53 protein-coding genes and 1 tRNA gene (2 of these 54 only partly in view) are annotated in these 57,671 nt (G+C 37.5%); 37 read left to right on the forward strand and 17 right to left on the reverse strand.

Going from position 1 to position 57,671, the window contains the following annotated elements; translation table 11 throughout:
* Positions 1-701 carry the 3' portion of a putative ABC transporter permease gene (locus P0092_RS01075; protein ID WP_004619293.1) on the forward strand. Its footprint begins 115 nt before the window's first position, so 701 of the gene's 816 nt are visible here — the last part of the coding sequence; its start codon lies beyond the left edge, outside the window; its stop codon occupies positions 699-701.
* 11 nt (positions 702-712) lie between these two features.
* On the opposite strand, the gene P0092_RS01080 is transcribed toward P0092_RS01075, so the two are convergent.
* Complete coding sequence (locus tag P0092_RS01080; protein ID WP_004619295.1) at positions 713-2,317, reverse strand: response regulator; 1,605 nt, start codon at positions 2,315-2,317, stop codon at positions 713-715.
* Positions 2,310-4,079: a cache domain-containing sensor histidine kinase gene (locus P0092_RS01085; RefSeq protein WP_004619297.1), complete on the reverse strand. Its 1,770-nt coding sequence runs from the start codon at positions 4,077-4,079 to the stop codon at positions 2,310-2,312. Before P0092_RS01085 ends, P0092_RS01080 begins: the two co-directional genes overlap by 8 nt.
* A 250-nt stretch (positions 4,080-4,329) precedes the next feature.
* Here P0092_RS01085 and P0092_RS01090 point away from each other — a divergent pair, with 250 nt between their 5' ends.
* From P0092_RS01090 to P0092_RS01105, 4 genes are all read left to right on the forward strand, one after another.
* Positions 4,330-5,649, forward strand: a complete 1,320-nt coding sequence (locus P0092_RS01090) for an extracellular solute-binding protein (RefSeq protein WP_004619299.1) — start codon at positions 4,330-4,332, stop codon at positions 5,647-5,649.
* Between the two features lie 112 nt (positions 5,650-5,761).
* Positions 5,762-6,646, forward strand: coding sequence for a carbohydrate ABC transporter permease (locus tag P0092_RS01095; protein WP_081580249.1), 885 nt, complete (start codon positions 5,762-5,764; stop codon positions 6,644-6,646).
* Complete coding sequence (locus P0092_RS01100; RefSeq protein ID WP_004619302.1) at positions 6,643-7,497, forward strand: carbohydrate ABC transporter permease; 855 nt, start codon at positions 6,643-6,645, stop codon at positions 7,495-7,497. Before P0092_RS01095 ends, P0092_RS01100 begins: the two co-directional genes overlap by 4 nt.
* Before the next feature lie 95 nt (positions 7,498-7,592).
* A complete protein-coding gene (locus P0092_RS01105; RefSeq protein WP_004619304.1) occupies positions 7,593-9,731 on the forward strand; it encodes a glycoside hydrolase family 3 C-terminal domain-containing protein in 2,139 nt (712 codons plus the stop codon).
* Between the two features lie 95 nt (positions 9,732-9,826).
* Here the strand turns inward: P0092_RS01105 and P0092_RS01110 are convergent, their stop codons facing one another.
* Positions 9,827-10,606 carry an SDR family NAD(P)-dependent oxidoreductase gene (locus P0092_RS01110; protein WP_004619306.1) on the reverse strand — a complete coding sequence of 260 codons (780 nt, stop codon included), beginning with the start codon at positions 10,604-10,606 and terminating at the stop codon, positions 9,827-9,829.
* A gap of 338 nt (positions 10,607-10,944) precedes the next feature.
* Here P0092_RS01110 and loaP point away from each other — a divergent pair, with 338 nt between their 5' ends.
* The 4 genes from loaP to P0092_RS01130 all read left to right on the forward strand — a co-directional run bounded on the left by loaP (position 10,945) and on the right by P0092_RS01130 (position 16,726).
* Positions 10,945-11,469, forward strand: a complete 525-nt coding sequence (loaP, locus tag P0092_RS01115; protein ID WP_040758821.1) for an antiterminator LoaP — start codon at positions 10,945-10,947, stop codon at positions 11,467-11,469.
* Positions 11,470-11,676: 207 nt separating this feature from the next.
* A complete protein-coding gene (locus P0092_RS01120; RefSeq protein ID WP_004619310.1) occupies positions 11,677-13,713 on the forward strand; it encodes a class I tRNA ligase family protein in 2,037 nt (678 codons plus the stop codon).
* A 480-nt stretch (positions 13,714-14,193) separates the two neighbouring features.
* On the forward strand, positions 14,194-15,624 hold the full coding sequence (locus P0092_RS01125) for an NCS2 family permease (RefSeq protein ID WP_004619315.1): 1,431 nt from the start codon (positions 14,194-14,196) through the stop codon (positions 15,622-15,624).
* A gap of 142 nt (positions 15,625-15,766) precedes the next feature.
* The gene (locus tag P0092_RS01130) at positions 15,767-16,726 is read left to right on the forward strand and encodes an acetylxylan esterase (RefSeq protein ID WP_004619317.1); all 960 of its coding nucleotides are present in this window, start codon (positions 15,767-15,769) and stop codon (positions 16,724-16,726) included.
* 59 nt (positions 16,727-16,785) lie between these two features.
* Here P0092_RS01130 and P0092_RS01135 read toward each other — a convergent pair whose 3' ends face one another.
* Positions 16,786-17,886, reverse strand: coding sequence for a PRK06851 family protein (locus P0092_RS01135; RefSeq protein ID WP_004619319.1), 1,101 nt, complete (start codon positions 17,884-17,886; stop codon positions 16,786-16,788).
* Between the two features lie 475 nt (positions 17,887-18,361).
* On the opposite strand from P0092_RS01135, the gene P0092_RS01140 reads away from it, so the two are divergent.
* From P0092_RS01140 to uxaC, 11 genes are all read left to right on the forward strand, one after another.
* Positions 18,362-20,155 (forward strand): phosphoenolpyruvate carboxykinase (GTP), encoded by a 1,794-nt coding sequence (locus P0092_RS01140; protein ID WP_004619321.1) that lies wholly within the window; start codon positions 18,362-18,364, stop codon positions 20,153-20,155.
* Positions 20,156-20,381: 226 nt separating this feature from the next.
* Positions 20,382-21,029 (forward strand): TetR/AcrR family transcriptional regulator, encoded by a 648-nt coding sequence (locus tag P0092_RS01145; RefSeq protein ID WP_004619323.1) that lies wholly within the window; start codon positions 20,382-20,384, stop codon positions 21,027-21,029.
* Complete coding sequence (locus P0092_RS01150; protein WP_004619325.1) at positions 21,022-22,323, forward strand: MFS transporter; 1,302 nt, start codon at positions 21,022-21,024, stop codon at positions 22,321-22,323. The genes P0092_RS01145 and P0092_RS01150 overlap by 8 nt, the downstream gene beginning before the upstream one ends.
* Complete coding sequence (locus P0092_RS01155) at positions 22,308-24,629, forward strand: ABC transporter permease (RefSeq protein WP_004619327.1); 2,322 nt, start codon at positions 22,308-22,310, stop codon at positions 24,627-24,629. Before P0092_RS01150 ends, P0092_RS01155 begins: the two co-directional genes overlap by 16 nt.
* Before the next feature lie 4 nt (positions 24,630-24,633).
* A complete protein-coding gene (locus P0092_RS01160) occupies positions 24,634-25,392 on the forward strand; it encodes an ABC transporter ATP-binding protein (RefSeq protein WP_004619329.1) in 759 nt (252 codons plus the stop codon).
* A gap of 126 nt (positions 25,393-25,518) precedes the next feature.
* Entirely contained in the window at positions 25,519-26,013 is a 495-nt protein-coding gene (locus P0092_RS01165; RefSeq protein WP_004619331.1) for a MarR family transcriptional regulator, read from the forward strand.
* Positions 26,014-26,135: 122 nt separating this feature from the next.
* Entirely contained in the window at positions 26,136-27,311 is a 1,176-nt protein-coding gene (locus P0092_RS01170) for an ArsA family ATPase (protein WP_004619332.1), read from the forward strand.
* A gap of 6 nt (positions 27,312-27,317) precedes the next feature.
* The gene (locus tag P0092_RS01175; protein WP_004619335.1) at positions 27,318-27,542 is read left to right on the forward strand and encodes a hypothetical protein; all 225 of its coding nucleotides are present in this window, start codon (positions 27,318-27,320) and stop codon (positions 27,540-27,542) included.
* A gap of 21 nt (positions 27,543-27,563) precedes the next feature.
* Positions 27,564-28,724 (forward strand): ArsA family ATPase, encoded by a 1,161-nt coding sequence (locus tag P0092_RS01180; protein ID WP_004619337.1) that lies wholly within the window; start codon positions 27,564-27,566, stop codon positions 28,722-28,724.
* Positions 28,725-28,763: 39 nt separating this feature from the next.
* Positions 28,764-29,426: a ThuA domain-containing protein gene (locus P0092_RS01185; RefSeq protein WP_004619339.1), complete on the forward strand. Its 663-nt coding sequence runs from the start codon at positions 28,764-28,766 to the stop codon at positions 29,424-29,426.
* Positions 29,427-29,469: 43 nt separating this feature from the next.
* A complete protein-coding gene (uxaC, locus tag P0092_RS01190; protein WP_004619341.1) occupies positions 29,470-30,861 on the forward strand; it encodes a glucuronate isomerase in 1,392 nt (463 codons plus the stop codon).
* An 80-nt stretch (positions 30,862-30,941) separates the two neighbouring features.
* Here the strand turns inward: uxaC and P0092_RS01195 are convergent, their stop codons facing one another.
* Entirely contained in the window at positions 30,942-32,960 is a 2,019-nt protein-coding gene (locus P0092_RS01195; protein ID WP_004619343.1) for a thioredoxin domain-containing protein, read from the reverse strand.
* Between the two features lie 196 nt (positions 32,961-33,156).
* On the opposite strand from P0092_RS01195, the gene P0092_RS01200 reads away from it, so the two are divergent.
* Both P0092_RS01200 and P0092_RS01205 read left to right on the forward strand, forming a co-directional pair.
* Positions 33,157-33,678 (forward strand): GNAT family N-acetyltransferase, encoded by a 522-nt coding sequence (locus tag P0092_RS01200; protein ID WP_004619344.1) that lies wholly within the window; start codon positions 33,157-33,159, stop codon positions 33,676-33,678.
* A gap of 113 nt (positions 33,679-33,791) precedes the next feature.
* Positions 33,792-34,325: a 2'-5' RNA ligase family protein gene (locus P0092_RS01205; RefSeq protein ID WP_004619345.1), complete on the forward strand. Its 534-nt coding sequence runs from the start codon at positions 33,792-33,794 to the stop codon at positions 34,323-34,325.
* 77 nt (positions 34,326-34,402) lie between these two features.
* Here P0092_RS01205 and P0092_RS22090 read toward each other — a convergent pair whose 3' ends face one another.
* The gene (locus tag P0092_RS22090) at positions 34,403-34,525 is read right to left on the reverse strand and encodes a DUF255 domain-containing protein (protein WP_081580250.1); all 123 of its coding nucleotides are present in this window, start codon (positions 34,523-34,525) and stop codon (positions 34,403-34,405) included.
* A 44-nt stretch (positions 34,526-34,569) separates the two neighbouring features.
* Complete coding sequence (locus P0092_RS01210; RefSeq protein WP_004619346.1) at positions 34,570-35,337, reverse strand: class I SAM-dependent methyltransferase; 768 nt, start codon at positions 35,335-35,337, stop codon at positions 34,570-34,572.
* Positions 35,338-35,834: 497 nt separating this feature from the next.
* Between P0092_RS01210 and istA the strand changes: the two genes are divergently transcribed.
* The 3 genes from istA (at position 35,835) to P0092_RS01225 (ending at position 38,961) form a co-directional block, all read left to right on the forward strand.
* A complete protein-coding gene (istA, locus tag P0092_RS01215) occupies positions 35,835-37,316 on the forward strand; it encodes an IS21 family transposase (RefSeq protein WP_004616428.1) in 1,482 nt (493 codons plus the stop codon).
* Entirely contained in the window at positions 37,316-38,074 is a 759-nt protein-coding gene (gene istB, locus P0092_RS01220) for an IS21-like element helper ATPase IstB (protein ID WP_004616432.1), read from the forward strand. Before istA ends, istB begins: the two co-directional genes overlap by 1 nt.
* Before the next feature lie 401 nt (positions 38,075-38,475).
* Entirely contained in the window at positions 38,476-38,961 is a 486-nt protein-coding gene (locus tag P0092_RS01225; RefSeq protein WP_004619630.1) for a hypothetical protein, read from the forward strand.
* A gap of 58 nt (positions 38,962-39,019) precedes the next feature.
* Here the strand turns inward: P0092_RS01225 and P0092_RS01230 are convergent, their stop codons facing one another.
* The 4 genes from P0092_RS01230 to P0092_RS01245 are packed head-to-tail and all read right to left on the reverse strand — an operon-like array spanning position 39,020 to position 40,459.
* The gene (locus P0092_RS01230) at positions 39,020-39,328 is read right to left on the reverse strand and encodes a carboxymuconolactone decarboxylase family protein (RefSeq protein ID WP_004619632.1); all 309 of its coding nucleotides are present in this window, start codon (positions 39,326-39,328) and stop codon (positions 39,020-39,022) included.
* 13 nt (positions 39,329-39,341) lie between these two features.
* On the reverse strand, positions 39,342-39,596 hold the full coding sequence (locus P0092_RS01235; RefSeq protein WP_004619633.1) for a TfoX/Sxy family DNA transformation protein: 255 nt from the start codon (positions 39,594-39,596) through the stop codon (positions 39,342-39,344).
* 15 nt (positions 39,597-39,611) lie between these two features.
* On the reverse strand, positions 39,612-39,857 hold the full coding sequence (locus P0092_RS01240) for a zinc ribbon domain-containing protein (protein WP_004619636.1): 246 nt from the start codon (positions 39,855-39,857) through the stop codon (positions 39,612-39,614).
* 17 nt (positions 39,858-39,874) lie between these two features.
* Positions 39,875-40,459, reverse strand: a complete 585-nt coding sequence (locus P0092_RS01245) for a TetR/AcrR family transcriptional regulator (RefSeq protein WP_040758919.1) — start codon at positions 40,457-40,459, stop codon at positions 39,875-39,877.
* 197 nt (positions 40,460-40,656) lie between these two features.
* Between P0092_RS01245 and P0092_RS01250 the strand changes: the two genes are divergently transcribed.
* Both P0092_RS01250 and P0092_RS01255 read left to right on the forward strand, forming a co-directional pair.
* A complete protein-coding gene (locus P0092_RS01250; RefSeq protein WP_004619640.1) occupies positions 40,657-40,857 on the forward strand; it encodes a helix-turn-helix transcriptional regulator in 201 nt (66 codons plus the stop codon).
* Position 40,858: 1 nt separating this feature from the next.
* Positions 40,859-41,290 (forward strand): DUF6442 family protein, encoded by a 432-nt coding sequence (locus P0092_RS01255; protein ID WP_004619642.1) that lies wholly within the window; start codon positions 40,859-40,861, stop codon positions 41,288-41,290.
* Between the two features lie 85 nt (positions 41,291-41,375).
* Here P0092_RS01255 and P0092_RS01260 read toward each other — a convergent pair whose 3' ends face one another.
* From P0092_RS01260 to P0092_RS01270, 3 genes are all read right to left on the reverse strand, one after another.
* The gene (locus P0092_RS01260) at positions 41,376-42,398 is read right to left on the reverse strand and encodes a DUF4179 domain-containing protein (protein WP_004619644.1); all 1,023 of its coding nucleotides are present in this window, start codon (positions 42,396-42,398) and stop codon (positions 41,376-41,378) included.
* Between the two features lie 2 nt (positions 42,399-42,400).
* A complete protein-coding gene (locus P0092_RS01265) occupies positions 42,401-42,868 on the reverse strand; it encodes an RNA polymerase sigma factor (RefSeq protein ID WP_004619646.1) in 468 nt (155 codons plus the stop codon).
* 556 nt (positions 42,869-43,424) lie between these two features.
* The gene (locus P0092_RS01270; protein ID WP_004619648.1) at positions 43,425-46,355 is read right to left on the reverse strand and encodes a cellulose binding domain-containing protein; all 2,931 of its coding nucleotides are present in this window, start codon (positions 46,353-46,355) and stop codon (positions 43,425-43,427) included.
* Positions 46,356-46,622: 267 nt separating this feature from the next.
* Between P0092_RS01270 and P0092_RS01275 the strand changes: the two genes are divergently transcribed.
* From P0092_RS01275 to P0092_RS01305, 7 genes are all read left to right on the forward strand, one after another.
* A complete protein-coding gene (locus tag P0092_RS01275; protein ID WP_004619650.1) occupies positions 46,623-47,006 on the forward strand; it encodes a GntR family transcriptional regulator in 384 nt (127 codons plus the stop codon).
* Positions 46,999-47,859 carry an ABC transporter ATP-binding protein gene (locus P0092_RS01280; protein WP_004619652.1) on the forward strand — a complete coding sequence of 287 codons (861 nt, stop codon included), beginning with the start codon at positions 46,999-47,001 and terminating at the stop codon, positions 47,857-47,859. The genes P0092_RS01275 and P0092_RS01280 overlap by 8 nt, the downstream gene beginning before the upstream one ends.
* A complete protein-coding gene (locus P0092_RS01285) occupies positions 47,852-48,505 on the forward strand; it encodes an ABC-2 transporter permease (protein WP_004619654.1) in 654 nt (217 codons plus the stop codon). Before P0092_RS01280 ends, P0092_RS01285 begins: the two co-directional genes overlap by 8 nt.
* A gap of 254 nt (positions 48,506-48,759) precedes the next feature.
* Positions 48,760-48,851, forward strand: a tRNA-Ser gene (locus P0092_RS01290).
* Between the two features lie 94 nt (positions 48,852-48,945).
* A complete protein-coding gene (locus tag P0092_RS01295; protein ID WP_004619657.1) occupies positions 48,946-49,368 on the forward strand; it encodes an N-acetyltransferase in 423 nt (140 codons plus the stop codon).
* 165 nt (positions 49,369-49,533) lie between these two features.
* Entirely contained in the window at positions 49,534-50,337 is an 804-nt protein-coding gene (locus P0092_RS01300; protein WP_479692057.1) for a MerR family transcriptional regulator, read from the forward strand.
* A 242-nt stretch (positions 50,338-50,579) separates the two neighbouring features.
* The gene (locus P0092_RS01305) at positions 50,580-51,755 is read left to right on the forward strand and encodes an ammonium transporter (protein ID WP_004619661.1); all 1,176 of its coding nucleotides are present in this window, start codon (positions 50,580-50,582) and stop codon (positions 51,753-51,755) included.
* 583 nt (positions 51,756-52,338) lie between these two features.
* On the opposite strand, the gene P0092_RS01310 is transcribed toward P0092_RS01305, so the two are convergent.
* The 3 genes from P0092_RS01310 to P0092_RS01320 all read right to left on the reverse strand — a co-directional run bounded on the left by P0092_RS01310 (position 52,339) and on the right by P0092_RS01320 (position 54,079).
* A complete protein-coding gene (locus P0092_RS01310) occupies positions 52,339-52,773 on the reverse strand; it encodes a hypothetical protein (protein WP_004619663.1) in 435 nt (144 codons plus the stop codon).
* An 83-nt stretch (positions 52,774-52,856) separates the two neighbouring features.
* Positions 52,857-53,537, reverse strand: a complete 681-nt coding sequence (locus P0092_RS01315) for a DUF4367 domain-containing protein (RefSeq protein WP_004619665.1) — start codon at positions 53,535-53,537, stop codon at positions 52,857-52,859.
* The gene (locus tag P0092_RS01320; protein ID WP_004619667.1) at positions 53,534-54,079 is read right to left on the reverse strand and encodes an RNA polymerase sigma factor; all 546 of its coding nucleotides are present in this window, start codon (positions 54,077-54,079) and stop codon (positions 53,534-53,536) included. Before P0092_RS01320 ends, P0092_RS01315 begins: the two co-directional genes overlap by 4 nt.
* Before the next feature lie 184 nt (positions 54,080-54,263).
* Between P0092_RS01320 and P0092_RS01325 the strand changes: the two genes are divergently transcribed.
* The 3 genes from P0092_RS01325 to putP form a co-directional block, all read left to right on the forward strand.
* The gene (locus P0092_RS01325) at positions 54,264-54,863 is read left to right on the forward strand and encodes a DUF4352 domain-containing protein (protein ID WP_004619670.1); all 600 of its coding nucleotides are present in this window, start codon (positions 54,264-54,266) and stop codon (positions 54,861-54,863) included.
* Positions 54,864-54,968: 105 nt separating this feature from the next.
* Positions 54,969-56,315 (forward strand): beta-N-acetylhexosaminidase, encoded by a 1,347-nt coding sequence (gene nagZ / locus P0092_RS01330; protein ID WP_004619672.1) that lies wholly within the window; start codon positions 54,969-54,971, stop codon positions 56,313-56,315.
* Positions 56,316-56,413: 98 nt separating this feature from the next.
* Positions 56,414-57,671, forward strand: partial view of a sodium/proline symporter PutP gene (gene putP, locus P0092_RS01335; protein ID WP_004619674.1) — the 5' portion only. It continues 305 nt past the right edge of the window; only the first 1,258 of its 1,563 coding nucleotides appear in the window; its start codon is at positions 56,414-56,416; its stop codon lies off the right edge, out of view.

Raw genomic sequence — 57,671 nt, forward strand, 5'->3', positions numbered from 1 at the left:
TTGCAGGCCCTGTTTGTCCTGTATACGGTTTTGGTGCAATACTGATAATCTTTTTACTGGAACCTGCTAAATCCAGTATACCCGTAATTTTTCTTGCAGGACTTGCACTTACCAGTATACTGGAGTATATAACGGGCTGGATGTTAGAGATGTTTTTCAGTGCAAAATGGTGGGACTATTCAAACAAAAGATTTAACCTTAACGGACGTGTATGCCTTAAAAATTCGGTTTTATTCGGACTAATGTGCGTTATACTGGTTAAGGTTCTGCATCCTGCAATAACTAATGCTGTTTTGCTAATCCCAGAAATATGGGTAAGGGTATCCGGGATAGCGCTGTTTGCAGCGTATGCAATTGATATGTTATTTACCGTAAATACTCTGGTGAATCTCAATGAGCGACTCAAAAAGCTGTATGAATTTACAGAGGACTTAAAAAAGAATGGAGAGCTGCTGGAATGGTTTAATGAGAGGGAGCTGTTCAAAAGCTTTGAAAAACTTCGGCTTTTAGCTGAGGAAGGCAGAAACGAGCTGAATCTCATGTTTAAAGAGAAGTTTGAGGCTCTAAGTCAGAAAAGAGGCAGCGGACACCGTTTGATTAAAGCCTTCCCTAATATGAAAAGTATAAAATATGAAGAACAGCTTAACCATCTTAAAGCTATGTTAAGGCAACTAAGGGAAAAGGCCGGAGGAAAGCATTGATTAAATGCTTTCTAGGCCTTTTGAAGCTTGTATTCGGCAAAGGATATCCCCACAACCTTCTTAAAACACTTTACAAAGTAGTTGGGGTCTGGGATTCCAATCATTTGTGCCAGTTGATATGCCTTTAAATCCTGTTCCTTTAGCATTGATTTGGCATTATCAATCCTTATTTTTGTCAGGTACTCTGAAAAAGTAATGCCTGTACTTTTTTTGAATATACGGCTTAAATAACTTGAATTAATATAAAACTTATCTGCAACAACCTTCAATGTAAGGCTATTGTCACTATAGTTCTCATCTATATAGTTTTTTATTTCGTCTACAATAGACTTGCTCTTGTTGCTCAGGGCCTCTGATATAAGGGACGCAGCTTTTTCTATTATACCTAAAATAGTAAATTCTATATCTGTATACTTTTCAAGTTTGAAAATATCCAGCAAAAAGTCACCGGATAGTGAAAAGGCTCCTGCAAAAGGAATTTTCATTTCAGAAAGAAGCTCCTTTATATAGTTGCACATATTTATTGAAAATATCTTTACTGCGTCAAGATTATTTATATTTTCCCTTGTATAGTTGTATAAAACCTTTCTGGTGATTTCCATAGCTTTAGCTGTTGCCCCGGATTTTATTGCGAGTTTCATATTATTAGTCAGAGAACTGTGGTCAAATGTTGTAACGTTGTCAAATTCACTCATCTGGGAATCAGCGTAAACTATTTCTTCTCCGGTAATATAGCATAAGTTTAATGCATTGAGTGCTTGACGGTAGGATTTACATACGTTGTCAAGGGAGTGTACCTCAAGGCCTATACCACAGGATACTGATGCTGAAAAGTGTTCTCTGAAATAGAGAGAGGCATGTTCGGAAACATCGCTTAATGAAATTGATTTATCATTATTCAGTAACACTATATTGTTTTGAATGTCCGTAAAGACATAGGCAATACTGTTTTTGAAATACAAGTCCTTAATATAGCTGCGGCAGTTTTCCAGAAGCAACTGTCTTTCAAGATTGGTATATTTGTTCTTGTCTATTCCTACATTAATAAGTGATACCTGATACAGATTATAATCCGTATCAAACTTTATATCCATCATATTAAGTTCATCAGGCTGAAAGGTAAAATTTATGTTTAAAATAAGGTCATTAAGAACCTTGTTCTGAAAAACCATAATATTGCTTTGCATATACTGGTGAGAAAGTTCCAGTTTGCCTAAACGTTCTCTGGTTTCTCTTATGCTGCTTCCTACCTTTGAAAGAACTTCATAAATGGTAGCCTTGTTAATAGGCTTCAATATAAAGTCTGATACTCCTATGGAAACTGCATTTTGTGCATAAGAAAACTCATCGTGTGCCGTGAGAATAATAACGGAAATATCAGGGTGCCCTTCCTTTATGTTTTTACTAAGGGTTAATCCATCCATATAGGGCATCTGAATATCGGTAATAACAATGTCCGGGGTTAGCTCATCCAGCATATCAAGGGCTTCAAGTCCGCTGGTGGCATCACCTACAGCTTCCATTCCCAGCTCAAGCCAGTTAATGGATAATTTTAAAAGGTCCCTTGTATTGCTTTCGTCATCAACTATCATAACTTTCAAAGGTTTATCAGTCATTTTTACCCTCCTCTAAAGGAATTTTCAGTGTTATTTTAGTACCTGAATACTTACTGCTCTCTACCATATATATTTCATCAGTGCCGTAATGTATCTTCAAACGCTGTATTGTCCCTCTTAGCCCAAAACTGGCTTGATTTCCTGCAAGATTTTCATCCGATATACTGTTTATTTCCTGCTCATCCATTCCTACACCATTATCTTCAACTGATAAAATGAGGTAACCTTCATTAATATGTGCTGATGTTTTTATATATCCGGGTTCACCGCTGGGCCTGATACCGTGATAGATACTGTTTTCCACTAACGGCTGGAGTATATTTTTGAGTATTCTTATTTGGTTTGTATCAGGAGAAATATTGTACTCGTCGCTAATCATCTCACCATACCGTAGCTTTTGAAGCAACAGGTAATTCTGTATCTGACGCACTTCATTTTCTAAGCTGATAACCTCTGAGCCCTTGCTAAGGCTGATTCTGCAAAAGCTTCCAAGGGCATTAACTGCTTCATAAACTGTTTGGTTGTTGCCGGATAATGCCAGATAAGCAATATTATCGAGAGTATTGTATAAAAAGTGTGGCTTGATTTGTTCATTCAGAACATCCAGCTCAAATTTACGCTTTTTCTTTTCTTCGTTTATAAGCTTAATTATCAAATTATTTATTTCCATAATCATCAGATTGTAGTTGTTTTTCAGTTCGCCTATTTCATCATTTCCGGTATTGTAGCTTACCCGCTTGAATACACCATTTGCTACACCTTGCATTGAGTTAATAAGCTTCTTAATAGGCGAAGTTATAAAGTTTGCGGTAAACAGCGAAGCCACTATAAATAAAAAGATAGTTATTCCAATGAAAAACACATACAACAAATTAAGTGTCTGAATTACAGGCGACTTAGAAGACAGACTGGTACAGCTTATTATTTTCCAGCCTGTATTAGGCATGACGGACTTGAACACAAGTAATCTTTTGCTATCAATGGATATTATATCCTCATAATCAGATGTTTTCACAAGGTATGGATTGTACATCTCATAGGCAGCATCGTTTTTAATAACCGGATTATTATTTGCATCCAGAATTATAAAGGATGAACCGCCGTTTTCACCGGTTTCATTAATTACCTCTGAAAGGCTGTCCTGTGAAATGTTCAATACCAGTACTCCAATTGGTTTCAGACTGTCAAGATCGTTTAAGATTCTCATTACGGAAACAAGGTTTTTCCCGGAATAGGTTTTTAGGGTGTTTTCAGCATTTATAGCTATTTTATATCCACCGTTGAGCTTTACAAGCTCATCAAACCATGGTGCCGCTTTAACATCTTCAACACTTGAAACTGTAAGGTTTTTGTTGGTTCTCAGTACTGAGCCGTATAAGTCATAAAGATAAATTGAATCAATATTAGGAAAGGTTATGTGAATGTTGAACATAACCTCGTTTGCACTTTTAGTCAAGCTGCGAGAAGGATTATCCGATGCAAGATATGCCCTTATAAGTGAGCTTGTAGTCATCATCTTGGATACGTTATTTGCATTGTCAATCAGTGTATTAATATTTGTACGTATAAGCTCCGTTGTCTCATGAGAACGTTGACGGACCTGACTTAGTGTTTCGGTTTTTATTATATTGACATAAATGACTGCACTGATTATTACATAGAAAAGCATAAATACCATAAAGATAATAAGCATTTTGCTTCTAATAGATGTATTTAAAAATACCTTTTTAATTGTTTCCATAATATTCTTTAAATATTTCATATATAACTCCGTAAAAATGCAAATAATAGTTTCAAATGAGCGTATCAATTTATTATACCATACGCAAATTAAAGATTGACATAACGTTATAGTGAGTGTTGTGTAAATATTTCGAAAATAGGATTAGAGGCGGATTGAGGCAATTCTATGAGTAAAAATAATGCACAATTATAGGTAACCATTTTACGTTTACTTTATGCAACATTACCTATATTATTACCATATCACATTATTTCAAGGAGGAATAAGGATGAACAAAATGTCAGTGGCAAAAAGAGGAGCAGCATTTATACTGGCGGGAGCATTAACAGTAGGAATGGTGGCATGCGGAAAGAATACAACAAGTAACAATTCAGCAGGAACATCTAGTAATGCAGGTGGTAATAATGCTAAAAATGTAGAGCTGAAATTCAGTCATATTTGGGGTTCAGCATCAGACCCGTTTACAGCTTCAGCTAAGAAAGTTATCGACGACTATGAGAAGGCAAATAAAAATGTAAAGATTAAGGTCGACACTAACGAAAATGAAGCATACAAAACAAAGATTAAAGCAATGGCAGCAGCAAATGAGCTTCCTGATATTTTCTCTACATGGGGCGGCGGTTTCTCAGAGCCATTCGTTAAGTCAAATTCAGTAGTAGCCCTTGATGTGAGCGAAGATATGAAGAGCAAGATGGTTAACGGTGCATTAACCAATGTAACTTATGATGGAAAGGTATACGGATTACCGTTCTTCCTTTCATGTGGAGCATTGTTTGTAAATACAGAACTTTTTGAAAAGAATAGTGTGAAGGTTCCTACTACCTGGGAAGAACTTCTTACAGCTGTTAAGACTTTTAAGTCCAAAGGAATAACTCCTATGGCTGTTTCAGGTAAGGACAAATGGACAATAGCAATGTACTTTGACGTAATGGCATTAAGAGCTGCAGGACCTGAAAAGGTAACAAAAACTCTTACAAAGAAAGGTTCATTCAAGGACCCTGAATTCCTGAATGCAGCTAATAGATTTAAAGAAATGATTGATGCAGGAGCATTCTCAAAGGGAGCTGCCGGAGTATCAAATGATGAAGCTGAAGTACCATTCTTTGAAGGAAAGATACCAATGATGTTCAAAGGTAGCTGGACTGCAGGTAAAGCAGGTTCAAAGGATTCAAAGGTTGCAGGTAAAATCAAGGCAATATCCTTCCCATCAATTCCGGGCGGGCTTGGAAATCCAAAGCAGTTTACAGGCGGAGCTGTTGACGCTGTAATGGTAAGTGAAAATTCAAAGAACAAAGAAGAAGCATTGAAGTTCCAGAAGTACTTTGCTGAAAACATGTCAAGGGAATCATACCTGTCAGGTGCTTCAATGCCTGCATGGAAAACAGACGTTGACGAAAGCAAGCTGAATCCTTCACTTGTTGATGTAGTTAATCTTACAAAAGATGCTGAATCATTCACAATATGGTGGGATACACTTCTTGCAGGTAAAGATACAGAAACCTATCTGAATGCTTTACAGGAATTGTTCATGGGTTCAAAAACTCCTCAACAGTTCGTTGATAGCTTACAGACGATTTACGGTAAATAATCAAGATTAATAAAAGGCGTCCATTTGTTTGCTTGAGTCAATAACACATGGCAGGGAAATGGACGCCAAATTATATGAACATATTAAATATATTTTATAGAAGGAAGTGAGTTTGGTGGATAGAGTTTTAGGCAATAAGAAGGCAATAGTATTTTTCCTGTTTCCGGCTCTGGTTGTATTTATTGGATTAATAATAATACCTATCATAATGTCAACGTACTACAGCTTTCAGGATTGGTCGGGATTTGGCAAAGGTACTTTTATAGGTCTGCAAAACTATAAAGGACTTCTTTCTGATCCAATATTCGTCAAAGCAGCAGTAAATTCATTAATTTTGGCAGTTGCATCAGTATTTATTCAGCTTCCGATTTCGTTACTTTTAGCTCTGATACTTGCAAAAGGTGTTAAGTTTGAAAAGAGCTTAGTAACTATCTACTTTATACCGGTTATTATTTCTACAGTTGTTATCGGACAGCTATGGATGAAAATATATAACCCTGATTATGGAATACTTAACTTATTATTAAAAACAGTAGGTTTGGGATCTTTTGCATCAGAATGGCTGGGTGATCCCAAAAGAGCATTGGTTGCTACATTTATTCCAATAATATGGCAGTATATCGGATATCATATGCTCTTAATGTACGCAGGTATAAAATCTATTTCCACTGATGTCTTTGAAGCGGCAGTAATTGACGGCTCTTCTTGGTGGAACACATCTATGAAAATAACAATACCGATGTTGAAGCCTGTATTAAATGTATCAGTTATATTTGCTGTTACAGGCGCACTGAAAGTATTTGATCTTGTATATGTTTTGACAGGCGGAGGGCCTGCACACGCAAGTGAAGTTATAGGCACATATATGGTAAGTACAATATTTAAAGGCAATCAGTACGGGTACGGTAGTGCAATGGCTGTATTTGTAATCCTTGAATGTTTTGCCTTATCCATTCTTGTAAGTCTATTGTTCAGAGAAAAGGAGGCAGCGAAATGAGTGACATAGTTCAGGGCAGAAGTTCAGGATTTCCACTATCAAAAATCCTTATGTACGCAGCACTTTTCATAGTAGCGGTCATTCAGCTGTTTCCACTGTATTGGATGTTCTCCTTCTCATTAAAGGATAATGCAGAAATTTTCGGGGGAAACCCTATAGGACTTCCGTCAAAATGGCTGTGGTCAAACTACAGTAGTGCTTTGTTGCAGGGTAATGTAGGACAGTATTTCGTTAACAGTGTAATTGTAACGGTGGCAACCATTGCTCTTACAAGTATAATAGCGGTTATGGCTTCATATGCATTGACCAGAATGGTATTTAAACTTAGAAAGCCTTTAAATTCCTTTTTTATACTTGGCCTTACAGTTCCTCTGCATTCGGCACTTCTTCCTATATTCATAATGCTGAGGAATTTAAAGATGGTTAACTCCTACTGGGCGCTGATAGTTCCTTATACTGCTTTCGCAGTACCCATGGCGTTATTGATTTTTTCAGGCTTTATGAGTTCTATTCCAAGAGAAATGGAAGAGGCTGCTTGTATTGACGGCTGCAGCATTTATAAAATATTTTTCTCAATCATACTTCCTCTTATGAAGCCCGCAATTGCCACGGTTACTATCTTTACATTCCTGCAAGCATGGAATGAGCTGATGTATGCTGTAGTTTTCATAAGCGATGCAAAATACAAGACACTAACAGTTGGTATCCAGTCTCTGGCAGGACAGTATACGACAGAGTGGGGACCCATAGGCGCAGGTTTGATGGTTGCCACTATTCCAACTCTTATTATATATGCGGTAATGAGCAAAAAGGTTCAGGACAGTCTTGTTGTTGGTGCAGTAAAAGGCTAAAAAGACTTTATAATATCACTCAGTATCCTGTATAATAGGATACTGAGTGATATTATATATTAATCGCATAAATTGCGGATTGTGGAGGTTAGAAAATGGATAAACCGAAATATTTGGACAAAAGCCTTTCTTTTAAAGAAAGAGCAGCCGATTTAGTATCAAAAATGACTTTGGAAGAAAAAGCTTCACAACTTAGGTACGATGCACAACCTGTAGAAAGACTGGGAATTCCAAGATATAACTGGTGGAACGAGGCTTTGCACGGAGTTGCAAGAGCAGGTGTTGCAACAGTATTTCCGCAAGCAATAGGAATGGCTGCAATGTTTGATGATGAATTTTTGGAGAAAATTGCAGATGTAATTGCGACAGAGGGAAGAGCTAAATACAATGAGAGCGCAAAAAAAGGTGACAGGGATATATACAAAGGTATAACCTTCTGGTCACCTAATGTCAATATATTCAGGGACCCAAGGTGGGGCAGGGGACATGAAACCTACGGGGAAGACCCATATCTGACTTCCAGACTTGGAGTTGCATTTGTAAAAGGTTTGCAGGGAGATGGAAAATACCTTAAAACTGCTGCCTGCGCAAAGCACTATGCCGTTCATAGCGGACCGGAGGATGACAGACATTTCTTTGATGCCATTGTTTCACAAAAGGATTTGTATGAAACATATCTGCCAGCTTTTGAAGCACTCGTAAAAGAAGCTAAAGTAGAATCTATAATGGGAGCCTACAACAGAACCAACGGAGAGCCTTGTAACGGAAGCAAAACCCTCTTGAAGGATATTTTAAGAGACGGATGGGGCTTCGATGGACACGTTGTTTCAGATTGCTGGGCAATAAAGGATTTCCATGAAGGACACGGAGTTACAAAAACACCAACTGAGTCTGTGGCACTTGCTCTAAAGAGTGGATGTGACCTTAACTGCGGAAATATGTATCTTCTTATTCTTCTTGCACTTAAAGAAGGCTTAATTACAGAGGAGGATATTGACCGTGCAGCTATCAGACTTATGACAACCAGAATGAAGCTGGGTATGTTTGACGATGACTGTGAGTTCGATAATATTCCTTATGAATTAAATGACTCTGCAGAACACAATAAGATTTCACTTGAAGCTGCAAAAAAATCAATGGTATTACTTAAAAATGACGGATTATTGCCATTGGACAGCAAAAAGATTAAAAACGTAGCTGTTATCGGGCCAAATGCAGACAGCAGTTTAGCACTAAGAGCCAACTACAGCGGAACTCCATCTCAAAATGTTACTATTATTGAAGGTATCCGTAAAAGGGTTTCCGAGAATACAAGAGTGTGGTATGCAATGGGAAGTCACCTTTTCTTGAACAGAGATGAAGATCTCGCACAGCCTGATGACAGGTTGAAAGAGGCTGTTTCTGCGGCGGAGAGAAGTGATGTGGTTGTCCTGTGTCTCGGACTTGACGCTTCAGTAGAAGGAGAACAGAACGATCAGGGTACCGTTATACTGGATGCTGGCGGAGACAAGGCTGATTTAAATCTGCCTGAATCCCAGAGAAATCTGCTTAATGCAGTTCTTGCAACAGGTAAACCTACAATTGTAGCATTGCTCTCAGGAAGTGCATTGTCAATCGGAGATGCAGCCGACAAGGCAGCAGCCATAGTTCAGTGCTGGTATCCGGGCGCAATAGGCGGTCTTGCATTTGCAGAAATGATATTCGGAGATTATTCTCCTGCCGGAAGACTTCCGGTTACCTTCTATAAATCAACAGAAGAGCTTCCTCCATTTGCAGACTACTCAATGGAAAACAGAACATATAAGTTCATGAAAGGCGATGCATTGTATCCTTTCGGATTTGGATTATCCTATACAAGTTTTGAGTACTCCAATATGGTATGCCCTCAGACTGTAAATAACGGAGAAAACCTGTCTGTATCAGTAGATGTTCAGAATACAGGAAGTGTTGACTCAGATGAAGTTGTGCAGGTATATATAAAGGATATGGACGCTTCAGTAAGAGTTCCTAAATACAGCCTTTGCGGCTTTAAACGAATTCACCTAAAGAGCGGCGAAAAGAAGACCGTTACTTTTGAAGTAGCTTCAAATGCAATGAGCATAGTTGACGAAGCAGGAAAACGTCATATCGAAAATGGTGAGTTTACATTATATGCAGGCGGGTCACAACCTGACAAGGTAAGTGAAAGCTTATCCGGCAAAAAGCCATTGGAAGCATCCTTCAACGTTAAGTAGTATTTAATGCAAGTTTAAGTTTATACACATTAAATGCGGGTCCTTCGGGACCCGCATTTAACATTTTAAGTATAAAAAATTATATAATTAATAATTTAAACAATGGAACCGCCGCCGTCTACAACAATGAATTGTCCCTGAACGTAGCTGGAAGCATCGCTTGACAGATACAATATTGTACCGTTAAGTTCGCCCTTGTTTCCGGGTCTTCCTGAAGGATTCAGAGTATTATATTTTACAAGGAACTCATTTGATTTAAACAGAGTATCGCTGGTCATTTCACTTTCAAACAGTGCCGGTCCTATGGCATTAACCGTAATTCCATATCTGGCGTAGGATGCCGCCATTCCCTTTGTCAAACCAAGCACGGCTGATTTTGATGAATTATAGGAATGTCTTATAAACGTGTCAAACTTGTCCGCAACAATAGCATTTACCGATGCAATATTTACAACTTTTCCATATCCCTGCTCTTTCATTTGAGGGATGATATATTTGCTCATGAGAAATATACTTTTCACATTTGTATCAAAGGACTGATTCCACGCTTCAACAGACATGGAGTCAACTCCTCCTTGTACTGCAATACCTGCATTGTTCAAAAGGATATCAATATGTCCGAACTCCTTCAGCACTGTATCTACAGCTGATTTTACATTTTCTTCCTGAGTCACGTCACAGCTGACAGCAACAACTTTTCTGCCTGTTTCCTTTTCTATTTTTTCCTTTACATCCTTTAACTTTTCTGCTCTTCTTGCCAAAATAGCCACATCCGCTCCTGCATGTGCATATGCAAAGGCAGCATCTGTTCCAATTCCGGAACTTGCTCCTGTTACTACGGCTACTTTTCCTGTTAAATCAAATGTGTTTGCCATATCCCGTGTCCTTTCTTCAATTCATATATTTTTATTTTTTACCAATGCAAGGATAGCTAAGTTAATTATACCAAATGTGCAGGAATACTGAACATAAAACTTTTACATATTATTATCATTATTTGATTATAAATATAACAGGTTACATAAAAATGAAAAAATTTTATTATTTCGCTTAAATTATTGGTATATTTTTCTTTAATTTAGATAATTTATATGTATCGGGAAAAAGTATATAATTGGTTTTAATAATCCAAATGTAGTTAATTAATGAAGATAGTGTAGCTTTAGGTGTCCGTATAATAGGGCAGGGCTGTATAAAAGGAGAATAAATGGGGATGTACTGGTATATACTTTTTGTTAAATCTGGTAGAGAACAGCGTGTACAGCAATACATGAATAAAATAGCTGATAATGAAACAGCTAATCCATTTATTCCATTGCATGAATTCCTGATTAAAATTTCAGGGGTGGTAAAGAGAGAACTAAAACCTTTATTCCCGGGGTATGTTTTTGTGGAGTCGGTAATGCCGGGGGATGAGTTCCTTAAAAAACTGAACAGTAGAATACACTCATCGAGTGACATAGTTAAAGTATTAAAATATTCCGATACTGAGATAGAGGTCAGGGAGTCTGAAAAACAAATGCTCCTTAACTTATGCAATAAACGACATTGTATTGAATCCTCCAGGGGTATTATAAGAGGGGACAGAATATATGTAACAAACGGACCTCTAAAGGGACGGGAAAGCATAATAAGAAAAATAAACAGGCATAAAAAGCAGGCTTTGATAGAGATGGATTTTATGGGAGACAAAAGAATTGTAAACGTAGCACTGGAAATCGTAGAAAAGGTACAATAGTTTTTATGTTTACTATTATTATACGTGGCGGATTTATGGTAATAATAAGGTGTATCAATAAATGTTAGTAACCTGTAAATGCTTATAATCATGAGTTTGAACGACATTATTAGTTTACAGGGCAGATAAATAGTGATACAATTAGCTAAAAATAAACAGATAAATGTAATCTGTCACAAATTATGGTATTAAGGAGATTTCTATTGTATGAATGATCAGAAAGGAAAAAGTACTAATTCAATAGATGAATTTGACATAACAAATTCAAGACCAAAGTTCCCTAAACGTGCTATCGTAACCGCAGGAATGCCATATGGAAATAAAGAACTTCACCTGGGACATATCGGTGGGGTTTTTATTCATGCCGACACTTATGCACGTTTTCTTAAAGACCGTATCGGAAAAGAAAATGTAATATTTGTATCGGGTACTGACTGCTATGGCTCTCCTATATTGGAGTATTATCGTAAATTGGTTGATGGCGGGTCTTTTGATGGTACTATAGATGAATTTGTTACGTATAATCATAAAAAACAAAGAGAAGTACTTGATTCATATCAAATTGATATAAGTATTTTTGCAGCTTCTGCCTTGGGACGTGCGGCGGAAATTCATCAAAAAGTTTCTTCTGATTTTATAAATAAGCTCTATTCAAACGGACATCTTAAAAAGATTACAACATCCCAGTTCTATGATACGGAACTTGATGTTTTTCTCAATGGCCGTCAGGTTGTGGGACAATGTCCTATTGCCGGATGTTCCTCAGAAAGAGGCTATGCAGATGAATGCTCACTGGGACACCAGTATATGCCCATAGATTTAATTAATCCTAAGAGTACTCTTTCAGGTAAAAAGCCTGAAATGAGAGATGTAACCAACTGGTACTTTGAACTTGACGAATTTCATGATTTTCTTACCCAGTGGGTAAGCCAGTTGGAAATGGACAAAAGCTCCAGAAAATTCGTAATTAAAAGCATAGGAGAGTTTTTAGAACCGCCTGCAATATATGTAAAGAGAGATCAGATGGAAGTGGTGGAGTCTATAAAGGATAAACTCCCTGAGTATGACTTGAGTGATGAGAAAAACAAGTCATCAGTACTTCTGGTATTTAAAAATCTTTCACAGAGAGAAGCAGCTTGTCTGATACTTGCTGAAAACGGTATCCGTTTCCGTACGGGAAAAACCCTTGTACCTTTCAGATTGACAGGTAATGTTTCATGGGGAGTTCCTTCACCTGTATTAGAGGATATGAAGGACTTAACCATATGGGTGTGGCCGGAATCACTCTGGGCTCCTATATCGTTTACAATGACATATCTGGAGCAGCAGAAGGCAGACTCAAATGCATGGAAGGATTGGTGGTGCTCTAAAGAGGCACAGGTATATCAGTTTATTGGTGAGGATAATATATATTTCTACGGGCCTGTAGAAATGGCTATGTTTATGGGATGTCAGGGAAAAGAGGTATCAGCTGATCCTCCTGAAGGCGAACTGCAGCTGCCAAAACTGATTTGTAATAACCATGTATTATTTTTAAATAAAAAAGCAAGCAGCAGTAGTGAAGTCAAGCCGCCAAAGGCTGATGAACTGCTTAACCACTATACCTTTGAGCAATTAAGAGCTCATTTCCTTAGCCTTGGATTAGGTATTAAAAGTGTAGGTTTCCAGCCTAAACCCTTCAATCCTAATGCCAATGAAAAGGACAGCGACCCTGTACTAAAAGAAGGAAACCTACTGGCAAATGTATTTAACAGGGCAGTAAGATCGTGTTTTTATACCGCACAGAAGTATTATGACGGTAAAGTACCTGTTGCTGAAGTAAGCAGTGAGATTCTTGAGGAATCAAAAAAGACCATTATTGAGTTTGAGAGATTGATGTACAAAACAGATTTTCATCTGGTTATGAGTCTCATGGACAGCTACATCAGAAATATTAACAAGTATTGGTCAAAGTATATTAAACAGTCAGAACAGGATAATGATGATGCACTCAGAACAAAAGTATTGGTTGACTCATTGCATATGGTAAGAACAGCAACTGTTCTTATGCATCCTATTGCACCTAAGGGAACAGAGATGATACGAGAGTATCTCAACCTTGGCGAAGAGTTCTGGAATTGGGAGCGTATATTTGATACTATTTATGATTTTATGGAGGACCCTGAAAATCATAAACTCAAGTTCCTTGAACCAAGAGTGGATTTTTTTGAAAAGCACCCAAGTCAGTTGCAGGAAAAAAGTTAACCATAACGCATAAAATTTTCAGGAACCTGTCAGAATAAAAACTGAAATGCAATATAATTATTCGGAGGCAAAAGATAATGTCAAAAAAACAACAGCCTGATCAAAGAAAGGCGAGAGTTAAGACAGGTGCCGGACAGGTTCCCAATCCCGGTCAGAAGACCAATACAGAAGTTACAACTCCAAAGTAAACTCTGAATTTTAAAAAGGCAAAACCAGCTCACCGCTGGTTTTGCCTTTTTCGTTTTTCCTCTGATATAACTGAAATATTTACCACAGACATTTTTATATTTAAAGCCATATTGAAACATAAAAAAGTTTATTTTAAAGAATACTGTAAATAAGCTTGATAATCGTAATAATTATGATACAATATTTCTGTATTTTTGACAATATTATTCAAAATACGCCATAATACTACTTTGTTTTTACAAAACAATGGTAATTTAACACTATGGCGAAATGATTTCAGGAGGGGAAATAATGAGTTTTTTTGAAAGGCAATTCAAACTAAAGGAGAGCGGAACTAACGTTGCCACTGAGGCAATGGCTGGATTCACTACCTTCTTTACAATGGCCTATATAATTTTTGTAAACCCCACGATTTTAGGGCAGACAGGTATTCCTAAAGGTGGAGTTTATGTTGCAACAATACTTGCAGCAGTTGTAGGAACTCTTATTATGGGGCTATTTGCAAATGTGCCATATGCACAGGCTCCGGGTATGGGATTGAATGCATTCTTTACCTTTACGGTTGTATTCGGACTGGGTTACACTTGGCAGCAAGCTATGGCAATGGTGTTTATCTGCGGTATCATAAATATAGTTATTACGGTAACACAGATAAGAAAGTTGATTATCAAGGCGATTCCTGAATCCCTTCAATTAGCCATCGGTGGTGGTATCGGATTATTTATCGCTTATATAGGTTTTAAAGGTGCAGGATTTTTAAAGTTTACATCTGAAGGAAAGGCTTGGGCTCCTCTGAAAATCTTAGGAGACGATCCCAAAGCCGCTACTGTTGTAGCAGACGGAGCTAACGTAGTTCCGGCGTTTGTAAATTTTACAAGCCCTGTTGCACAGGTGGCACTGATTGGACTTATAATAACAGCTGTTTTGATGATTCTTAAATTTAAAGGGGCCATATTGGCAGGTATAATTGCATCTACACTAATAGGTATTCCTTTACATGTAACTGACATTTCCATGTCCTCGTCATACAAGGTTGCGGACGTTGCTCAAACAGCATTTAAAATGGACTTTGTGGGTTTGTTCAGTGATCCGGGGAAATTGGCTCTAGTTTTGGTAACAATTCTTGCATTCAGTTTATCAGATACCTTTGATACAATAGGAACTTTCATCGGGACAGGCCGTAAAAGCGGTATATTCGATGATAAGGATGAAGCTGAGCTTTTTGCGGGAAAGGGCTTCAAGTCTAAAATGGACAAGGCACTTTTTGCAGATGCCATTGCTACATCTATTGGTGCGGTATTCGGTACATCAAATACAACAACATATGTGGAGAGTGCAGCAGGTATAGGTGCCGGAGGAAGAACCGGCCTTACCTCGGTATTTACCGCCTTACTGTTTGCTTTGTGTCTGTTGTTTGCACCTGTTGCAGGAGTGATTCCGGCAGCTGCCACTGCACCTGCTTTGATAATAGTAGGTGTACTGATGATGGGAAGCTTTGCAAAGATTAAATGGGATGATTTTGATGAAGCATTGCCCGCATTCTTTACAGCTGCAATAATGCCATTTGCATACAGTATTTCAAGTGGTATCGCTTCCGGATTCATTATGTATGTGGTTGTAAAGATATTCAAAGGAAAGGCAAAGTCCGTACATCCGGTTATGTACATTGTAACGGGACTCTTTGTACTAAACTATGTAATAACTGCGTTGCTTAAACTTTAATTATATATATTCCCCCACTTTTACTTCCTTTGTATGAACGGTTATATAATAAGACTGTTCGTACAAGGGTAGTTTTTTTGTACGCTGTATTATAAAATATATAAAACTTAATATATATGGAAAATGGAAAGGAAACTTGTATATGCCGTTAATTGATATGCCATTGGCAGAATTGAAAAAGTATAATGGAATTAACCCATGTCCCCCGGATTTTGATGATTACTGGACTAAGGCAAAAGAAGAACTGGCAGCCGTTGATTCAAAGGTTGAACTTGTTCCGTCTGATTTTCAGGTGCCTTTTGCAGAGTGCTTTGACTTGTACTTTACAGGGGTAAGAGGAGCAAGGGTACATGCTAAATATTTACGTCCAAAAGGCGGGAGTGAACCACACCCTGCAATACTGCAATTCCATGGTTACACAAGCAATAGTGGTGACTGGAATGACAAACTGAATTTCGTTGCTATGGGGTACTCTGTTGCAGCACTTGATGTACGTGGTCAGGGAGGCTACTCAGAGGATTCTGGCTGTGTAAAGGGTGACACTGTACATGGACATATAATGAGAGGGCTGGATGATAGGCCGGAAAATATGCTTTTCAGACATGTTTTTCTGGATGCTGCTCAACTGGCTAAAGTTGTAATGTCAATGGAGGAGGTTGACGAGAACAGAGTGGGAGCTATGGGATTTTCACAGGGAGGAGCTTTGACACTTGCATGTGCAGCGTTAGAACCTCGTATAAAGAAGCTTGCACCTGTTTATCCGTTTCTGTGTGACTATAAAAGAGTTTGGGAAATGGATCTGGCAAAGGATGCCTATAACGATATCAGGGACTACTTCAGATTCTTTGATCCCCTTCATGAGAGGGAAGACGAAGTGTTTGAAAAACTGGGATATATAGATTTACAATACCTTGTGAAACATATAAACGGGGAAGTTCTTATGAGTGTAGGTCTGATGGATAATATATGTCCTCCATCAACACAGTTCTCCGCTTATAATAAAATAACTTCCAAAAAACAAATGCTGATATACCCCGATTACGGTCACGAGAATATTCCTACCGTTATGGATAAAATATATCAGTTTATGCTGGAACTTTAAAAAAAGAGGCGCCCGGCCTGTGCAAGTGTAATAATAAGCCGGGTGCCTTATCTATTATATTATGCCATATTGAAGAAGTAATCGTCTATTTTAAGCTTTAAATCATGGTTGATTTTATCGATTATGTCATAATCAATTGCATCTATGTATATATTTTCAAGGTCGTCGTTAAGATCTTTAGCTTTGGAAAGGTAATGCGTACCTTCACGGATTATCCCTTTATATCTGGAGGTTATATCCTCAAGCTGTGTCTTAAACTCCTCATCTGTACCGGGTTTAATTGCATAGGAGTATATATCAATAACTCTATCTGTATACTTAGAAGGAAAATACTCATGAGGTGAGGTGCTGTCAAATACAGCGGTGGATAATTCTCTGATAATAACCATGTCAAGGCTGTCGGGATCAAAGCCACAGTGATATATCTCTACATCAAAACCTCTGTCTTTTGCCGACTGTGCAATTCTTTTCAGCATGGTTGATTTTCCCGAACCGGGTCTGCCCTTAATGAAATACCTGTTTGATATATGAGCGGTAAGGTCCATAACAAAATCCACAGACCCCTTAGGAGTAGCACCTCCAAAGAATCTGTTCTTAACACCGGCCTGTTTATCCTGATAATTACTGCCCACTATAGTATTGATGGTCTCTTGGGTAATTTCATTCATTTTATTAAAATCAATATTCGCAATGTATATCTTTTCCCACTCATCGTGAACAGTTAAGGCCTGTGAGAAGAGCTTATAGGCACTTTCATAACACAAAGCAATTTGTTTGTTAATTTTAAGAATATCATCTTTTAGGGGAATTAGCTTTTTGCTGTCCCAGGCAGTTCCAAGGTTTATGTACTCTTCAATGGCTCCCGGGGCTCTGGGTTCTACCACGTGAGGAAAGGTTCCGTCTACAACGCCTATCCCCAAAGTAGGGAGAATAATACCATCCACAGAGCTATTGTCACAGGGGGAATGAATGTACTCTACGTCAAAACCTCTGTTGTACCATTCCTTGCCGAGCCTTTTCATAAGGGTAGATTTTCCGGTAGCGGGGCCTCCTTTTAGAATAAAAAGTCTGTCCAGATAATTAATATTGTCGTCCAAGTAATTTACAAATCCCTTCGATGAGTTTGCGCAGGCATAATAGTTAATAATTTTTGCACACAAAAAACACTCCACCTTTCAATAACTTGGATATTATATTTTAGAATATGCAAATACTAGTAATATTGCTAAACCTACCAACTAAAAATAACCACTTTAGCCAGGTGTGTCATGAAATATGTATAGCTAAAACACTTCGTTTTTATAACTAAGAAATTACATTGTATGTAAATATAAACATGTAAAAATTAGCTGTATGCCTTGAATTTACTTATAATAAAAGTAAAAAGTAAATAATTATACTTTTGTATGAATATATATACATGAAATATTAAAATTTAAAAGTTGCATATTTTCATTAAAAAATAAAAATGTGACAAAAACATGTGTTGAAATTTATACAACTGTATGTTAAGATGGTTAGTGAAAAAATTATCAAATAATTCGCTTAACTGAAATACTGAATAGTACCGTGTTAATCACAAATACTACTCATTGATAGCAGTATATTTTTTTATAAATTGAAGGGAGAATTATAATGACTACAAACAAGAAATTAGAAGCTTGGGTTAAAGAAATTGCCGACATGTGTCAACCAGACCAGATTTACTGGTGTGATGGTTCTCAGGAAGAAAACGATCGTCTTTTAAAAGAGATGGTGGATTCCGGATTGGCTAAACCTTTAAATCCTGAAAAGCGTCCTGGATGCTACTCTTTCAACAGTGATCCTTCTGACGTTGCCCGTGTTGAGAACAGAACATATATTGCTTCAAAGTCAAAAGAAGAAGCAGGACCAACTAACAACTGGATTAATCCTGATGAATTGAAAGAAACTATGAAAGGTCTCTACAAAGGTTGTATGAAGGGAAGAACAATGTATGTAATTCCTTTCTCAATGGGACCTATAGGTTCAACAATATCAAAAATCGGTGTTGAAATCACTGATAGTGCATATGTTGTTGTTAACATGAGAATCATGACTCGTATCGGAACAAAGGTATTGGAAACACTCGGTGACGGAGAATTCGTACCTTGCTTGCATTCAGTAGGAGCTCCTCTTGCAGAAGGCGAAAAAGATACTAAATGGCCTTGCGCACCAATCGAATCAAAATATATCAGCCATTTCCCAGAAGAAAAGACTATATGGTCATACGGTTCAGGTTACGGCGGAAATGCTTTACTTGGAAAGAAGTGTTTTGCTCTTCGTATAGCATCTGTTATAGCTCGTGAAGAAGGCTGGTTGGCTGAGCATATGCTTATCCTCAAGCTCACTGATCCTAAGGGTACTGTTAAATATATCTGCGGTGCTTTCCCAAGTGCTTGCGGTAAGACTAATCTGGCTATGCTTGTTCCAACAATTCCAGGATGGAAAGTTGAAACAATCGGTGACGATATAGCTTGGATGAAGTTCGGAAAAGATGGCAGATTGTATGCTATCAACCCTGAAGCAGGTTTCTTCGGAGTTGCTCCTGGTACATCAATGGATTCAAATCCAAATGCTATGCACAGCATTGAAAAGAACACTATCTTCACTAACGTTGGTGTAACTGACGATAATGATATTTGGTGGGAAGGTATGGGAGTAGATGCTCCTGCTCACTTAATTGATTGGCACGGAAAGGATTGGGCTCCAGGTTCAGAAACTCCTGCTGCACATCCAAATGCTCGTTTTACAGCACCTGCAAATCAGTGTCCTGTTATAGCTCCTGAGTGGGAAGATCCTGCTGGAGTGCCAATATCAGCTATATTGATAGGCGGACGTCGTCCTAGCACTATTCCTTTGGTACATCAGAGCTTTGACTGGAACCACGGTGTATTCCTTGGTTCAATAATGGGTTCAGAAATCACTGCTGCAGCTATCTCCGATAAAATCGGACAGGTTCGTCGTGACCCATTTGCAATGCTTCCATTCATCGGCTACAATGTAAATGACTATTTACAACACTGGTTGGATGTTGGTGCAGCTAGCACAGAAGATAAACTTCCAAAGATATTCTATGTTAACTGGTTCCGTAAAGATGAGAACGGAAAATGGTTGTGGCCTGGTTATGGCGAAAACAGCCGTGTTCTCAAGTGGATTTGTGAAAGAGTATCAGGCGAAGGTAAGGCTGTTAAGACTGAAATCGGTTATATGCCTACTGAAGATGCTATCGATGTTGAAGGCTTGAATGTTTCAGCTGAAGACATGACAGAACTTCTCAAAGTTAAGAAGGAAGAATGGCTCAAAGAAGTTGAGTCAATCAAAGCTCACTATGAGACTTATGACATAAACAAGGTTCCTGCTGAATTGAAGAAGCAGCTTGCTGATCTTGAAGCTAGATTGAAGGCTTAATGATAAAAACCCGAGGGCGAGCGAGTAGTCATAAGAACAACTTGTGAACTGATGGTCAAGATAAGCTTAATAGTAACACGCCTAAGATTTTACAATCTTAGGCGTGTTTTATTTTTCATTAAAGAGAAGACTATTAGTATCTGCTTTATAAAAAGCTATTGACAAAAGCTAATGCTCCCCTTACAATTAGACTGAACGTCAGTCTAATTGTAAGGGGAGCATTATTATGCGAGTAATTAAGGATGCCGATGTACGTAAAAATGAAATTTTAGATGTCGCCGAAGAGCTTTTCAATCTTAACGGCTTCGATGCGACAACAATAAGTGCAATTATAGAAAAAGCCGGAATCGCTCGGGGAACGGTATATTATCATTTTAAATCAAAGGAGGATGTGTTAGACGCCCTCATAGAACGACATTGCGAGAGGCTTTTAGCAGAGGCCAAAGAGATTGCTGCGGACAGCAGACTTCCGGTTATGGAACGGCTAATACAAACCCTCATGTCAATGAATGGCGATAAAGAGGGAACGCCCAGTGTAATTACCCAACAGATGCACAGGCCCCAAAATGCCTTGATGCATCAGAAAACACATGAGACCATGCTGGAGGCTATCCCTCCTATTCTTATGGGGATTATTGAGGATGGTATTAAGGAGGGCATATTTAATACGCCATATCCTTATGAGAGCTTGGAAATGGTAGTTGCTCATGTTAATACTGTTTTTGATGACTATGCCGAAAAGCTTACGGGAAAAGAACTGTTAAAAAGAATCAGAGCATTCATTTTTAATCTTGAACGACTCTTCGGTGCAGCACCGGGAAGCTTTGACAGCGTGAATGCGTTATTTAATAAAGGAGGTGGTGCTGATGAATAAAGCCGGAAACAGCGCTTTTCTAAAGTTTGTAATATTGTGTTCAGGCGGATTTGTTGCTGCTATTGGCAGTGGTATCAGTTCTTTCGGACTGGGAGTATATGTGTTTAAGGAAACGGGGCTAGCGTCTGCCAGCACGCTGATTACTCTGCTGGCTTTTTTGCCGGGGCTTCTGCTTGCCCCTTTTGCAGGAGTGCTTGCAGATAAATATGACCGCAGGCTTTTGATGATTCTTGGAGATGGTCTTTCTGCCCTAGGGCTTGTATATATCCTTGTTTGCATGATGAGCGGAAAGGCACAGCTTTGGCAGATTGGTGTAGGGGTAACGGTCAGTTCAATTTTTTCGTCACTTGTGGAACCATCGTTCAAAGCTACCATAACAGATCTTTTAAGCGAGGAAGATTATTCAAAGGCTAGTGGATTGGTGCAGCTTAGCGGCTCTGCGAAGTTTTTGATTTCGCCTCTTATAGCGGGCTTTCTTCTCCGTATTTCAGATATAAAGCTTCTGCTTGTCATTGATATTTGCACAATTTTTATGACTGTGGCGGTAACCTTTGCTGTACGAAAAGGGCTTGTATCGAAGGTCTCGGGTGCAAAAAAATCCTTTATGAAGGAGTTTAGAACAGGAATGACTGCACTTACAAAAAACAGAGGTGTGTTTATGCTGGTGTTGTCGGGTATAGGAATTTCTTTCTCTTTAGGATGCATCCAAGCTCTCTATACACCTATGATACTTGGGTTTTCCGACAGTTCGGTTCTAGGTATTACCACAACAGTTTCCGCATGCGGGATGTTGGTAAGCAGCTTGCTTTTGGGCATAATACCTGTGAGAAAAGGTTTTACTAAAGTGCTTTCGCGCTCTCTTTTCTTTGCAGGGATTTTTATGGCGGGCTTTGGCCTTAGAGAAAACATTATTTTAATCTGTACTTTCGGTTTTTTCTTTTTTTCAATGCTGCCCTTTACCAACATGAGTCTGGATTATCTTATTCGCACCAACATTTCTAATGATGTACAGGGACGGGTTTGGGGGCTTATCGGTATTATTTCACAGCTGGGTTATGTGATTGCGTACAGCATTTTGGGGCCTCTTGCCGACTTTGTTTTTATCCCCATGTTGACACCAAACGGGATATTAGCTGACAGCATTGGAACCGTAATCGGCACAGGAACAAGCAGAGGAGTTGGATTGCTTATTATTCTTGCCGGATTATTGCTTTCAATAACAGCTATTATTTTGTATCACGTAAAGCCTATTAGAGAATTAGAGAACGGAGGTGAAGTATGTACCGAAAACTAATCATAAATGATATTAAAAAAAGCAAACTTATTTCAATTACGATTACTGCGTTTATACTGCTGGCAGCAATGCTCACTTCTCTTGCGGCAATTCTTTCTGTGAGCCTGTTTACCTCTATTGACAGCATGATGGAAAATGCCGTAACGCCTCACTTTTTGCAGATGCATTCCGGCGGGATAAACAGGCAGCAGCTTTTAAATTTTGCGGATAAACAGGGAAATGTACAGGATTTTCAGGTTTCCTCTTTTCTCAATATAGAGGGAGCAGAGATAGCTATAGGAGAAAGTTCTCTTGCCGGTTCCATACAGGATAATGGGCTTTCGGTGCAAAGTGAACGCTTTGACTTTTTACTTGGCTTGGATGGAAACATTATCAGGCCGGCAGAAGGAGAGATTTATGTTCCTCTTTATTATATGAAAAACGGTCAGGCAAACATTGGAGACAGTGTGGTGATACATGGCATAGGTTTTAAGGTAGCCGGATTTCTGCGAGATTCTCAGATGAACGCTTCCATGATTTCCTCCAAGCGTTTTCTTGTTAATGAGTCTGATTTCAAAAAAATGAAGGAATTTGGAAAACAGGAATATCTTATAGAGTTCCGTCTGACTGCCCCTTCCGCTGTTTCCTCCTTTGAAGAGGCATATTTAGCGGCAGGCCTTCCTGCCAATGGACCTCCCGCTATCACTTATTCGCTATTCAAGATGGCAAACGCCATTGATGACGGTATTATGATTGCGGTGCTGATGCTTACCAGTATTCTTGTTATTATCGTAGGTTTCTTGTGCATCCGTTTCACACTGCTTGCCAAGGTTGAGGATGATTATCGGGAAATCGGAGTGCTAAAAGCAATAGGTCTAAGAACTCGAAGTATAAAACAGCTCTATCTGGCAAAATACGGCGCTCTTGCAGGAACTGCCTGCATTGTGGGCTTTGTACTTTCCCTGTTTTTAAAAGAGCCTTTCTTAGAAAATATCCGTTTATATATGGGCGAGTCGGACAGCTCCGGACTTGGTTTAGTATTGGGAATGCTGGGTGCATTGATTATCTTTTTTGTCGTAATGCTTTATGTAAATAGTGTTCTCCGCCGTTTCAAAAAAATATCGGCAGCACAGGCTATACGCTTTGGTGCACCACAGGAAAAAACTAAAGCAACAAGAGGTTTTCGCTTGTCTGAGAGTCGGATAATTTCGCCTAATATTTTTCTCGGAATCAAGGATATCCTGTCACGTAAAAAGCTTTATGTTACAATGCTTATGGTGTTGATTATTTCCTCTTTTCTGATGATTGTACCGCAAAATATCTACAACACAATTTCCCAACGTAACTTTATGGCCTACATGGGAATAGGCGAATGTGATATGCGAATCGATATCCAGCAAACGGACAATATCGCCGGAAAAACAGAGGAACTTGCAAGTTCTATGGCGCAGGATTCAGAAATAAAAGAATATGCAGTGTTGAAAAGCTATATGTTTGATATGCCTATGAAAGACGGAACGGTTGGCAAGCTCAAGGTGGAACTTGGGGATCATTCTGTATTCCCAATTAAGTATTCCATCGGCAGAGCACCGCAGAGCAAATCGGAGATAGCTATTTCCAAATTTGTTGCGGAGGATTTGGGAATCAGCCTTAATGATAAAATTGTACTTATTGTAGACAATCAGAAAAAAGCGCTTACTGTATGCGGTGTATACTCAGACATCACCAATGGAGGCAAGACCGCAAAGGCTATTTTTGATATCAGTGACGGAAATATTCTTTGGAGTATAATTCCGGTGAAGCTTCATAGTGGGGTTGACGTACACGGAAAAGTAGTTGAGTACAAAAACCGACTTTCTTATGCCAAGGTAGCAGACATTGATGAATATATTAAACAGGCATTTGGAGGAATTACCGATGCAGTTCAAAAGGCTTCCTACGCTTCTATAGCAGCCGCTGCGATTCTCACGATGCTGGTGACACTTCTGTTTATGAAAATGCTGCTGACAAAGGATAGATATTCTATCGCTGTGTTGAAATCTCTCGGTTTCAAAACAGCAGAGATTCGTGTACAGTATCTGGCAAAGGCGTTTGCCGTACTAATCGTTGGCATACTCATCGGCACTATTCTGGCAAATACACTGGGAGAGTTTGTGGGTGCCGGACTGATTGCATCCTTTGGAGCATCCACATTTCGATTTGTGGTTAACCCAATATTTGCGTACCTGTTTTCACCGGTTCTTATGGCCATGTGCGTGGGTTTTGCAACATGGCTGAGCATCTCCGGTATTTCCTTACTTAAAATACCGGAATATATTAAGGAGTAGGATAATGAATAAAATAATCAGCGGAAAAAGTATTGTAAAAACCTATGGCAAAGGGCAGGAAGAAGCCATTGTTTTAAATAATGTGGATATAGAAATATCAGAGGGAGAATTTGTTGCGGTAATGGGGCCATCGGGCTGTGGGAAATCTACGCTGCTTTTTGCTTTAAGCGGCACCGACACTATAAACAGTGGAGAGGTTAAATTTGACGGTCAGATGTTATCCAAATTAAGTGAAAATGAACTTTCTGATATTCGGAGAACAAGAATGGGATTTGTATTTCAGCAACCCACTATGCTCAAAAATTTGAATATTCTTGACAATGTCATTCTTTCCAGTTTGCAGGAGAATAAAAAGAATTACAAAAACATCATCGAGAAAGCTAAAAAGTTGCTGAAGGACACGGGCATATCAGAGCAGGAGGATAGAGATATTACTGCTGTATCAGGAGGTCAGCTCCAACGTGCAGGTATTTGCCGAGCCCTTATGAATGACCCTGAGATTTTGTTTGCTGATGAGCCTACCGGTGCACTCAATTCTAAAACCTCCGAAGATATTATGGACATATTCTCAACAATTAACAAAAATGGTACTGCCGTCATGTTAGTTACTCATGACGCAAAGGTGGCATCCAGAGCAGAAAGAGTTCTATTTATGAAAGACGGTAAAATAGAATCACAGCTTTTCTTGGGGGAATTCGATAAAGATGATATAAAAAACAGAATGAATCAGATTGCCTTAAAGATGCGGGATTATGTTATATAGTATTGTTTGCAAAGGCTGTTTCAATTGAAACAGCCTTATTTCTTACAGTAAAATGTATTGACAAAAAAATACTTCGCGAGTAGAATAACAATATACTTCGTTGCAAGAAGTATATAGGAGACTTTTATGACCGACAAAAATGAATTGGGCCTTGAGACAATAATTTTTCAATATATTGACGAACTGAAGTTTTTGCTTTTTCCTGATAAGTGGAGCAGCATTTTTTTGGATTACTCGAAAAACGAGATACTTGCACTGCTGCTTCTATATAGAACCAAAAAAGCTAACATGACGGAAATTGCTGAATATATATGTGCACCTCTTAATACTGCTACAGGTGTTGTCGGCAGGCTTGAAAAAAAGCTTATGGTGGAGAGACTGCGGGATAAAGAGGACAGAAGGATTGTCAATATTGTTCTGACCAAAGAAGCAGAGGATTTTATAGAGCAGGGAAAAAGAACTATATCCCACTATTTTCAAGAGGTAGTTAAAGCATTATCTGATGATGAAAAAAAGGCAGCATTAAGTATTTTCACTAAGGTAGTTTCGGTATTTAAAAATGATAATTTACCTACTGAGAGTATGGCTGAGAAAAGAGTAAAAAGGATTAAAATCGAATAGTCTAAAGGCTGTAATAAACTAACTTGCGGAGTCATTTTATTAAGGTGAACTGCAAGATTACTTTTTAAATAAATACTTCGATACAAGAATAATTCATAATGAGAAATATAGGAGGTAGGATTATGGGGAGAATAATAATTTTTACAGGCAAAGGTGGGGTTGGAAAAACAAGTACTGCAGCAGCACATGCAGTTAAGGCTGCTAAAGCCGGAAAGAAAACCCTTATTGTGAGTACTGATATGGCACATAACCTCAGTGACATATTCATGAGGGAAGTGAGAGAAGACCCGATTGAAATCATGGAAAACCTTGATTGCCTGGAAATTGACTCAAATTATGAAATGAACAGACACTATGAGCATATTTCAGCTGCATTCAAAAATATGATGGCATTTAAAAGTGAGGAAGATAGTGAGACCTTTGAAGATATTGTAGTATTTCCGGGTATCGAAGAGCTGTTTTCACTGCTTCGTATCAAGGAAGTGTATGACACAGGAGCTTATGACCTGATTATCGTGGATTGTGCTCCCACCGGAGAAACTCTGTCACTCCTAAAATTCCCCGAACTGTTTTCGTGGTATATGGAAAAGCTGTTTCCAATAGGCAAGGTAGCAATGAAAGTTTTAAGGCCTATTTCAAAGTCAGTATTCAAGTTGGATATGCCGGATTCCAAGGCCATGAACGATATCGAAAAACTTTACGTAAAATTGGGAGAGTTACAGGGACTGCTTAAGGATAGGGATATATGCAGTATCAGGCTGGTTACAATTCCCGAAAAGATGGTGGTAGAGGAAACAAAGAGAAATTATATGTACATGAACTTATATAACTTTAATGTTGACGGCTTGTACATTAACCGTATAATTCCCGATGATATAGATAATAAATTTTTTGATAGGTGGAAGTTGATTCAGGGAAATTATCTCAATGAGCTTGAGGCTGCCTTTTACAATATCCCAACCTATAAAATTAAATGGTATGAAGTAGATATAAATGGGATAGAAGGATTGGATAGAATAGTGGAAGATTCCCTGCGAGACGAAAATATATTTGAGGTCAACAAGAAGGTGGAGAGCGAGACTTTTGAAAAAACGGACACAGGTTATAGGCTAAAGGTTTATGTGCCGTTTACAAACAAACAGGATTTTGACCTTCTTGAATCGGGGACAGATATCATAATCAAAATCGGAAATTTTAAACGTAATATACCAATTCCCAATGTAATTAGGAAGTACTCCGTGAGGTCAGCCAAGTTTGAAGCGGAAGCCCTTTGTATAGATTTTGTCATAAAGGAGTGATTTTGTGTGAATAAAGAGTTTGTTAAAAAAATAATTAAGTCTGAAATATTAAGGTATGAGGCCTTTAAAGAAATTCTCCCTGAGGATGTTAAAAAGAAGTTGGAGGGCTTTGAAAAGGATGCTGTAAAGGTAATGAAGGATATTGCTCTTGAAATAATAACAGAAAACAGTAATAAGAAAGAAGGAGCGGAAAGGAAAGAGATTAAGAAAGTGTCTGTTGACTTTTCATAATTTTAATGGAGGTATAACAATATGAGGATTATTCTATATACAGGCAAGGGTGGAGTGGGTAAAACCAGTATAGCGGCTGCTACGGCATGTAAAATAGCTGAGGGCGGTAAACGTGTTTTGATAATAAGTACCGATCAGGCTCACAGTCTTGGGGATTCTTTTGATGTAAAGCTTTCCAATGTCCCGGCTATGCTGGCAGAAAACCTTTTTGCCATGGAAATTGATTCTATTCTTGAAAATGAGAAAGTATGGGGGAATATAAAAGGGTATATTGAAAGGCTCATGACCCTGAAGGGTGATAGTAATATAGAAACTGAGGAATTACTGGTGTTTCCGGGGTTTGATGAACTCCTGTCTCTTATAAGAATAAAAGAAATTTATGATGAGGGCAAATATGATGTTTTAATTGTAGATTGTGCACCAACAGGAGAGACAATGTCGCTTCTGAAGTTTCCTGATTTATTTAAGTGGTGGATGGAAAAACTGTTTCCCATTAAAAGAAAGGGAGCAAAGCTTGTAAAGCCGGTTATTGAGGCGACCATAAAGATTCCTGTTCCCGGTGATGAGACTTTCGATGAAATTGAAAGGCTATATTTAAAAATCCATGAATTGCATCAACTTATGCAGGACAAAGAAAAGGTAAGTATCCGTATAGTAACTACACCGGAAAAAATTGTTATTAAAGAGGCGAAGAGAAGCTTTTCATATTTACACCTTTTTGATTACAATGTGGATGGAATTATAATAAATAAGATATTTTCTAAGGAATCCCTGTCAGGATATTTTGAGAAATGGGATGACATTCAAACAAGCAGTATTAATGATATCCTTGAAAGCTTTAGTGGGATTCCCGTATTTAAACTTGAGCTTATGGACACTGAGCTTAGAGGATATGATGCTTTGAAAAAGGTTGGTGGATGTTTGTATCAAAATACTGACCCGATACAGGTTCTTTTCAAGGATAAAATATTTGATGTGGTGAAAGAAGACCAAGGCTATACTTTTTTAATTAGTATGCCATTTGTTGATAAAAAAGAACTGAAACTCCTCCAAAAGGGCGACGAGATTACCATCTCCATAAAGAATGAAAAAAGAAGTTTTATTTTACCTGTAAAGCTTCAATCCAAGGAAATTACAGGAGCGAAGTACAGTGATGGAAAATTGAATATTCATTTTGCATAATTATTTTCCGTGTGCTATATTTGGATGGGGTGAATACATTTGAATAAAAAAATTCTTTGCATTATAGGTGATTATTATCACGACCACGACATAGCATATGAAGCACTCAAAAAGGCAGTTGATATGTTGAATAAATCAGGCCCTCACACATTTGAACTTATTGATTCTGACGTAGATGGCCTTGAAAAAGCTTTGTTACGAAATCTTGACCTTGTTATATTGGGTAAGGAGAACAGAGTTAATCCCGCTGATGAATTAGTAAACAATTGGATGACATGCGATATTGAAAATAAGATTGTAGATTATGTAAATAACGGTGGAAGCTGGCTGGCATGGCATGCGGGTTTAGCTTTGTATAATAAAACAGGAGAGTACACAAAAATGCTGGGTGGATATTTTTTAAGCCATCCAAGTCAACACGAGATTGTAAGATATATTCCTAAAGAAAATAGCAGTGGAATCAGACTGAAGGAATCCTTTGAAGCAATAGATGAACACTATTTTGTAAAATATAATCTTGAAAGCAGTCTTGCATTCCTAGACAGCGAGTCCTCGTATGGTAAAGCTGAAGCAGGTTGGTCACGTGAATTCGGAGCCGGAAGAGTTTGCTGCCTTGCTCCCACCCATAGGGAAGAGGGACTCGCAAATAAATTGATGCTTGAAACTTTGGCCGCCTGTATCTCTTGGGGATGCAGACTGTGAATATATTTACTTTTTAGTAAGACAAAATACGGAGGTGTAGTACTTGTTAAACAATAATTTTATTTTAAACGGCAAAACAGCTAAAGCTTTATATGAAGGGCTTGCTAAAGATGCACCTGTATACGACTATCATTGCCACCTTTGTGCAAAAGATATTTATGAAGATGAGATTTTTACTGATATTTCGTCAATCTGGCTTGGATATGACCATTATAAATGGAGAACAATGCGTTTTGCCGGAGTACCTGAAGAATACATAACGGGAAACGGTGACGGACGCACCAAATTCAAAATGTGGGCAAAAACCTGTGAAAGGCTTATAGGAAGTCCTCTTTACCATTGGGCTAATATGGAGCTGGAGACTTACTTCGGAGTTAATGAAGTTCTGAAGGAAAGCAATGCAGATAAAATATATGACTACTGCAATGCAAAAATAAACGAGGATAAGCTTTCTCCCGTAAAGATGATACAGTCATCCAATGTAAAGCTCATATGTACTACGGACGACCCCATTGATTCCCTTGAATATCATTTTCTTTTGGGAAAGAACACTGACAAAGGATTTGCAGTTTTACCTACTTTCAGGCCGGATAACGCACTAAAGATACTAAACGATAATTTTGTTGAATACATAAAAAAACTTGAGTCTTCATCAAATATAAAGATTACAACTTATAAGGACTTATTAGCTGCTCTGAAAAACAGAATTGAATTTTTCAGACAGGCTGGCTGTGTTCTCTCGGACCATTCACTTGAAAGTCTTATTTATTTGCCTGGAGACTTTGATGAAGCAACCAATATATTCGAAAAGAAACTCAATGGAGCGCCTGTTTCCGTTGAGGAGGCAGAAAAATATAAGCTTTATACTCTATGTGTTTTAGCAGAAGCATATAAGGAAGCCGGATGGGCAATGCAGCTGCACATTGGAGCTATCAGAAGTACAAATGATTCTATGCTCAAAAAGGCCGGCGTTGACTCAGGGTTTGATATCATGAACGATTTCCAGATTGCTGAACCTTTGGCAAAGCTCCTTAATGATATGGATAAAAAGAATGCGCTGCCTAAGACAATATTGTATACACTAAATTCTAAGGATAATCTGGTTTTGGCATCTCTTCCACATTGCTTTACGGAGGATGGGGTTCCCGGAAAAGTACAGTTCGGTGCTGCATGGTGGTTCAATGACCACAAGGAAGGAATAACGGCACACCTTAAAGCTATTGCGGACCAGGGCATGTTGTCATATTTCGTAGGAATGCTGACTGACTCCAGAAGCTTTCTCTCTTATGTAAGGCATGATTACTTTAGGAGGATTCTATGTTCATTTGTCGGTGACCTTGTTGACAAGAGAGAGTTCGCCGATGATGCTGCAATACTTGAAGAAATTGTTGAGGGTATTTGCTACAAAAATATAGTAAGGTATCTGGGTTTATAAGTTTTTATAAAAGTCAAAGGGTTATTTTATCTTAATGCTTGGGATAAAATAACCCCCTTTTTCTATCTTTGAAAGTACTTCTAAGATAAAACCTCAGACAGCTTTTCCGGCTGTGTAACAGGTTCCATGCAGGAAAAGTTCCGGCAAACATATGCTGCAGTCTTACCATTTTGAGACTTATAGTCTCCGACGAAAGGAGCAATCTCAGTAAGCTCAGGCGATATATTTGATATGGTAACAGCAAAGGGCAAATATTTACGATTTAAGGTATCTACCATCTCTTTACTGTTTTCTCCTGTAATAACTATCTCAGAGGAATTATCAGAAACTGAATACATGTAGCTGGAAAGCATGTAACTATGTCCTGTTGGGGCTGCTTTAACCTGATTGTTGAAGAAATCCATTATGGCTTTTGCTCTGTTTTCATATTCATGATGGCCGGTTATTCGTGCTAATCTAAGAAGGTTCATTGCTGCAACGGAGTTTCCGGAAGGAATTGCACCATCATAGCTTTCCCTTGGCCTTGATATAAGTTGTTCAGAATCATGACCGTATAAAAACAGTGCTGCAGAATTATTTTCTCCAAAGAGATTTAACATGGCATCTGTCAATTTTAAGGCTCTTTTTAGATAAATTGTTGTAAAGGTAGCTTCATATAGTTCAAGCAATCCCCAGACAAGGAATGCGTAGTCTTCCAGATAAGCAGGAAACATTGCTTCTCCGTCACGGTAGCGTGCCAGCAAACGTCCGTCAGTTCTGATGAGTTTTTTATATATGAAGTCAACGCATCTTTTTGCGGTTTCAATGTACCTTTCTTCGCCGAAAATCCTGCCGCAATAAGCCATTGCTGCTATCATAAGCCCGTTCCAAGAGGTCAGAACCTTGTCATCTTTGTAGGGGTGAACCCTTTTTTCTCTGTGGTTAAAGAGCTTTTTCCTGCACTCCTCTGCAAAGCTTTTTTGCTGTTGGGATAGAGCGCCTGTTTCAATAAGGTTTGGTATGTTCAGACCTTCAAAGTTACCTGAGGGTGTTATATCGAATAAGTTGCAATACTCTTTTCCGTCCTTCTGCCCAAGAACTTTCATTACTTCTTCTTGGGACCAAATATAGAACTTGCCTTCAAAACCTTCTGAATCGGCATCTTCGGCAGAATAAAAAGCACCCAATTGAGAGGACATATCCCTTTGTACATAGTCAAGTATTTGTCGGGAGGTTTCTTCGTAGTTTTTGTTTCCGGTTGCAGAATAAGCCTCTCCATAAGCTATAGCCAGTAGTGCATTGTCATAGAGCATTTTTTCAAAATGTGGAACAAGCCACTTTTTGTCTGTTGAGTATCTGCTGAAGCCAAAGCCTATGTGGTCGAATATTCCCCCGTTTTTCATTGACTCAAGAGTCTTCTCAACCATTTCCAGTGCGAAGGGCTCTTTTTCTGTGTACCAGTATCTAAGCAAAAAGAGCAGTGTGTGGGGGGAGGGGAATTTGGGAGAGGTTCCGAAACCTCCATATTTAATGTCAAAATTATATTTAAAGTGTTTAAAGGCCTCGTGTATTATGTCTTTTGAAATTATAGTTTCATCAGAGCTTTCTTCATGACTTACATGCTCTATAATGTTTTTGGCTGATTCTAATAGACTTTCTCTTTTTAAGTCCCACGCTTCTTTTACTGAATCAAGCAGAGACATAAGCCCTATAGAGCCCTTGCTGTTATCCTTAGGGAAATATGTTCCGGCATAAAAGGGCTGCCTGTCGGGGGTCAGAAAAACTGTGAGAGGCCATCCGCCGTGGCCTGTTAAAGTCTGACACACTGACATATAAATGCTGTCAATGTCCGGTCTTTCTTCCCGGTCAACCTTTATACATATGAAATCCCGGTTTAATATGTGTGCTACTTCCTCATCCTCAAAGGACTCACGTTCCATTACATGGCACCAGTGACAAGTGCTGTAGCCTATTGACAGGAATATGGGTTTATCTTCACTGACAGCACGGGCAAAGGCTTCGGGACCCCAAGGATACCAGTCAACAGGATTGTGAGCATGTTGTAGGAGGTAGGGGGATTTTTCATGGATTAGTTTGTTTGTATATTTATGTTCAGACATTTTTTGTATCCTCTCTATTTAGTATAACTGTGTATCAGTTATAGTTATACCCAATGTAAATTAATAGTATCAATAACATATTGAATAACTGGTTGACTTATTTATTTGCAAAATGTACCATAGGCTTGTTAACGTTTCAAACAACGAATATACGGTTTTACAGTAATGCAGTGTCAGGAATTTGGAGGGGAAAACAATGAGTAATTTTGTACATATTTATTTTGAAACACGAAATCTTTTAGTACGTCAATATACGATGGAAGATTTGGACGGATTATATGAGGTTATGTCAAATCCCAAAGTTCACCAATTTACAAAAGACAAAAATCATCCCTGGGATAAACTTAAGACGCAACAGTACATTGAATTCTTTATAGATAAAAATTTTGTTACATTAGATTGTTTTCATGGTGCTATAATTGAAAAAGCAAGTAACAGGATAATTGGGTTAACCGGACTAAATCCATATAAGGAAAATGAACCTGAGATTGAGTGGAAACTCGGTGTTACCTATTGGAATAAAGGATATGCGACTGAAATTGGAAAAGAAATAGTAAAGGAAGCATTCCAGACATCAGACATCATTGGTATTTATGGAATGGCTGAACCAGAAAATATGGCCTCCAGAAGGGTGCTTCAGAAAATAGGCATGAAATATTTGGGCGTAAGTGAATTTAGAGACCAAAAAGATGCATTTTACTATATTGGAAGATTATAAGTTTAATAGAAGGTAAGTCCTTTAAATCTATTGCTTCCTTGATCGGAAAAGATCCTACAACTATTTCTAAGTAAGTTAAAAAGCACGTACAGTCGGTATAAAGGAGAAGGAAAATGGCATACGCAATAGTGGGGTATTTTGATTCTAAAACTGATTTATTTATTAAATCTATTTGGAAAGAGCTTGCTGATAATGATATATGCAATTACTTATATAACTCAGAAAACAACCCTCATATTAAGTTTTTAATGTTTGAGGAGTTAGAGCTTGATAACGTAGTACCAATTCTATATGATTTTACTCAAAAGCATAAAAAGATTGATGTACACTTAAAAAACTATGGTTTTTTCTCCAATGACACTCCCACTCTGTTTATTGATTTTTCTCCGTCAATTCAACTTCTTCAACTTGAGAGTGACATTCAAAACATATTTAAAAGTCATGGAAAAGCTTTTAACTTCAATTACTTTGACGAGAATATTTGGATGCCAAGTTGTCAATTAACTGTAAAAAACGAAAACTCTGCAATAAAGGAAGCAATAGAACTACTTTTAAATAAACCACTTCAGTTTAATGGTACGATTGAACGAATAGGAATTATTGAATTCCATCCTGCCAAACAATTAGTTTCCTATAGTTTGATTTAGTCAATTCGCATTCTTTATTTAATAAAAACTGGTATTATTTAACTATTGGCAGTAATGGTTAGAGTAAATATCTTCTGTTATATGCGTACATAGCACCATTGGCAAGTGCTGTAGCTGATACTCAAAATAATAGGCTTGTCTTCACTTGTGACCTGAGCAAAGGAGTGCATAGTGAACCAAGACTCTATTATTTGTATCATATGTTTAAATGTTGAATTTACGGTGTTATGCTTATTAGGGGAAGTTATGGTTTCCTTGCTAAATATAAATCAATCGTATCTTTTATCTCAATTTTACCGCCAAAATTATTTATTACATTTGACAATTCATTTTCAATTAAAATGCGAGTCTCCTCTGGCCTTGCCCTGTGGTCGGAGTTGGTATTAAGAAGTGACATATATTTAGGAGCGTCAAAGAACCTGGTTTGGTAATATAATTTATATCCAACATCAACAAACCCGTATTTCTTTATTGTTTCCGCAATTTCCAAGCATTTTTCTTCGCTGAATTTGTGAATCGAAGATTCATTGGTTGATTTATATTTATTGTAAACTTCCTGCATGGCAAAATCAAGTTCTGCGTCGGTTCGTGAAACATGATTCCAAAACAAGGCCATGACACCGCCACTTTTCAATAAGTTAAAGATCTTAGTATAGCCGACTTCTTGAGGAATCCAATGAAAAGCTGTTGCAGAGTAAATCAAATCATAATCATCCTTTTTAAGATTAGCACTTTCAAAATCGCTGTTTATAACATCAAAATTATGGAACTTTGCGAATTTCTCTTTAGAAAACTTAGCCATGTCTTCGCCCAGCTCAACGGCTGTAAGGTTACACCCCGTGTTTAAAAAAGGTAGTGTAGCCTGTCCGGTTCCGATACCGATTTCAAGAGCATTTTTATTGCTGTCCAAGTTCGAGAATTGTATAATATTTTCATATAATTCCTTTACATAGGTTGGGCGCATTTTATCATAATTTAATACGTCTTCATTAAATGTAAAACGTAAATCCATCTAAATTTCCCCCTTGATACAAAACTAAATATTTAAAACCCCATAATCGTTCACATTTTTCGTGTGTTTATCTCTACAGATTTTCATGTTTTTGAAATATTACCTGATACTTTATCATACCATTTTTGATAATAATAAATAATAGGAACAATGCAAAATATTACAAGGAAAAATTCAAATCGATTAATATTCAACCTATACAGTCCGAATTTTTCAAAAATAAACGGGCTAATGATAAATGCTTGCACTACATCTAGGATAATATTAGTTCCAACAAATAACCAAAACCTTGGGTAAGTAATATAAAATACGTAGATTGTTACAACAGGAAGAAATCCATACTCAAAAGATGAAACGTCAGTAAGAAAGAACACGTTGTTTGTAATTGTTAATGCTATTCTAAAATTGTACCACTTACCGGTAAAAAAATAGGCCACCTTAATCAAATTTTCCTGTATGATTTTGTTATCCAGACACTATCGTACAGGAGGAAAGGTATGATTAAGATGGCACAATTAGAAGATATCAGAAAAATGTACTTTATGGAAGACCTAAGTATCAGAGAAATAAGCCGCAGAACCGGAATTCACAGGGATACAATTTCAAAGTATTTATCTCTGGAGGAGACAAAACCTCCTAAATATAAGCTAACCAAAGAACGCAACCATCCTGTTTTAGGACCATATATACCAATGATTCGGCAAATTATCGAAGATGATAAGCAAAGGCATCGTAAACAACGGCATACCGGAACAAAAATATTTGGAATTTTAAGGCAAGAAGGCTTTAGCGGTGGTTACAACACTGTTTCTGACTTTCTCAGGCAGGAATACAGAAAACAAAAAGAAGCATTTCTTCCGTTGGAATTTGAGCTCGGAACTTATGCGGAAGTAGATTGGACAGAGGCATATTTCTATCTGAACGGTAAGGAAACAAAGGCTCATATTTTTGTTATGAAATTGAGAGGCTCTGGAGGCTTCTATGTAAGGGCATATCCCTTTGAGAAGCAGGAGGCATTCTTTGACGGACATATTAAATGTTTTGAGTTTATGAAGGGTGTACCCTACAAGATAGCCTATGACAATTTAAAAACAGCAGTTAAGAAGGTACTTCAGGGCAGTAATCGGGAAGAACAGGAGCAATTCATATCTCTTCGCACTCATTACCTTTATGAATCTACATTCTGCAGACCTGCTAGGGGTAATGAAAAAGGCGGAGTAGAAAATGCAGGTAAAGAAGTAGTCAGAAGATTCTTTGTACCTTATCCGGATGTAAATTCCTTTGAGGAATTAAATCATTACTTACATAATGAATGTATTAAGCTATTAGAGAAAAACTCAAAATGGGAAGCTGAAAAATCCGCATTAAGGCCATTGCCCACAGTAAGGTTTGATGGAGCAAGGTATAAAGAGGCTAAAGTTAACCGATATTCAATGATACAATTTGAAACCAACCGCTACTCCGTCCCTACTTCATATGTTGGAGAAAAGGTGACAGTTAGGGCAACTGCTGAAGAGATTAAAATTATCTCAAAAGGCTCTACAATCGCAGAACATTTCAGAATACATGGCCGCAATAAGGATAGTATCATACTGGATCACTATCTGGAACTTTTGCTTTTCAAATCTCGAGCATTAGGAAATACAAAAGTATACAACCCTCAGACACTTCCCCCTATCTATGAACAATATCGCCGCTGCCTGTTAGCAAGGAATCCCAGAGGTAACCGGGAATTTGTAAAAATACTTATGCTCCATAGAGATTACCATCCTTCACAGGTAACTGAAGCTATTGAAATAGCAATGGAATACAATGTTTACGGATATGACGGGGTACTTAACATACTGGGGCAGACATTGGTTTTAAGCCATAAAGCAGATCCCATTAACAAGGACAAGCTTCAGAGCATTCCGGAAGTTATTGTAACACCTCCTAATCTTGATAAATATAGCATACTGATGACAGGGGGTGATCATTAATGGCCGTTAACAAAATGCTTCTAGAAGCATATTTTAAAAAACTAAAAATGCCTCAGGCTGCCAAGATCTACGAGTCTTTAGCGAGAGAAGCCGCAGATAACAATCTTGATTATGAGGGTTACTTGTTAGGAGTATTGGAACAGGAAGTTCACCAGAGAGAAAACAACCGTATTCAAAGAGGCATACGTCAGGCATGCTTTCCAGTAATTAAAACACTTGAAAGTTTTGATTTTAAAGTAATCCCGTCCCTACGCAAGCCCAAAATATTGAAGTTAATGCAGGGGGAGTATATTGGGAACAGGGAAAACATAATACTTGTAGGTAGCTCTGGTGTAGGTAAAACACATATTGCAACGGCTCTAGGTTATGAAGCCTGCCGTCAGGGTATGAGAGTAAAATTCTATACGGCAGCAGGATTGATAAACGAATTACTTGCAGCACAACAGGAATATCGTTTAAACAAGCTTGAAAAACAGTGGTTGGGGCCACATTTAGTTATTCTGGATGAATTGGGATATGTACCATTCAGTAAGGTAGGTGCGGAATTGCTGTTTCAGTTTTGTTCTTCCCGATATGAAAGAGGTAGTCTAATCATAACTACAAATTTGGAATTTCCAAAATGGACGGAGGTGTTGGGAGATGAACAAATGACTGCGGCTTTATTGGATCGGATAACCCATAATGCCCATATATTAAATATTAATGGTGACAGTTATCGGTTTAAACAGGCCCTTGCCAAACAGACTGAGAATGTTTAAATTTTTATGTATAGGTGGCCTAAAATTTGACCAGCAAGTGGCCTAAATTTCGATTGACATTAACAGTAATGGTCCACCAGTTCCATATGTGAGCCATTTGGAATAAAATTGTGTCCAAGAGTGCAGTAAAGAATGCAACCGATAAAAATTTACTAAATTTTCTTTTGTCTATAAATATGAGTAAAAACCAAGGTGCTATTAACAATAGCCATGAAAGAATCTGTGCCACTACACTTCACTCCTATATTTTTTTTATTTTTTATAGCAATCAATAGGTATTCCTATACTATTATTTGATATAAAGGATTTATATATTCAGATTTTATTTTCGGGTATAATTACATTTATTAATAAAAATTATTGAGTGTAGAAAAAATTGCCATATCAATTAGGGAGGGTTTATGAACAAAATAGCCATAGAGTTGGGGAAAATAATTGAAATATACAAGAATGACTTTTCAGGACTTGATGAACAAATAACGTCACTCAGAATTTCGCAGGACAAATGGACTCTAAAAGAAATAGTAGGACACTTGATTGATTCTGCATCAAACAATCACCAACGCTTTATAAGATTTCAACTATCGGAAGTACTTGAATTTCCTGATTATAAAAATAGTGAGTGGCTAAGAGTCCAAAAGCACCAAAATATGAAATTCTCAGAACTTCTTTTGTTGTTTTATTATTATAATAAGTTAATAATAAATATTCTCTTGAATTTAGATGAAAAGTGCTTGGAGAATAGGTGGAATATCAATTGGGATGAAGATTCTCAATACATAACTTTCGAAAGCTTATTAAACCACTATGTTAATCATATGAAAAGCCATCTTACCCACTTTAGAGAGAGATTGAGTGAATTGGAATATCTTCATGTGGATACCTGAAGAATCCGTTAAAAACAGCAAAGGACTGCCCTCAATGTAAGAAAGGCAGTCCTCAACTTTATTCACTGTCATAAGCTTCTAAAGCTACAGGCAATGCCTGTATAACAGCATTTCCAACAGCGGGGAGCCCCACCAATATGCTGCTGATTATTTCATTTCTTGTCGCACCACTTGCCTTTGCCATTTTCACATGGAAGGGCAATCCGCTCTCAAGTCGTATAGCCGCTAAAACGGCGATATAAGCAAGTTCTTCCGTTTTGTGGTCCAATGCGCTTGCTGAGTCTAATTTTTGAATGGTTTCCATCCAAGCCTTATGGACTTCGGGTGTTTCTTTTGAAAAGGTTTCAAATGCGTTACTGACATTCATAAATAATACCTCCTTATAGTGTTTTAAAGAATTTCTTTAGCTTTTGTTTTGTGCTGTCTTCCAAAAATCTATAAGGCACTCCCTCTATTGCGCCTTGTATACCATAGAGCATGTGTAGACATGCTCCGTGGTCGACACATGCACGAATGCGAATAAAAGTATCTTCTGCGCCTATCTCTCGAAGCTGCTCCGGAGTTTCTATTCCCACTTGCACTAAATTGTTTTCTAACACCTTACCAACATTGGGCAAATGTGATAATGCACCCATAGAACCATCCCCTTTTCATGCAAAGTGTTCAGACCAGGCGGGTAATTTCTTCATCATGGCCTCAGCCATTTTCAATGCTACATTTTTATCTAATCCTTGTGTTTTTATGATAAAGCTCGTCAGCGAACTTCTTTTTTCTTCAAAAGACTGCATTGACCCATCTGGACGGGAACAATGAACACAATAATCTTTTGAACTGTCGTTCATTGCATATTCTGTTATGTCATTCATAGGCATACCGCAAGCAATACATGTTTTCATTTCCATTCCTCCTCGTATTATTGTGAAATGAGTGTAACAAAGGTGTTTATTAATTCATCCCCGCAACAATCCAGAACCGATGCACCAGGGGCAAATAAGTCGGCATTTTGCAGATAATAGTGTAATATAGCAATCCACGTATTGAATAGCATATGCAAGGGGATTTTTTTTATAAGCCCCGCTTTCTGCCCTTGTTCAATCACAGTGCTAAAATGCCAGGACATTGCTGATTGCAGAGAAATAATTATTTCCCTTGCTTCATTTGGCAAGGATGCAATTTCCAGAATCATTTTTTTATAGAATTCTTCATACTTATGCAGGACATTAATATGAGCATGGAGCAATTCTGAAATATCTTCGCTTGTTGTAGAAAGGCCGTGTAGCTTTTTTAAAACTTCTTTTGCAAATCGCTCTAATACATGGAGCTGCAATACTTCTTTCGTAGGAAAGTGAACGAAGATTGCACCATGAGAGACCCCAGCCTCTTGAGCGATTATATTTGTGGGCGTAGAAAATCCATTTACTGCATATATACGAAATGCCGTATTCATAATCCGCTGTCGAGTAAGTTCTTTTTGTTCTTGACGCTTTGTTTGTGACAATTCAATGACCTCCAACTCAATGAGTATACACATAATGTAAATCTTTTTATGAGGTTTGTCAAGAGAAAGTAGATAGCCGGGCAATTTGCCGGCGTTTTTATAAATGCTTATGGAAAGCTTACTTGACATTTTTGCTCAGTAGTACTATACTCAAAATGTAAAGTTAACTTTCCATTAGAGTATAAAGGAGACTGAGCTTGAAAAACAGATTGGAGCAAATCAGAAAGCAGCGAGGAATAAGTCAGGAAGAACTTGCAAGAGTTCTAGAAGTATCAAGGCAAACAATCGGGTCGCTGGAAAATGGACGATACAATCCATCTATAATTCTAGCGTTTAAGATTGCCATATACTTTAAAATGAATATTGAAGAAATTTTTATTTATGAGGAGGATAATTAATGTGAAAAAGAACACATGGTCATATTTAATAATAATTTTAGGCTTGATACTCCTTGGAACAGGACTATACCTTATAAAAACTATTGCAGACCCACAGGGTATTATGCGAGCCTTACCATATGTTTGCGTTGGACTTGGCTGTGGGATTTTCGGTCATGGAATGGGAAATAACATCAGTCGTAAAGCTATAAAAAACAATCCCGATATTGAAAAGCGGTTGGAGATAGACCGGAATGATGAACGAAACATAGCGATTGGTAATCGAGCAAAAGCAAAAGCCTATGATATGATGATATTTGTATTCGGGTCATTATTGATTTCATTTGCTTTAATGGGTATTGACATGATTACAGTTCTGCTTATGGTATTCGCATATCTTTTTGTTGCCGTATATGGAATTTATTACCGATGCAAATATGATAAAGAAATGTAGAAATCAATAATTAATATTAATTTTGCCCATAACTAATTTAAAAGTTATGGGCAAAAGTTAATATATTTGCAAAAATGTACAATTCCTATTTAGCTAATTCTATTTTGGACTTCTTTGCTCCAAATAATAATTCTTTTACATTTTCAATTTTAATTACTTTGTCAAAGGAAGTGCTTAGTTTGTATTCGCCGGTACTTTTGTCAAAACCTTCACTACCGCCACCTATTATAGGAATAACCGACCCATCATTGTATTTAACGCCTTTAAAGGATAGTGGTTCTAGAGTCTCTAATTTATCTAAGTCAACTTTTTCTGCTTTTTCCATGGATTTAATATCTTCTCCGTCAAAGTAAATTGTCATTGATAAAGGTGAAAGTTCAACTCTTTTTACTAATACATTATAACCGGATAAATTGCATTTTTTGTTTATGTCAAAATTCTTGGTTGAGTCCTTAAATGACGTTTTCCAGGTTAGCGTCCAATCCCCGTTCAAAACGGTATACATATCAAGCTTCTTTGCATCAGCCTGTAAATTCTTAAAGTGAATAGAGAATTCCTTCTCGTTGAAATCTATATCTTTTTTAATCCAGATTTCGTAATACCTTTTATTTGTTATTTCAGGTTCTTGGGTAACGCTCATAAATCCGTGGCTTGAGCTGTAAGAATAATCTTTTTGCCCGGAAACATCAAACTCACACTCTTCAAATAAATTTGTATCGGTCAATTTTATATCTTTTGGTGCCGTAACTTCCAGTAAAGTATAAAAGTAGGTCTTATCCTGTAAGGTTTGCACAAGACTAATTGTGAGACCATTATCCGTTACTGATGATTTAGCTTGCTGTGTTACTTCTTTTTCAATTAAATTATTCTGTTGCTCTTTATCGGCGCCAAATATTTCTGCTAACTTTTGATTCCATTGAAATAAACCTGAAGCCATAGCAGTGAAACTTCCAAGGGCTAATACTGCTACTAATGCAAGTACAGCAATACGTTTTCTTGATAATCCTTTATGTTTTACTGCAGTAATTTCATCTAATGCAGTTTCTATTTTATTATGAAACCTTGTTGGTACCTCCGGAAATTCTTTTTTCCAATCATTCCTTTGCATACTTATACCTCCTGTAAATATTTTTTTAAGTTAGTTCTTGCTCTTGAAAGCCTGCTTTTTACCGTACCTTCACGCATTTTCAAAATGTCTGCTGTTTCTGCTACACTGAAACCTTCTATGTAATATAGAATTACTATGGTTCTTAAATCCTCATCAAGCTTCATAATACTCAAATACAACTCTGAATAATCTTTCGGCTCAGTTGTATCCTCCGGATTTATGTATTCTTCATAGGAAATAACTTTCTTACGATAACGTCTGATTTTATAGCACTCATGTATCAGAATCCTTACAAGCCATGTTTTGAAAAATTGTTCTTTTTTTAGAGAACTCAATTTATTGTAAGCTCTCAAAATAGCCTCCTGAACTGCATCTTCACAGTCTTTATCGTTTTGCAGGATAGATTTTGATACGTGATACAAGGTTGTTTCCGATTTTCTTACCTCTTCTGCAAAGTTAATTCTATCCATAACATATGTGTTCTCCCTTCGTACTTCTTTCAGCTGAATTCGTCATACACTAATTAGATTCAGGAACAGACAGTTTGGTTCTGATAAAAATAATTATTTATATATTAAATTACTGTAGAGTATATCTATGGGATAGGACTTTTGGATGCCCGGCATGAAATCGCTTTCATTATGCATATAACAAACCCGTTCTAAATATTGTATACTTATTCCATATATTTATAAATTGTTTCAGCAGGTAATAAAAAAGTGGATAGATTTTGTCTAAGGATTGTAAGAACTTCTTTTGCGGGTGCAGCAGTTAGTCCTTAAGAAAAGGAGAACGCATGAATATGCATAAGCGTATTGAAAAGTGGCAAGAAGGGTATTTAAAACCAAGGGGGATTTTCAGAAGTTGAGAGTTGTGGATTTGGGTATTACGAAAGCATTGATGGGGCTGTTCACTTTGACTATCTGGAAGTGGGGCCGGTTATGAATTTTTATAAGCAAAAGTAGTTGAATTTTTGTAATAACAGTAAGGGGTTGGCACAAAATAGCGACAACCCCTTTAATTGTCTTACTTCTTTTCGATGGTTACATCATCAAACCATGCAGTTCCTTGAACAAAGTCAGTTAAGTCACCAAGTCTGCAATTGACTCTGATACTTGTATTGTTTCCTGAATTGAAATCTACATAAACCTGTCTCCATTGAGTTTCTGCATCAATAACTGACTCAGATTTTACTGTGTCTGAGCCGTATATTACTGACAGGCTTGCACCTGTGGCTACACTGTTAATATTTCTTGTTTTAACCCATGCACTTACACGATAGTTGGTGTTTGCTTCAACAGGTATATTTTTATACAAAAAAGCATAATTGGGGGCTTGGTTAGATAAAATGCTTACTGAACGTACGCCGCTATGTTTAGTGGTGCTTTCAGACATAGATATTGAATTGGTGTCCGGATTGCTGTTAAAGCTGTAGAAAGACCATCCGGAAGCTTTATTGTTTAAAGAAAATTCAAAGCCAAGATTATAATCCTTTTCTACCTTGAAATCATCAAACCAGGCTGTACCGCTTGCTCCTGCTCCAAACTGCAATTTTATATTCATGTTGGTGTTGTCCCCAGAATACCAATGCAAATATACCGGAGTCCAGTCATTAGTACCTGATAACGAAGTGCTATAAGTAGAATCATTTGAAATACTTCCATTTATGCTGAAATATGTACCCATAAAAGTTGGATTAATAAGATTGGAGGTTTTTACATATGTGCTGACCAGATAATGGGTGTTTGGTTCTACACTTTGATTAAGCTCATAATAACCGGGATTATTTCCGCTAAATTTTGCTGAGTAATTTCCACTATGTTTAACTGCAGAATCCACAGATAATTCTCCACCACTCCATGTGCTTCTGGTCCAGTCAGATGGTGTTCCATCATTATTTAATAACTCAAACCCCGGGTTAGGAATATCCTGAGGGAATAGATTCATTCTTGAAACATAAATTGTAAAATTCTGCACATACTTGTTAGCAGGTTCACCTGAAAGATTCTTGTTATAAGCAGTTATAGTAACATTATATGAGTTTCCTGCCTGTGAAGTCTGTGGCACCCAGTCAATGGTTTTGGTATTGCTGTCATAAGAAGCTCCTTCGGGTAATCCGGCAACATCAAGAAAAACCGGGTCATTTTCATAATCCGTTGTTTTAAAATTAATTTTAAAGGGCTTGTTGGGATAAGCATTTACATCTGAAAGATCATTTGTGACAATAGGGCATTTGTTTGCGGGTTTGGTAAAGTTATATTTTATAGTGGGATCACCCAAAAGCACATATGCAGGTTGGTCGAATATATATAATGTTCCTTGTGCTATTTTATCTGCTCTTCTTGTCATAAGATTTTTAAATGCAGTACCTATACATTCAGATTTTAAATCTTCAAAATACTGTTCATCAACATAAGTGGAAGAAGATATTGTCATTCCTGTTACATTATAAACATATGAATTTTTTAAAGTGCTATATGTATCTGCATTATTGAACAGAAAGGCTTCACCTAAATTCTCCGTTGTATAGTCACATGCAGAACATGAGTTGAGTTGTATATAGTTTACTTTTATGGTTGTTCCATTAATGTCGTCTATGGATGGATGATCAGTTTTGGTGGAATCCTCTGTTCCGTAAGGATGAGTCGGTATACCCCAACCAGTTGGAGATGCATGAATAGTTTCATACCCTATTCTATATCCGCCATTAAGAAGCTCCAGAAATTTGTCTTTGCTTGTGGATGTTCTATTTGAAACTTCATAAACATCCCTTTCTAAATCTTTCAAATATGACACTTTATCATACTCACTAGTCACAAAATCATCATCGCTAAAGCAAAAGGCTTTAGGCTCAAAACTCAGATTTCCTCCTGCCAGACGAAGGTCATGTATCTTTGAAAGGTATGCCTTGGTTTTAGTGCTTTCTTGCTGAACAGAATCTGAGATAGCTCCTGCTGATATCCTTCCGTATATCATGTCAGGAATAAAGAGTGGGTTATCAGGGCTCGCAGGTTGTCTTGGTGAAGCAGTGGAATCGTAATAGCTCTCATATGTACCGTCGTTGCCTATATCGCACCAAGTGCCCATATCTGCATAAAATAAATCAGTTGGCCCCCGGTCGGTAGAATTTGGATCGACTCTCCAAAGGGCATTGGGTATTGACGGAGCAGAACCTATAATTACAAAACCTTTATAGCCCTGCTCGTAATATCCCCTGATTACCTGCTTGAGGGCATTTGGGTTTTCGCAAACATGAAAGCTATCATCTCCTGAAAAGCTACTGTCAGGCTCGTTATTTACTTTTATGAGTGTAGGTGACCAACCCTCATTTGCCAAATCAGACAGGTATGTATTTAATTCGCTTTGACATGCACCATAGATTTTGCTGCTTACAATTACCAGAAATCCATGTGTAGAGTCAAAAACAGGCTCGGACCCCCATAGTTTAATGTTGTTTATGTAAGCGGGGGTTTTACTCCACTCTGTATAGCCGGTATTAGTTAAACTGAAGGAATAATCATTCCCTTGGTTGTAAGCTAATCCGTCTGCTCTGGAAATGCCGGTTTTAAGCTCAATGCTTGTATTTGGAGCCAGAAATACTCCTGACGGAAAACTTATTGTCAGATAGTTATCCGCATTAGCAGTGGGGGCAGTCATGTCAGTAAAGCTGCCTGTTACCCCTGAAACATTACAGTTGAAATTCTGTGTACTTGCGCTGTCCTTGGTAAAATAGTATCTGATAGTAACATTTGACAGGCTTACGGAATTTACACCATAATTGGCAATTTTAAAATTGGGGGATATAGTATTTGTTGTTGTAGAGGTGTTTTCCATATACATCTCAACTCTTAAAGCACCGCCTGCAGCATTGACCTGTTGATTTGTAACAAAGGCAAACACCTGAAATAAAAGCAGAAATGCTAAGGTTGCAGAAATGATTTTGCTTGGTTTCTTCATAAGACTCTCCTTTTGTTAAACTAAGTAGTTTTATTATCAAATTCATACTTTAAACAATTATGTATTATTTTAACATTTGGGATTTGTTTAATCAACATTTTATGACAAACAATACAATTAATTACAAAGAACCTTTTACTATAATTTCATGGTTCCAATAAATCTTGACACTTTATAATAGTGTGTATATACTGTATATGTAACAACAATAACAGTAATAACAATTATAACAATCAGAGTAGTGAAAGTAATAAGCAGGAGGGAAAATTGAAAATTATAATTTCCAATACATCCGGGGTACCAATATACGAACAGATAAAAGAACAAATAAAAAGTTCAATACTGTCGGGTGAAATTGAAGAAAACCAATTGTTACCGTCATTGAGACAACTTGCAAGGGAGCTGAAAATCAGCGTGCTTACAACGACCAGAGCATACACTGAGCTGGAGCAGGAGGGATATGTCACCAATGTACAGGGTAAAGGCTGCTATGTGCTGGGGAGAGGCTCAGAACTTATTCGGGAACAGCTTTTAAGGGATATAGAGGAAAATCTTTCTGCTGCTATAAAGTCTGCAAGAAGAGCGGACGTATCAGAAGAGGAGCTTGTCAAAATGCTGAAAATTCTTATGGAGGATGAGGACTATGAATAACGATATAGAAATAAGAGACTTATGCAAAAACTTTGATACTTTTAAACTGAGCAATATCAGCTTTTCTTTACCACAGGGATACATTATGGGTCTGGTAGGGCCTAACGGTGCAGGCAAAACCACTACTATCAAGCTTATGCTTAACATGCTGCAAAAAACATCCGGTGATATAGAGATTTTGGGGTTGGATAGCGTTGCTCAACAGATACAGATTAAGGAAAGTATAGGTGCGGTATTTGACACCAACTATTTTGTTCAGGATTGGACTGTAAAAGAAGTTGAGCGCTATGTAGGTATGTTTTACAGTACGTGGAATTCTGAAAAGTATAAATCGTTCTTACAAAAATTCGGACTTAGCCCTGACAAAAAGGTAAAAGACCTTTCACGAGGTATGCAGATGAAGCTGATGATATCATGTGCATTATCCCATGATGCGAGACTTCTGATACTTGACGAGCCAACAAGCGGACTGGATCCGGTGGCGAGAGATGAGTTTCTTGATATAATGACAGAATTTATAGGAGACGGCAAAAGGAGTATATTATTCTCCACACATATAACATCGGACCTTGACAAGATTGCAGACTACATTACTTTTATTAATCAGGGCTGCATATTTTACACAGGAACCAAGGACGAGTTTATTGACGGCTTCAGAATGGTAAAGGGAGGTAAAACCGATATTACCACTGAACAGGAACGCAAAATGATTGGAATAAGGAAATATTCTACAGGCTTTGAGGGGTTGATTAAGACCGAGGATTTAAGGTTTTACGGAAACTTAGCCTGTGAACCTGTTTCCATTGACGATATTATTGTTTTTACAAACAGAGGGGGTAGAGGCAATGACTAATATATTAAAAATTGTAAAGCTGGATTTTGCACTAATAAAACCATATATAAAGATTATGCTGATTGCACTGGCATCTCCGCTAATCATAATGTACACCACGAAGGATATGGTATCGGGGATTTTATTCTGCATGTGTTTTATGGCAATGACCTCGGGATATACCTTCTCTGTTGCCGAAAAGAATGACCTAAGCAGACTTTACGGACTTCTTCCCATAAGCCGAAATAATATTGTGACAGGGAGGTACCTGTTTATACTTATGGAAGGAGTAATTTTAAATCTTGTAGGAATAACTGCAAACGCTATTATATTGACTATAACAAAGGTGAATTTTACAGTTGACGATGTTTTAATTGGGATTAGTGTAGGACATTTTATATACTTTTTCTTTACTGCAATACAGTTGCCGCTCTTCTACAAATTCGGAGGTATAAAGGGAAGATTTTTATCATTTCTGCCCTTCCTTGGAATTTTTTCAACAAGTGAAGTAGCAAAAAGAATGAGTTCTGATAAGTTGGCGGAATTATCCTCCATAGCAATACTGAACAATCCGTATGGCTTGCTTGCAATCAGTATACTGACCAGTATTATATTTTACTGCATTTCTATAGGGATTTCACAAAGAATATATAGTCGGATTGATTAAAATAAAGAGACCGGACTGCATGTTCATGGAACTAATTATGTGTAATACAGTCCGGTCAAAAGGATGTATAGCAAAAGTTCAGAAGCACAGGGCGTCGTCTAAAATGGCGAATCCGACTGAGACACCTCTGTTATGCTTATAAATAGCATAACCTAAATTTATGACTATTTTATTGAAAATTTGTGAAGAAATTATGTCAGGAAAAAAGCTTGAAACCGTTTGGGTTTACGTGTACAATATTACATGTATTCTGTGGAGAAGTACCCAAGTGGCTGAAGGGTCCGCACTCGAAATGCGGTAGGCGGTTAATAGCCGTGCAAGAGTTCAAATCTCTTCTTCTCCGCCAATAAAAAGTCATGTATGAGATTTGAGCTCATATATGACTTTTTACTTTACTGATGATATGAAAAAGCAAAGATTATTTATATACAGGAGATTTCATGATTAGAGATTTTAAAAAGCAAGATTTAGATAGAATAATGGATTTGTGGTTAGATACCAATATTTCTGCTCATTCTTTTATAGATAATGGATATTGGGAAAGTAATTATGATACTGTAAAAACTATGATGCCAAATGCCACCATCTATCTCTACGAAGAAAATGATATTATTCAAGGCTTTGTAGGTTTAATGGATAATTATATCGCAGGAATATTTGTTTCTCGGCAGGTACAATCAAGTGGTATAGGCAAAAAATTATTAGATTATGTTAAGGATAAAAAAGCTACGTTGTCTTTAAATGTTTATCAAGAGAACAGCAGAGCTGTTAGCTTCTATCTTCGTGAGAGTTTTGCTATCTCCAATGAGCAGATTGATGAAAATACAGGAAAAATTGAATTAAGTATGAATTGGGTAAAATGAGAATAATCTACATTATGTTAGTTCAAATCCAAACTAAAAACTAATGATATCTTAAAAAACTATTGACCCTAACGGAACGTCATAGAGTATAGTTATCCTATCAAGAGCAGGAGGCCAGATGGTGTGAAAACCGTAAAAGAAGTATCAGAACTTACCGGCATCAGCGTGCGCACGCTTCACTATTATGATGAGATTGGATTGTTTTCGCCCACGGATAAGAGTGAGTCGGGATATCGGCTTTATGACGATAAAGCCTTGGAGCTTTTACAGCAAATATTGTTTTTTCGTGAGTTTGATATACCTCTAAAAGAAATTAAAGCCGTCATGGAAAGCCCGACTCTTGATAGAAACCGAATTCTGCGAATGCAGAGAGAAATGCTGGTGTCAAAGAAAGAACGGATGGAACGTCTGATTGCCAGTATGGATGACATTCTGAAAGGAGACAATAGGATGGATTTTACAGTTTTTACTAAAACGGAAATAGAGAAAATGTTTCAGCTTATGTTTGACAGTATGCCTAAGGAAATGCGCCAAACAGCCATTGGTGAATTTGGCAGCGTAGAGCGGTGGAAGAAGCATTATATAGAAGTTGTATCGTCAGATGATGTACAAAAACGCTATGCAAAAGTAATTGAGTGGTATGGTGGTAAAGATGCTTATTTCTCAACTCTGGAAAATCCAATCAGCAAAGAAGTTGCCGAAAGCTACAAGAAACGGGAAGATGCAATCCGTCAAAAGCTGATAGGGAGACGAGGTTGTGATCTCAACTCTTTTGAAGTGAAGGGGATTATAGGTGAGTATGGTTTCGTCATGAAACAGATTTGCCAGATGAAAGAAGAAAAGGGTTTGATGCTTGCAGTTGCGCAGTCCTACCGAAACATGCAATGTCAACAAGCAATTGACGAACAGTATGGGGAGGGTGCAGCAGAGTTTTTTGCGCAGGCAATAGAAGCTTTTTATAATGAGTGAATTACTGAAACTCCAAATTGCTAAACTTGCAAACTAATCATATATAGCATGTAGAATTAATTATATATTATTAAAAAACTGAAATTTTGAGATTATTCTCCTTCATTTTTATTGACATATTTATCCTGATGGTATATTATTTTGATGCGAACAATGGCGTTCACGAAACAGTTAACTTACTGTTTTGTGAACGTTTTTTTGTTTAAAAACTTAATAAAAATATTTTACAAAGGGGTAGAATAATGAAAAAAGGTTTATTTGTTCTTTTGTCAGGTTTTATTTTAACTCTGTTTATGCCTTTTAGTGTTTTTGCAAGCACCAACGAAGCAGTTGATGGCATAAGGCAGGTTCAGCAGTACAACTTTTCAATCAATATCTTAGCAATGTTATTAGTTGGTTTTGGTTTTTTAATGGTATTCGTAAAAAAATACGGCTACAGTGCAACCACAGGAACATATTTGGTTGTTGGTGCCGGAATTCCTCTTTACCTGTTACTAAGGTATACGGGTGTCATTTCTTTAGAATCGGTTAATCCTCAAACAATCAAAGGTTTATTATTGGCAGAATTTGCAGTTGCAGCCGCACTTATTTCAATGGGTGCAGTGCTTGGAAGACTTCGCCTCTATCAATATGCCCTCATTTCGGTATTTCTTGTTCCTATTTATATGATTAATGAATGGCTGGTCTTAGATGGAGGACTTGGAATAACAAAGGGCTTTGTGGATGCAGCAGGCTCTATAGTTATCCATGCCTTTGGCGCGTATTTTGGATTGGGACTTGCTATAGCACTGACTAAGCAAAAGCATATGGATCATCCTATTGAAAGCGATGCATCCTCTGACAGGTTCTCCATGCTTGGTTCAATGGTACTTTGGATATTCTGGCCCAGCTTCTGCAGTGCCATCGTACCTGCAGAGCAATTTGAGCAAACAGTAGTTAATACTGTACTTGCATTATGTGGAGCAACGTTGATTACATATTTGTTCAGCGCATTATTGAGAAAAGGCAAGCCTGCCATTGCAGATATTGCGAACGCCAGCCTTGCCGGAGGAGTAGCAATAGGGGCAACTTGTAATCTGGTAAGTGCACATGTTGCCTTTTTGATAGGACTATTGGCAGGAGCATTATGTGTTGTGGGCTACACTATAATACAGCCAAGACTGCAACGTCTTTTAAAAATAGTAGATACCTGCGGGGTTCACAATCTGCATGGAATGCCAGGCTTGTTAGGGGGTATTATAGCAATATTTGTTGTGCCCGAAGCTGCTAAAGCACAGGTAGCCGGCATTGTATTTACTGTTGTACTGGCATTTGTGGGAGGAATTATATCCGGAAATATAATTCGCCTGACAGGTTCAAAGGAAGCAGTATATGAGGATGGGGATGAATTTGAAGAAGCTGTAGAAGAAGCTGCATAAATAAGTAGTTTTACAAAAAAAAAGAATATGCCATACGGTTTTTAACTGTATGGCATATTCTTTTTGAAGTTTGCGCATTGTAACGCATATGAAATTAAGACGTTCCTATCTGGATTATTTTGGGTGGTAAGCCAAATTTAAAATATAACAAAAATGTACATGATTTAAAACATTTACAATGATATATTAAAGTAGAATGAATGGTATAAAATTAATGCACGTCACTCAAGCGAAAATAAAATCGGGATTATACAAAACTGAGGTATAAATTTTTATATTTCTGACTTGAAGCTTTTCGTCCAGCTTTATCTAAATGTCATAACCAAGGATGCCACAGCTGAACTATGCGGTAATTGCAAATGTTTCAACAACTGACCGCTCGACGATATACTCACTGCAATACTGGGGACAAATGATCACCTTATCCTTTTTGAATATTCTATTACAAAAGCTATGCCTGTCTTGATGTGAAAAAAATAACATACCAAATTAAATATAAAATACGATTAATTCCTACCACCCAAAATAATCCAGATAAAGAAAATCATATATCATAGCAATCTAAAGACCTATAATTAAGAAATTACATATACAGTCCATAATTATAAGTCTTGGTTACAGTTTCCACTGAGAACCCATTTATTACAGCTTGGTAAGTAGTGACCAACCTGTATGAGTATCCATGAGCTACAGCAGATGTTCTGCTTAACGCTCCATAATATGTATAAGAGATTTCTGTAAATGTATCCTGAGTTACCCAACTACCGTTTTGATATTTTTGGAGCTTTGCCACAATTATTACCTCAGTTACATTTGGAGTTGCTCTTATAGAGGAAGAACAAGTCGCAATACCATCAGAAATATCTACATTTTCTGATGTAGAACTAACATAAAGACTTAATGGCTGAATTACCATTGCTGAGTTGTCTGCTGCATATGTTATATTAGCGTACGCAGGTACAGCCAGACAAAATACACAGAGCAACACAATAAAATATTTACGAAAACCGTATTTCAATAAACAACCCCCTCTCTCTTATTTATATATATAACGAAAGGAAGAAGGTATTTGTGACACATAAATGTAATTTTTTTAAAAAATTATTTTATTTTGACATTATGTACAATTTTTAATGCAACATCACAATCTATATTTCCCGTTAAGTTCCAAATCTGATGACTGTTATTATCAAAAACTGCAATATTTACACAACCGTTTTTTTCTGAAATTACAGCTTTCATGCCTTGTACTTGGGTTTCAGTTACTTTTGAATCTTCAGTATCCATTGAAAAATTTATTCCCTTATTGTAATACTCCAGAGTAAAAGAAAAACTATGGCCTGAATTATCTTTATAGGCCTCTGTTTTTATACTTGCAGTTGTCCGTGTATCTTGCAGGGTATAGTTTTCAGGGACATAATTCAATGCAAAATCATTAATGACTACCTGATTCTCGTTGCTGTCCGACCTTATAATGAAGTCAGTCATTTCATTATAAACGTTAACAATAAAGGTAATCACAGGTTCACGGATTGCAGGAACACTCATTGCACATGTTAAAATAGTAATGATGATTACCAATGGAATGAGAATCCGTTTTCTAAAACCATAAACAGATAAAAACTCGTCATGTGACTTGAGAATCAGTTTTTTACGTTTTGCATAACTTCTTGAGAACTTATGCAAAGGGTACGTATATGTATCCAATTCAGATGATAAATTTTTCTGGGTATCTTTTGAAACAGATATTAAAACGTCCTGCAACGTCTTTGGTGAACTCATTTATTTTCCTCCTCGATTATTTTTCTGATGGCCTTTTTAGCTCGACTTAGACGTTGCCTTACTGCGTCGCCGGAAATACACAGAACATCTGAGATTTCATTGTTTGACAGTTCGTACAAATGTTTTAACATAATAATGTCAAGATACTCCTTACTTAACTTATTAAGTTTTATCTTTAACTCGTTAAAACTTTCGTCAGCGATAATGTGGTCCAGCGGCAATTCGCTTGTATCAGCCTCCTCGGGCAGCTCAGTTTTTTCATTAGTATATTGCTTGTCCCGCTTACGATAAATATCTATGGCCGTGCTTTTGATAATAATAACGATTAAGGCTCTTGTTTTGTGACATTTAATATCTGAAATATCCGGGATATAGTTTATAATCTTTAATAGTGCATCATGTACAGCGTCCTCTGCAAGATAACGGTCTCTGAGTATACTGAATGCAACATTGTACATTGTACTCTCATAATATGTATATAGCGTAGTAAATTTATTTCTCTCGTCTTCTGTTTCCAGAACTGATAGAAAGAATTCCAGCAAAATAATCCCTCCAATGTAGTTGTTAAAATGTGAATAGGCATACTAAATTTACAATATTTTAATAATTTTTACAACGTTAAAATTCGTTTATGTTTTATTGACAGATTACATATAATGGTGTAATATGTAACGAGCTTTAAAAATGGGCGAAAATTGCATCGAGGCATAAAAAAGAGGACATTATATGAAAAGGAGTTTATTAATATTTTTTGCTGCCGTTATCATTTCAGCACTATGTGCTTGCGAATCAATATCAAATTCTAAAGACAATTCATTAGCATCATCATCTGTAACAACTACACATGACAGCTTAGCAGACGATAAAACACCGGGCATGGTTTCAGACGCAAAAAAATCACATAAAACAAGCGTGGAAAACGAAGATTGGATAATAATAGATAAAAGCGTAACCGTAAAAGGTTTGGATTATACAGTTAATGCATATAAAAAAAGTGAGAAGTCAGAATCATTTGAAGCAGATAAAGGAAGAACTTTTTTGCTTATTGATATTACCGTAAAGAATAATTTAAAGAAAACAGCAACTATAAATTCAAAAACTATGTTTGATCTTACAGACAGGTTTGGAACGTTATATAATAATACGTCATTAGGAGCTATTTCTTGTCTTGATGATGAAAATATGGAACAACTGGATGGACATATAGCTGCTTCTTCTGAGGTCAGAGGGGGCATTGCATATGAAGTACCGAAAGTCACAAAAGGCTTGAGGTTGATTATTCAAGGGCCTGATGGAGACGGTCGTACACCGGTAATACTATACTAAATTTTAACATATTACCCCCAAAGCGATTTTAAATAGATGTTGGTATATAATTATAATAGAAATATTCCAAAATCATCTATATTGCAATCAAGGAGGGGGTTTTTTGTGCGTAAAACCGAATACAAGAACAGACGCAGAAAGTTTTTGATAATATTTATAGGAATTTTATCGGTAGTTTTAGCTGCTGAAATAGGATATATAGCTTTGCTTTACAACAGGGATAACAGTAGCAGTCCCGATAGCGTGAATAAAGATATGGGATTAAATACACCATCATATCAAACTGATACGGAAGACACATCTGCAATGACACCTGCGCCTGCAACTAAACCTGCCAATACTTCAGAGAAGCCTGTTCAACAGAGCGATAATATAAAGGAACAGATTAATAGTATGAGTCTGGATGAAAAAATCGGGCAGCTGGTAATAGTAGGCCTGGACGGATATGAGGCAGATGAACACGCAAGGCAAATGATAGAAGAATATAGGGTGGGAGGATTTATCCTCTTTACAAGCAATATACAGAATTCTAACCAGATGCTTGAGTTGCTGAATTCATTAAAAAACATAAACCGGGCAAACAAAGTACCTTTATTTCTTTCAGTAGATGAAGAAGGAGGAAGAGTTTCCCGATTACCCGACGAATTTCTTAAAATACCTTCAAATCAAATTATTGGTAAACTAAATAACAGTTCTGTGTCACACCAAGTGGGCAGTATAATCGGTGAGGAACTTAAATCCTTTGGGATGAACATGGATTTTGCACCTGTCCTTGATATTAACAGCAATCCAAAGAACCCGATTATAGGTGACAGGGCCTTCGGGACAGGTCCAAATTTGGTAAGTAAACTTGGAGTGCAGACTATGAAGGGCTTGCAGTCACAAAACATTATTCCCGTAGTAAAGCATTTTCCGGGGCATGGTGATACATCAACAGATTCTCATGTGGGACTTCCCAAAGTAGACAATGATTTAAAAAGGCTCAGGAATTTTGAGTTAAAACCTTTTGCCCGTGCTATTGAAAATGGGGCAGAGGCTGTAATGGTAGCACACATACTGTTACCCGAAATAGACCCTGATAATCCCGCATCATTCTCCAAAACCATCATTAATGATGTACTAAGATTAGAGATGAATTATGATGGAGTCGTTATAACAGATGATTTTACAATGGGAGCAATAGTAAAGAACTATAATATAGGTCAGGCGGCAGTAAAATCCATACTTGCGGGAGGCGATATAGTCCTTGTATGTCACGATTTCGAGAAACAGAAGGCAGTAATTTCTGCGCTGAAAGATGCAGCTCAGTCAGGACAGTTGCCCATGGACAGAATAGACCGGAGTGTTATAAGAATACTTCGGCTAAAGCAGGAACATAAAATTACGGATACTCCTGCAAGTACTGTAGACCCTGAGTCCATAAATAAAAAAATAAGTGCTTTGCTAAAATAGAATTTTTTGTAATTTATTGTTTTAAAAAGTACTTTAAATGAATATCCCCGTCTGATATAATAACTATGCTTATTTAACATATTAAAGGAGGAAAGTTGATGGGGGCTGATACAACCAAAATTTTTATTGCCATGTGCTCTTACATGGTATTGGTTATTGGTATTGGGATTTATTTTGCAAAGCGTGCTAATGAGAGCAGTGAGAACTATTTTATAGGTGGAAGGTCACTGGGACCGTGGGTAGCTGCTATGAGTGCGGAAGCTTCGGATATGAGCGGGTGGCTCTTAATGGGTCTGCCTGGAGTAGCATATTGGTGTGGACTTAGTGATGCTGTATGGACTGCAATAGGTCTGGCAGTAGGAACCTACATAAACTGGCTGATTGTAGCAAAAAGACTCAGAAGATATTCAACTGTAGCAGGGGATTCTATTACAATTCCAGACTATTTCAGCAATAGATTCAAAGAAAAAAGAAAGGTGCTAATGACTATAGCAGCGCTTTTCATACTGGTATTCTTTACTGTTTATGCATCAAGCTGCTTTGTTACTGTAGGTAAGCTTTTTAGTACCTTATTCGGAATAAAGTATCAATACATGATGATTGCAGGAGCGGCATTTGTTATTATATATACCTTTTTAGGAGGCTTTCTTGCAGAAAGCGTATCAGACTTTATGCAGGGAGTTGTTATGATATTTGCTCTGTGTACTATTCTGGTAGTGGGAGTACATACGGCAGGAGGTATCTCAGGTGTTCTTGACAATGTCAAACAAATACCAGGCTTTCTGGATTTCTTCGGAATTGCTCAGCCTGAAACAGTCAAAGGTGTTCAGCAGTTGGGAAGCAACGGAAATCCCTTATTTGGAGATGCAGGCAAATACGGTTTCCTTACAATAATATCAACTCTTTCATGGGGGTTAGGTTATTTTGGAGTACCTCAGGTATTGCTTAGATTTATGGCTATCAGAAAAGTTGACGAACTGGGAAAATCAAGAAGGATTGCCACTATTTGGTGCGCAATATCCCTGTTTGCGGCAGTAGTATTAGGTATTATAGGCAGAAGCCTGTATCCTGCTGAATTGCTGACGAAGAGTGCGTCTGAAGGTATATTCATAGTATTATCCTCCAATTTACTTCCTGCACTTCTGGCAGGTATAGTTATGGCTGGGATTCTTGCAGCTACCATTAGTTCGTCAGATTCCTACCTGCTTATAGCAGCTTCTGCTTTTTCAAAAAATATTTATCAGGGTATTATGAAGAAGGAAGCCAACGACAAGCAGGTTATGACGGTTTCACGTATCACACTTGTACTGGTTGCGCTTATAGGTGTAATCATTGCATTGGATGAAAACAGTATCA

Origin of the sequence: Ruminiclostridium papyrosolvens DSM 2782 (assembly GCF_029318685.1) — a bacterium.
Taxonomy (GTDB): domain Bacteria; phylum Bacillota; class Clostridia; order Acetivibrionales; family DSM-1351; genus Ruminiclostridium; species Ruminiclostridium papyrosolvens.

Bases quoted from the DNA above. Each gene is read 5' to 3' on its own strand.
- P0092_RS01080 (WP_004619295.1), bottom strand. From the start codon at position 2,317: ATGACTGATAAACCTTTGAAAGTTATGATAGTTGATGACGAAAGCAAT.
- P0092_RS01085 (WP_004619297.1), bottom strand. From the start codon at position 4,079: ATGAAATATTTAAAGAATATTATGGAAACAATTAAAAAGGTATTTTTA.
- P0092_RS01090 (WP_004619299.1), top strand. From the start codon at position 4,330: ATGAACAAAATGTCAGTGGCAAAAAGAGGAGCAGCATTTATACTGGCG.
- P0092_RS01100 (WP_004619302.1), top strand. From the start codon at position 6,643: ATGAGTGACATAGTTCAGGGCAGAAGTTCAGGATTTCCACTATCAAAA.
- P0092_RS01105 (WP_004619304.1), top strand. From the start codon at position 7,593: ATGGATAAACCGAAATATTTGGACAAAAGCCTTTCTTTTAAAGAAAGA.
- P0092_RS01110 (WP_004619306.1), bottom strand. From the start codon at position 10,606: ATGGCAAACACATTTGATTTAACAGGAAAAGTAGCCGTAGTAACAGGA.
- loaP (WP_040758821.1), top strand. From the start codon at position 10,945: ATGTACTGGTATATACTTTTTGTTAAATCTGGTAGAGAACAGCGTGTA.
- P0092_RS01120 (WP_004619310.1), top strand. From the start codon at position 11,677: ATGAATGATCAGAAAGGAAAAAGTACTAATTCAATAGATGAATTTGAC.
- P0092_RS01125 (WP_004619315.1), top strand. From the start codon at position 14,194: ATGAGTTTTTTTGAAAGGCAATTCAAACTAAAGGAGAGCGGAACTAAC.
- P0092_RS01130 (WP_004619317.1), top strand. From the start codon at position 15,767: ATGCCGTTAATTGATATGCCATTGGCAGAATTGAAAAAGTATAATGGA.
- P0092_RS01140 (WP_004619321.1), top strand. From the start codon at position 18,362: ATGACTACAAACAAGAAATTAGAAGCTTGGGTTAAAGAAATTGCCGAC.
- P0092_RS01145 (WP_004619323.1), top strand. From the start codon at position 20,382: ATGCGAGTAATTAAGGATGCCGATGTACGTAAAAATGAAATTTTAGAT.
- P0092_RS01150 (WP_004619325.1), top strand. From the start codon at position 21,022: ATGAATAAAGCCGGAAACAGCGCTTTTCTAAAGTTTGTAATATTGTGT.
- P0092_RS01155 (WP_004619327.1), top strand. From the start codon at position 22,308: ATGTACCGAAAACTAATCATAAATGATATTAAAAAAAGCAAACTTATT.
- P0092_RS01160 (WP_004619329.1), top strand. From the start codon at position 24,634: ATGAATAAAATAATCAGCGGAAAAAGTATTGTAAAAACCTATGGCAAA.
- P0092_RS01165 (WP_004619331.1), top strand. From the start codon at position 25,519: ATGACCGACAAAAATGAATTGGGCCTTGAGACAATAATTTTTCAATAT.
- P0092_RS01170 (WP_004619332.1), top strand. From the start codon at position 26,136: ATGGGGAGAATAATAATTTTTACAGGCAAAGGTGGGGTTGGAAAAACA.
- P0092_RS01180 (WP_004619337.1), top strand. From the start codon at position 27,564: ATGAGGATTATTCTATATACAGGCAAGGGTGGAGTGGGTAAAACCAGT.
- P0092_RS01195 (WP_004619343.1), bottom strand. From the start codon at position 32,960: ATGTCTGAACATAAATATACAAACAAACTAATCCATGAAAAATCCCCC.
- P0092_RS01200 (WP_004619344.1), top strand. From the start codon at position 33,157: ATGAGTAATTTTGTACATATTTATTTTGAAACACGAAATCTTTTAGTA.
- P0092_RS01205 (WP_004619345.1), top strand. From the start codon at position 33,792: ATGGCATACGCAATAGTGGGGTATTTTGATTCTAAAACTGATTTATTT.
- P0092_RS22090 (WP_081580250.1), bottom strand. From the start codon at position 34,525: ATGATACAAATAATAGAGTCTTGGTTCACTATGCACTCCTTTGCTCAG.
- P0092_RS01210 (WP_004619346.1), bottom strand. From the start codon at position 35,337: ATGGATTTACGTTTTACATTTAATGAAGACGTATTAAATTATGATAAA.
- istA (WP_004616428.1), top strand. From the start codon at position 35,835: ATGATTAAGATGGCACAATTAGAAGATATCAGAAAAATGTACTTTATG.
- istB (WP_004616432.1), top strand. From the start codon at position 37,316: ATGGCCGTTAACAAAATGCTTCTAGAAGCATATTTTAAAAAACTAAAA.
- P0092_RS01225 (WP_004619630.1), top strand. From the start codon at position 38,476: ATGAACAAAATAGCCATAGAGTTGGGGAAAATAATTGAAATATACAAG.
- P0092_RS01230 (WP_004619632.1), bottom strand. From the start codon at position 39,328: ATGAATGTCAGTAACGCATTTGAAACCTTTTCAAAAGAAACACCCGAA.
- P0092_RS01235 (WP_004619633.1), bottom strand. From the start codon at position 39,596: ATGGGTGCATTATCACATTTGCCCAATGTTGGTAAGGTGTTAGAAAAC.
- P0092_RS01240 (WP_004619636.1), bottom strand. From the start codon at position 39,857: ATGAAAACATGTATTGCTTGCGGTATGCCTATGAATGACATAACAGAA.
- P0092_RS01260 (WP_004619644.1), bottom strand. From the start codon at position 42,398: ATGCAAAGGAATGATTGGAAAAAAGAATTTCCGGAGGTACCAACAAGG.
- P0092_RS01265 (WP_004619646.1), bottom strand. From the start codon at position 42,868: ATGGATAGAATTAACTTTGCAGAAGAGGTAAGAAAATCGGAAACAACC.
- P0092_RS01270 (WP_004619648.1), bottom strand. From the start codon at position 46,355: ATGAAGAAACCAAGCAAAATCATTTCTGCAACCTTAGCATTTCTGCTT.
- P0092_RS01280 (WP_004619652.1), top strand. From the start codon at position 46,999: ATGAATAACGATATAGAAATAAGAGACTTATGCAAAAACTTTGATACT.
- P0092_RS01285 (WP_004619654.1), top strand. From the start codon at position 47,852: ATGACTAATATATTAAAAATTGTAAAGCTGGATTTTGCACTAATAAAA.
- P0092_RS01295 (WP_004619657.1), top strand. From the start codon at position 48,946: ATGATTAGAGATTTTAAAAAGCAAGATTTAGATAGAATAATGGATTTG.
- P0092_RS01305 (WP_004619661.1), top strand. From the start codon at position 50,580: ATGAAAAAAGGTTTATTTGTTCTTTTGTCAGGTTTTATTTTAACTCTG.
- P0092_RS01315 (WP_004619665.1), bottom strand. From the start codon at position 53,537: ATGAGTTCACCAAAGACGTTGCAGGACGTTTTAATATCTGTTTCAAAA.
- P0092_RS01325 (WP_004619670.1), top strand. From the start codon at position 54,264: ATGAAAAGGAGTTTATTAATATTTTTTGCTGCCGTTATCATTTCAGCA.